Below are 57085 nucleotides of genomic sequence, written 5' to 3'. Positions count from 1 at the left end.
GGCTTTACTGTTGGAATTGTTTCCAGCCTGCGGCTTACCCGCGATTTGAACCTGCGTTTTCTTCCCGGCCTGTCGTTTGGAGAGCGGATTCTCACCTATAACCAATTAGTAGTTGATTATAATACAAGCAGTTTCTCAAATTTATCGTACGATTATTCCATAAAATCCACTTTTCTCGATTTCCCTTTGCTGATAAAATACAAAGCCCGGCGAATTAATAACGACAGGCCTTATGTGATATTTGGCGGGGCATACCGGCAGGATATTTCGCGCACAGGCGGAGATGACCTCGTCAGGTTAACAAGCGGAGGTTTTTATGCCGAAATTGGTGCAGGATGGGATCACTACTTTACATTTTTCCGGTTTTCAGTTGAAGCCAAAGTGAGCTTAGGACTCAATAATCAGTTGGGAGATCCGCCGCAAGGCAATAATCAGAGAAAATATTACACACATGCTTTCCAAAGTTTGCGTTCCAATATTTTCACCCTTTGTTTCCATTTTGAGTAAACTTTCAAAACGTTTTTCGCCTTTTAAATTCTGAACAAATAATGGCTGCTGTTACGCCAACATTCAACGACTCAGGGCCTTTATTTTCATTGTGGAAACGGGGAATACTCAATTTTCGCTCAACTTTTGCTGCCACCTCAGGGCTTATTCCTTTTCCTTCATTTCCTAAAATAACTACTGCTTTTTCGGGGAGTTGTGTGTTGTAAATGTTTTCACCATCCATAAAAGTGCCCATTACCTCAGCTTGCGATTGGGTCGCAATTTCAGCCAGTTGAGCAAAGGGAGTGTAAATGGCATTTACCCTGGCGAAAGATCCCATTGTTGCCTGGATTACTTTGGGATTAAATATGTCGGCAGTGTCGGGTGAACAAAAAATTGTATTTGCCCCAAACCAGTCGCAGGTGCGTATGATTGTACCTAAGTTCCCCGGATCCTGAATGCTGTCTAAATAAAAAGTGAAAGAACCCAATTGGGCAGGAAGGGAATTTTCTTTTGGCAAAGCGCAAAGTGCCAAGCAATCCCGCGGATTTTTTAAAAGGCTTGCTTTTTTTATTTCGTCGGTTGCGGCTTCGGCAACAATATCAGCTTTAGTGATTCGTCCTGAATTATTTTGCAGAAACCGTGCGGTTCCGAAAAGGTGGGTTACCTGAAGCGAAGAATCGAGCACTTCCAGCACATTTTTTTCGCCTTCAACTAAAAACAGCTCGTGCTTTTGCCTGTATTTTTTATGGGCAAGCGATTTTATGAGTTTTATTGTATTTTTGCTAATCATTTTTTAATGGTTATTCCGTGCAAAATAAATGTTTCAAAGTTACTGTTTACATCTAAAACACTTCATTATTTTTGTGAGAAACAGGCATGGTAAAATTAACTCGGTATTTTGAATAAGAGAAATCTGTTAAATAGTACATTTCCGGGAAAAATAATTGCATTTGTACTTGCAATTTTTTTGTTCTCTTGCTCCCCTGTGAAGTTTGTTCCGCAGGATGAATATCTTTTGAATAAAGTAGATATTGAAGTTGAAAAATCAAACATTGATAAAGAAGAAGCCAAGTCGTATATCCGGCAAAAGGAGAATTACAAAATTCTTGGGTTTGCCAAGTTTCACCTGTGGCTCTATAATTTATCTTCAAAGAAAAAAGAGGAAGGTTGGCTGAAACGTATTGGTGAGCCACCCGTTATTTACGACGAGGCGCTGGTACTTGCCTCGCAGGAGCGTTTAAAGCAGTATTTAGGAAACAAGGGGTATTTCAGGGCCAGTGTTGACACCGAAGTTGAGTTTAAAGAAAACAAACAGAAGGCCAATGTAAAATATAAAATTAAAACCGGCGATCAATACAAAATCAGAGCCTTGAATTATCATATTTCCGACTCCGCTTTAGAGGCTCATTTTTATAAAGACTCATCAGAAATATTGATTTCACCGGGAACCCCATTCGATTTTAACAGGCTTGAAGAACAGCGGGAAGACATTGTGGATCTGTACCGGAACAAAGGGTATTTCTATTTTAATAAAGATGATGTGAGTTATATTGCTGACAGCAGCAGGTTTGAAAAAGAAATTGTTCTCGATTTGTTTATAGGCCAGGATTCATTGAAAAGTTATCAACCGCAGTATCTCAATGATTTTACCATTTCAGTATTGCCGGGATCCGGGCCGGTAACTTCCGAAGTGGGGTCGGAAAGTAATTTTACGGATACAACAAGGCTGGGCAAACTCACCTTATACCAAAATTCTGAGCTGTTTTACCGTCCCGCTTTGTTTAAAAATCTTTTGCAAATGGAAAGCGGCTCTTTGTACCGTTTGGATGATGCAAGGAGCACTTTTAATGCCTTTAACCGATTGCGTCGGTTTCGTTTTATTGATGTCCAGTTTAACAAACCAGCTCATTTGCAGGACACCAATTTGTTAAATTGTAACATACGGTTGGCCCCTTTGAGCAAACAGGCAATTTCGTTCGATGTTGAAGGGACAAACACTTCAGGCAACCTGGGAGTGGCCGGAAATATTAATTACCGGCACCGAAACCTGTTCAGGGGTGCCGAACTTTTTCAGCTGAATTTTAAAGGGGCAATCGAACGTCAGCGGCGAGTGGTGGATGAGATGTCTGAATATTTTAACACCCGCGAACTGGGGGTTGAATCGAAGTTGACTTTCCCTAAACTAATCGGGCCGGGACAGGCAATTAATGCGTTTCGTGACGTCTTGCCTCAAACCGTAGTAACACTTGGCTATAATTTTCAACGAAGGCCAGAATACACCCGAACCATTTCGAATGTGAAATTTGGTTACAACTGGAAAACATCGGAATACCTGGAGCATACCTGGAACATTGTTGACTTTAACCTTGTAAATCTTTACCAGTTCGATCCGGGCTTTATCAATTTTATTAAAGACCTTTACATTAAAAGTAGTTTTACCGACCATTTGATTATGGCGATGAACTATTCCCTGGTATATAATACCCAACAACTGGGAACAAAGAAGAGCTACTCTTATTTTCGGTTTAACGTGGAGTCGGCAGGAAATTTACTCGGGCTGTATTCATCGGTAACCAACAGGACTAAAAATCAGGAAATTGACAGTTTGGGAGTAGTTTCATCAAGTTATTACAGGTTGTTGGGCACTCGTTTTGCCCAATATGTAAAATCCGATGTTGAATTCAGGTATGGTTATACATTTGATAAATACAACACATTGGTTGGTCGCGCGTTTTTAGGGGCTGCCCTGCCATACGGTAATTTTGACATTCTGCCTTTCGAAAAGAAATTCTTTACCGGTGGTGCCAATGGTATCAGGGCCTGGCAAGTCCGTTCTTTGGGACCGGGCACTTATAAAGCTCCCGAGGATGCTTACCCTAACCAGTCGGCTGATATTAAGCTGGAAGTGAACCTGGAGTACAGGTATAACCTCATGGGATTTTTGGAAGGGGCACTGTTTTTAGATGCCGGAAATATCTGGGCAATCAATAGCAAGGATAACCGCCCCGGTGCCCTGTTTAAACTGAACAGTTTTTACAGGCAGCTGGCCTTAGGCACCGGCACCGGGTTCCGATTCGATTTTAACTATTTTATTTTCCGTGTCGATGTGGGAATGAAACTTCGCGATCCTTCCCAACCCACAGGCAATGGCTGGATTATTGGACACAGAAGGTACACCAGCGACGATTTTAATTTTGCATTTGCAATAGGTTATCCATTCTGAAAAAAAAGAATTACTTTTTTATTTTCTGCTTTTGCAATGAATTATTTTTTGCATTTTTAGCCCCGCTTTGCTTAATGAATGTAAGTAAACAGAGTAGAAATTATTTAATTCCAGGGTAAAATGGCAGATCTTCCTTCTAATCGTGATTCATTTGGTTCAAAGTTTGGCGTTATTGCAGCCACTGCCGGTTCGGCAATAGGACTGGGAAATATTTGGCGTTTCCCGTATGTGGCAGGTGAGAATGGCGGAGCTGCCTTTATAATTATGTACCTGGGGTTTATTGTGGCCATCGGCATTCCGGTGATGCTTTCTGAGTTTACTATTGGGCGCAGTGCACAGAAAAATGCTTTTGGCTCATTCCGAAAACTGGCTCCCCGTCGGCCGTGGTATCTTATTGGTTTAATGGGAGTGGTTGCTGCGTTTATGATTTTAGCATTCTACACCACCGTTGCGGGTTGGACGCTCGAATATATTTACCAGTCGGTAATTAATGGTTTTGCCAATAAGTCGCCCCAGCAACTCAGCGGAATGTACGATTCATTTATTGGAGGAACATGGCGGCCTTTACTTTGGTTTTTTGTTTTCATGGGATTAACGGCAGCCATAATAATGGCAGGGGTACAAAAAGGGATTGAAAAATATTCCAAAATTTTAATGCCTGTTTTGTTAATACTGTTGTTAGCACTGGTCATTCGTGCTGTGACACTGCCCGGAGCCGAAAAAGGTATTGCCTTTTTATTTCAGCCCGATTTTAGTAAAATAACGCCTTCTACTGTGCTCGAGGCTTTGGGGCAGGCTTTTTTCTCCCTGAGTATCGGGATGGGGACTTTAATAACTTATAGTTCTTATATTCAAAAGAATGATAATTTGGGCTCAACAGCTTTTTCGGTTGCATTTGCCGACACTTTTATTGCAGTAATGGCTGGTCTTGCCATTTTCCCAGCAGTATTTGCATTCAATATCAATCCCAGCGAGGGGACCGGTTTGGTATATATTACACTGCCTAATATTTTTCAACAAATGCCGGGAGGATACTTCTTTTCGCTCATGTTCTTTGTTCTTCTCGGTGTTGCTGCGCTCACTTCAACAATTTCGGTTTTGGAAGTTATTGTTGCTTTTTTTGTTGAAGAACTCAAAATGAAGCGAAAAGCGGCAACATGGCTGGCCACATCATCTGTTTCTGTGCTGGGAATTATGTGTGTACTTTCTTCAGGTTCAATGTCCGATTTTACTATTTTCGGGTTTACCGTTTTCGGGCTGATGGACTTTACTTCGGCAAATATCCTGTTGCCTTTAGGTGGTTTGTTTATAGTTCTGTTTGTAGCCTGGTTCCTGGGACGGGATAAAGTAAAAAACGAATTGTCGAATAACGGATCGTTAAAGGCGGGTTACATTCCACTATACATGTTTATTATTAAATTTATTGCACCGTTGGCCATTGCATTCATCTTTTTGCAGGGTGTTGGGGTAATCAATTTTTAAAGTTTAAATTTATTTTTTTTGAACATATTTTGTATTTCCTTTTTACATTTACGCTATAAAAGTTATAACTTGAGCAGGCTTGTTAATTTTTTCATCCTGTTAATGCAAAAATGGAGAAACCCTTTCGGCAATTGGTTAAAGAATATTTTCGTTTTTCAAAAAAAGACAGAAACGGAATAATAGTTTTAGTAGTTATAATTTTGTTGTTGATCTCCGGAATAATTATAGTCAACAATTTAAACCTGAGAGCAGACTATGATTTTTCCGAGTTTAAAGAAGCCCTTGAAAAATGGGAACGCACGAAAAAACGTGAATTGGAATCGAAAAAACTTTTTACGTTTAACCCCAATACTATAACGAAAGAACAGCTTGACTCACTTTCCATTCCTGAATTTGTGAAAAATAATTTGCTGAGTTACAGGTCGGCCGGAGGAAAATTTGAAGCCCCAACAGATTTGGCCAAAATTTATGGAATGAACGACAGCATTTTCAAACGAATAGAAAAATTTATAGTAATTCCGGGAAGTGTTCCCCGTGTGGAGCAACCTAAACCAGCCGATAGCCGGGAATTGCCAAAGTCTTATACCGGAACATTCGACCCCAATTCAGCCGACTCAATCACTTTGTCCGAATTTGGGTTCAACAGTTTTCAGGCCTCCAACCTGATAAGTTACCGCAAAAGCGGAGGCTTTTTTTCTACGTCTGAAGATGTTTTGAAAATTTATGGAGTTGACACCGCTTTCTACAACATCATTAAAGAAAATATCCGGATTAAAACTGTCCCCAAAAACGATTTTACTAAAAATGAAGAGAACCCAGTTCGCGTTATAAAAGTTGAATTGAATTCTGCCGGGAAAGCTGAATTGATGCAGTTACCCGGAGTGGGGGAAGTGTTTGCCGAACGGATTTTGAAATACCGCGATTTGCTTGGTGGCTTTTACAAAAAAGAACAACTGCTTGAGGTTTATAACTTTCCGGAGGAAACCTACAACAATATTGCTGATAATATTGTGATCGATTCGTCCAGGATCAAAAAAATACGTGTGAACTTTGCAGAATATTCTGATTTATTGCGGCATCCGTATTTTGAGAATGAACATGTTGAAGCATTGCTCGATTATCGTGAAAAAAATGGCCCTTTTAGTTCATTTGACCAACTAATTCAAAGTTTACCAGGTGATTCCGTTGTTTTCGATGCGGTAAAAGTTTACATTAGCTGTCGTTAAAAAAGATTAAATCAATAAACCATTTAGGTTTTATTATTTTTTTCCATTAAATTTGAATTAGTAGGAATAATTTCTAAATTTGCGCCTCAATTTTTAAAAAAAGGAGTAGAAAATGATTGTTATTCCGGTAAAAGAAGGCGAAAACATTGAAAGGGCCTTAAAAAGGTTTAAGCGCAAATTTGAAAAGACGGGAGTCGTAAAAGAACTACGCGACCGTCAGAAGTATACAAAACCTTCGGAAAGAAGAAGGGAAGAGTTAAAGAAAGCTGCTTATATAGAGAATTTGCAACGTCAGGAAGACTAAAGAATTAGTGGTTCCTGATATTAGTGCAGGAGATTAATGAATTATCAGGAATCGTTTACCAACTATTTAAGGTATGAGAAGAGGACATCCCCTCATACCGTAGTGGCTTACAAAAAAGACCTCGATCAATTTGTGTGTTTTATCACCGAAATGATCGGGGAATTTGATGTTAATAGGGTAGATTCAAAACTTGTCCGCACCTGGATAGTGAGCTTGATGGAGAAACAATTATCACCCCGTTCCGTTAACAGGAAAGTTTCCACCGTTAAAGCTTTCTTTCGCTTCCTGATGAAAGAAAAAGTCGTTGAAACCAATCCCGCAGTTAACCTTCCACTACCAAAGGTTAGAAAAAAATTACCCGGTTTTGTTGAAGAAGAAAGCCTGCATCATTTGCTTGACGATGGTTTTTTCCCGGGCAACTTCAGAGGCGTGCGCGATAAACTGATAGTAGCCCTGCTTTATGCAACGGGAATTCGACTGGCAGAATTAATGCAACTCAAAGGTTCCAGCTTTGATACGAAGAATTATCTTGTAAAGGTGCTGGGAAAAAGACAAAAAGAAAGAATAATTCCCTACCCGAGAGAAATGAACAATTTACTGTTCGAATACCTTGAAATAAGAAACAGGGAAATTGGTTACTTTCCGGATATTTTACTGGTTACTGAAAAAGGAAAGCCTGTTTACGAAAAACTAATTTACAGAGTGGTGAAAAAAAGTTTGGAATATGTGACATCATTTGAGCAAAAAAGCCCTCACGTTATACGTCATTCGTATGCAACGCACCTGCTAAACAAAGGTGCCGACCTGAATGCCGTTAAAGAACTTTTGGGACATTCCAGTTTGGCTGCCACCCAGATTTATACGCATACTACATTTGAGAAACTACATGATATTTACAAACAAGCCCATCCAAGGGGCTAAAAAAGTGTTACTATGGAAATAATTATTAATTCAGTACATTTTACAACTGATAAAAAGTTGGATGAGTTCGTTAATAAAAAAGTTGGAAAACTCGACACCTTCTTCGATGGTATTATTAACGCTGAGGTAACATTAAAAGTCCTTAAACCCGAAACTGCCCGGAATAAAATTTCTGAAATAAAGCTCTCAATCCCGGCCAATGGTTACTTATTTGCAAAAAAACAGGCAGATACATTTGAGGAAGCAACCGACCTGGCCGTTGATGCAATTCGGAAACAACTAACTAAATATAAAGAAAAACTTAAAAACCAATAATATTTAATTTTTTGGTTCTCGTTTTTTAGATTTTTAAAATAATATTTTTACATTTGCACACCCATTTTAGGGGCGTTCCAGAAACAGCTGAAATTAAAGTAGTTTGATGGTTTGGGCGATATTTTAGTTTGAAATATTTTGAAAAATCTGAACAAAAATTACATTGATATTCAGTAAGACAAAATTTTGTCATTCTGTTTTGTAAAATTTTGTACTTTTGCACCGCGTTTTTACCGGGATGCAATTTGCGGGAGTAGCTCAGTTGATAGAGCATTAGCCTTCCAAGCTAAGGGTCGCGGGTTTGAATCCCGTCTCCCGCTCAAAAAAAATGAGATTGAAGTTTTAAGCAGGGTACTTTTAACTTCTGTCTCTTTGTGTATTTAAGCCGGAGTAGCTCAGGGGTAGAGCGCATCCTTGGTAAGGATGAGGTCACGAGTTCAATTCTCGTCTTCGGCTCAATTAATTTAGATAATAATTAAAATTTTGGAGTTATGGCTAAAGAAACATTTAAAAGGGACAAAGATCATGTCAATATAGGGACTATAGGTCACGTTGACCATGGTAAAACTACCCTTACTGCTGCTATTACAATGGTATTGGCCAAGAAAGGCCTTTCCGAAATCAAATCATTTGATTCAATTGATAATGCACCCGAAGAAAAAGAAAGGGGTATTACAATCAACACAGCACACGTAGAGTATCAAACTGCAACTCGTCACTATGCACACGTTGACTGCCCTGGTCACGCCGACTATGTGAAAAACATGGTAACTGGTGCTGCCCAGATGGACGGTGCAATTATTGTAGTTGCTGCTACAGACGGTCCTATGCCGCAAACACGTGAGCATATCCTTTTGGCACGTCAGGTAAACGTTCCTAGAGTAGTTGTTTTCATGAACAAAGTGGACATGGTTGACGACGAAGAATTACTGGAACTGGTTGAAATGGAAATTCGCGAATTGCTCGATTTCTATGAATTCGACGGTGAAAACACCCCTGTTATCCGTGGTTCTGCTCTTGGTGCAATGAATGGCGAACCCGAATGGGAAGATAAAATTATGGAACTGATGGATGCCGTTGACACCTGGATTCCACTTCCTGAGCGTGAAGTTGATAAGCCGTTCCTGATGCCTGTTGAAGATGTATTCTCAATCACAGGTCGTGGAACAGTTGCCACAGGTCGTATCGAAACAGGCGTTGTTCACACCGGTGACGAACTTCAGTTGATTGGCCTTGGAGCAGAAGGACGCAAAACAGTATGTACCGGTGTTGAGATGTTCCGTAAAATCCTCGACGAAGGACAAGCCGGAGACAACGTTGGTTTGCTGCTCCGTGGTGTTGACAAAAAAGAAATTAAACGCGGGCAGATTTTGGCAAAACCTGGTTCAATCACTCCTCATACCAAATTTAAAGCAGAGGTGTATGTATTGAAAAAAGAAGAAGGTGGGCGTCATACTCCATTCCATAACAAATACCGCCCACAGTTCTACCTGCGTACACTTGACGTAACCGGGGAAATTCACTTGCCCGAGGGTCGTGAAATGGTTATGCCTGGTGATAACGTTTCAATTGAAGTGGAACTGATTTACCCGGTAGCCCTGAACATTGGTTTGCGTTTTGCAATCCGCGAAGGTGGCCGTACAGTTGGTGCTGGTCAGGTTACCGAAATATTGGAATAATCTGTTACAATCGCAGAAATAAAAAATAATAGTCCCGGGCAGTTATAGCCCGGGATTGTTCACGGAAGAAACTCATTCTGTTGGGAGTGAAAAATGTTGTAAGTTCGAGTCTTACCTTCCGTACAAAAGACGAAGAGTATAATATGAAACTAAAAATATACTTGCAAGAGGCCTATAATGAACTCATTCATAAAGTTACATGGCCTACTTGGAAAGAGCTGCAAAACAGCGCATTGGTTGTAATGGTTGCTTCCTTTATTATATCACTCTTGATATTCGTTATGGATTTGTCATTCAGGAACATAATGGATTTTATTTATGGATTATTTTATTAATAGAAACCTGTAGGTCAAAATGAGCGAGAATACAAAAAAATGGTATGTTCTTCGAGCTATTGGTGGTAAGGAGAAAAAAGTAAAAGAATATATCGATAACGAAATCGCTAATGGAGATCTGAAGGGTTTTGTTGAACAGGTTTTAATACCAACTGAAAAGGTTTATCAAATCCGGAACGGGAAAAAAGTCAGCAAAGAGCGAAACTTTTTCCCGGGATACGTTCTCATTGAAGCTTCGTTAGCGGGTGAAGTTACACACCTGCTTAGAAATATTCCCAATGTAATTGGATTTCTTGGTGACACCAAAGGTGGAGATCCGGTTCCTATGAGGCAAAACGAAGTGAATAGAATTTTAGGTCGAGTTGATGAACTTGCCGAAACTGGTGAGGAACTGAATATTCCTTTTGTTGTTGGAGAAACCGTAAAAGTTATCGACGGACCATTCAGCGGCTTTAACGGAACCATTGAAGAAATCAATGAAGAGAAGAAAAAGCTGCAGGTAATGGTGAAGATTTTTGGACGTAAAACGCCTTTGGAACTTAGCTTTATGCAAGTTGAGAAGGAATAGTAACGCATTATTAATTTTATTATGGCGAAAGAAGTTGCTGGATTAATTAAATTACAGATTAAAGGTGGAGCGGCAAACCCGTCACCACCGGTGGGACCAGCATTAGGTGCCAAGGGAGTTAATATAATGCAGTTTTGTAAACAGTTTAACGGTCGTACACAAGACCAGGCCGGTAAATTACTCCCGGTAATTATTACTGTTTACAGCGATAAATCATTTGATTTCATTATAAAACAACCTCCCGTAGCTGTACAATTGCTCGAATCAGCAAAAATCAAAAAAGGTTCTCCGGAGCCTCAAGTCAACAAAGTAGCTGCCGTAACCTGGGATCAGGTTCGCGATGTAGCCGAAGGAAAAATGGCTGACTTGAATTGTTTTACTGTTGAATCGGCAATGAAAATGGTAGCTGGAACTGCCAGAAGTATGGGAATTACCGTAAAAGGTAAAGCACCATTCAAAAATTAAATTAAATTTTTTTAAGATGGGCAGAATTACGAAGAATAAAAAAGCTTCTCTTGATAAACTCGACAGATCGAAAACTTACGCGATTGACGAAGCCTCAAAACTGGTGAAGGAAATTGCATTTACCAAATTCGATGCTTCAGTTGATTTGGATATTCGGTTGGGAGTTGACCCAAGAAAAGCTAACCAGATGGTTAGAGGCGTAGTTTCGTTACCCCATGGGACTGGAAAAGAGATTAAAGTGCTGGCTTTGGTTACCCCCGATAAAGAGGAGGAAGCCAAACAAGCAGGAGCTGATTATGTTGGTTTAGATGATTATATCGATAAAATCAAAGGAGGCTGGACTGATGTTGACGTGGTAATTACCATGCCCCCGGTTATGGGCAAAGTTGGCCAGCTGGGACGTGTATTAGGCCCACGCGGTTTAATGCCTAACCCCAAAAGTGGTACAGTAACAATGGATATTGGTAAAGCTGTGTCAGAAGTTAAACAGGGGAAAATTGATTTTAAAGTCGATAAATTTGGTATTGTTCACACTACAATTGGTAAAGTTTCCTTTTCTCCGGAAAAGATTAAAGAAAATGCCATTGAGTTTATCAGTACCATTAACAAACTTAAACCAACAGCAGCAAAAGGTACTTATATCAGAAGTATTTTTCTTTCCAGTACTATGAGCCCTGGTATTAAAGTTGAACCCAAGTCAGTTGTGACTATAAAAGCGGAGTAAAAATGAAACGTACAGAAAAAGAAGTAATTATCAATGACCTGCAAGAGCAGATCAACTCGTACAGCCATTTTTACTTAACTGACATTAGTGGCCTGAATGCTGAAGATACCAGTAATTTGAGGAGACTATGTTTTAACCAAGAAGTAAAACTGGTTGTTGCAAAAAATACACTACTTCGTAAAGCACTCGAAAATTCGGAGAAAAATGCAGAAGAGCTTTACGACGCGCTTAGAGGAAACACTACAGTAATGTTCACTGAAACCGGAAATGCTCCTGCAAAACTGATTAAAGATTTCAGGAAAAAGCACGACAAACCACTGCTCAAAGCAGCATTTGTCGAGGAGTCAATTTATCTCGGTGAAAATCAGCTCGACGCACTCGTTTCTGTGAAGTCGAAAGACGAACTTATTGCCGATGTGGTTTCCTTATTACAATCACCAATGAAAACATTGCTTTCGCAATTACAATCAGGTGGTGATACAATACACGGTGTTCTTGAAACACTGAAAGAAAAAGAATAGTTTTTTAGAAATAAATTTTATAAAGTAAATAAAAATGGCAGATTTAAAACAACTTGCAGAAGAGTTAGTAAACTTGACTGTTAAAGAGGTTAACGAATTAGCTGATATCCTTAAAGAGGAGTACGGAATTGAGCCAGCCGCAGCCGCAGTTGCAGTTGCAGGCCCGGCAGCAGGTGGTGGAGAAGGCGAAGCCGCTGAAGAACAAACCGAATTTGATGTTGTATTGAAAGCAGCTGGTCAGTCAAAATTAGCAGTAGTTAAGCTCGTGAAAGAATTAACTGGTCTTGGCCTCAAAGAAGCCAAAGCAGTTGTTGATGAAGCTCCAAAAGCAATTAAAGAAAAAGTTTCCAAAGATGAGGCAGAAGCCCTTAAGAGTCAATTGGAAGAAGCAGGAGCCGAAGTTGAAGTTAAATAATTCGCAATCAGACCTTTTAAAAGAGGTTGTATGGTTTAGAATCTTGCACAGCAGGATTCTAAACCTTTTTGTGTATTTATATTTTATATAATTAACCTGTATAAATACATGTCAGTAAATACAAAAAACGAGAGGATTAATTTTTCCTCAACGCAAACCAGGTTTGATTACCCTGACTTTTTAGAAGTACAAATTAAATCATTTAAGGATTTTTTCCAGTTAAACACCACACCCGAAAAGCGGAAGGAGGAAGGATTGTCACGTGTATTCGAGGAAAACTTCCCGATTAGCGATACACGTAATAATTTTGTACTCGAGTTTCTCGACTATCAGGTCGATCCGCCCCGATACACTATTAGCGAGTGTATTGAACGTGGTTTAACCTTCAGCGTGCCTGTAAAGGCAAAGCTTAAGTTATACTGTACCGACCCGGAACACGAAGATTTCGATACGGTAGTGCAGGATGTTTATCTGGGAACAGTGCCATACATGACCGAAAGAGGTACCTTCATTGTTAATGGTGCCGAAAGGGTTATTGTATCGCAGTTGCACCGCTCACCGGGGGTATTCTTTGGTCAGAGTTTACACGCCAACGGTACAAAACTGTACTCGGCACGTATTATCCCGTTTAAAGGTTCATGGATTGAGTTTGCAACCGACATTAACAGTGTCATGTTTGCATACATCGACCGTAAAAAGAAATTGCCTGTTACTACTCTTTTACGTGCAATCGGCTACGAAAGCGATAAGGATATTCTTGAAATATTCAATCTTGCCGATGAAGTAAAAGTTTCGAAAACCGGATTGAAAAAAGTTATTGGCCGCAAACTTGCTGCCCGCGTACTTAAATCGTGGGTTGAAGACTTTGTGGACGAAGACACCGGCGAGGTAGTTTCAATTGAACGTAACGAGGTAATTATCGACCGGGAAACAATCCTTGAAGAAGATCATATTGAAGATATTCTCGAATCAGGTGTAAAAACCATCTTGCTTCATAAAGATGATCAGAGGCAACAGGATTATGCAATTATTTACAATACATTGCAAAAAGACCCCTGTAACTCTGAAAAAGAAGCGGTGCTTCACATCTACAGGCAACTGCGAAACGCAGAACCACCTGATGAAGCCACTGCCAGGGATGTCATCGATAAACTCTTTTTCTCCGATAAAAGATACGATCTCGGAGAAGTTGGCCGTTACCGGATTAATAAAAAATTAGGCCTCGAAGTTGAGGCTGAAAACCGGGTTTTGACCAAACAGGATATCATTGAAATTATCAGGTATCTGATTCAGTTGGTGAATTCAAAAACCGATGTAGATGACATCGACCACCTGAGTAACCGCCGTGTGCGTACTGTGGGCGAACAAATGTACAACCAGTTTGGCATTGGGTTGGCACGCATGGCACGTACAATTCGTGAGCGAATGAATGTTCGCGACAACGAGGTTTTTACTCCAATTGATTTGATCAATTCAAAAACGCTTTCCTCGGTTATTAATTCATTTTTTGGGACCAACGCACTGTCTCAATTCATGGATCAAACCAACCCGTTGGCAGAGATGACCCACAAGCGCCGTATGTCGGCACTTGGACCAGGCGGTTTGTCGCGCGAAAGGGCAGGTTTCGAGGTTCGCGATGTGCACTATACACACTACGGAAGACTGTGTCCGATTGAAACACCTGAAGGACCAAACATTGGTTTGATCTCTTCATTATGCGTGTTTGCAAAAATTACAGACCTTGGATTTATTTCTACACCCTACCGTAAAGTTGAAAACGGTAAAGTTGACCTTTCGGAAGAAGGAGCTGTTTATTTAACAGCAGAAGAGGAAGAAGGCCAGATAATTGCACAGGCAAATGCGCCTATCGATGCAGATGGCTATTTCCTGAATCAGAAAGTAAAATCCAGGCTCGACGGTGACTATCCATTAATTGACAAGGAAGAAGTTAACCTGATGGATGTTGGACCGAACCAGATTGCTTCGGTTGCAGCTTCGTTAATTACATTCCTGGAACACGATGATGCCAACCGTGCATTAATGGGATCGAACATGATGCGCCAGGCAGTTCCGCTCCTGAGACCTGAATCTCCTATTGTGGGAACAGGTTTGGAAGGAAGGGCTGCATCCGACTCACAGGTACTTATAAAAGCCGAGTTCGACGGGGTGATTGAGTATGTTGATGCCACACAGATTATTGTTCGTTACGATGTAACCGACGATGATCGTTTTGTTAGTTTCGACCCGGAAGTTGTTACTTACGAATTGCAGAAATATGCCAAAACAAACCAGGGAACTACTGTCGATTTAAAACCGATTGTAGAAAAAGGCGAACGGATTACAAAAGGTCAGATTTTATCCGAAGGTTATGCCACAGAAAAAGGCGAACTGGCGCTGGGCCGCAACCTGATGGTTGCATTTATGCCCTGGCAGGGATACAACTTCGAGGATGCGATTGTTATTTCAGAACGCATTGTCCGCGAAGATGTATTTACATCCGTTCATGTTGATGAGTACAGCCTTGAGGTTCGCGATACAAAAAGAGGATTGGAAGAATTTACTTCTGACATTCCGAACGTAAGCGAAGAAGCAACTAAAAACCTCGATGAAAACGGTCTTATTCGCATTGGGGCAAATGTTAAGCCGGGTGATATTCTCATCGGCAAAATTACCCCTAAAGGAGAATCGGATCCTTCACCCGAGGAAAAACTGCTGAGGGCTATTTTTGGCGACAAAGCCGGCGATGTGAAAGATGCATCGCTTAAAGCTTCTCCATCACTTTCAGGTGTTGTTATCGACAAAAAATTGTTCTCGAGAGTTGCAAAAGATAAAAAGGGCAAAACAGCTACCAAGGCACTTCTCGATCAGATTGACGAAAAATTAGACAGCGAAATTGCCGCTTTGCGTGGCCGCCTCGAAGATAAATTATTCACACTCGTAAGCGGGAAAACCTCGCAGGGTGTTAAAGATTATTTCGGTACCGAGATAATTCCCAAAGGGGTTAAGTTTACCCTGAAACAGCTTCAGGAAATTGATTACCTGTCAGTTGACCCATCAAAATGGACAACCGACAAGCAGAAAAACGAATTGATTTTCAGGGTGATCAATAACTACATCATGAAGCACAAGGAAGCAGAAGCAATCGCACGCCGCGAAAGATATAATGTCACAATTGGTGATGAGCTTCCTGCAGGAATCATTCAGCTGGCCAAAATATTTATTGCCAAAAAACGCAAACTTCAAATTGGTGATAAAATGGCCGGACGCCACGGGAACAAAGGTATTGTATCGCGCCTGGTACGCCAGGAAGATATGCCTTTCCTTGCGGATGGTACTCCTGTTGATATTGTACTCAACCCGCTTGGTGTGCCTTCAAGGATGAACCTCGGACAGATTTATGAAACTGTTCTGGGATGGGCCGGAAAAGAATTGGGCGTTAAATTTGCAACCCCGGTTTTCGATGGTGCCACACTGGAAGAAATTACAGAATATACCGATAAAGCCAAAGTTCCACGTTTCGGAAAAACAGTGCTTTATGATGGTGAATCCGGTGAGCCGTTCGACCAGCATGCTACAGTTGGTGTGATTTACATGATGAAACTGGGGCACATGGTTGAAGATAAAATGCATGCCCGTTCTATTGGTCCATACTCACTTATTACCCAGCAACCGTTGGGTGGTAAAGCGCAGTTTGGTGGCCAGCGTTTTGGTGAAATGGAGGTATGGGCACTCGAAGCATTTGGTGCTTCTCATATTCTTCAGGAAATCCTTACCGTTAAGTCGGACGATGTTATGGGAAGGGCAAAAGCTTACGAAACAATTGTTAAAGGAGAACCGATGCCCCAACCTGGAATTCCTGAATCGCTCAACGTACTGTTGCACGAATTGAGAGGCCTGGGCCTCAGTATTAAGATGGAATAAATTTCATCTTCATTTTATTGGTTCTGTTATAATGATTTTTAATTCAAATTATGGCATTCAGAAAAGATAACAAAGCAAAAGGTGGTTTCTCAAAAATTTCGATCAGTCTGGCTTCACCGGAAGAAATTCTGGAACGGTCATTCGGCGAAGTTTTGAAACCCGAAACAATAAACTACAGAACTTACAAACCCGAACGGGACGGCTTGTTTTGCGAGCGTATTTTTGGCCCTGTCAAAGATTACGAATGTCATTGCGGGAAATACAAACGTATCCGGTACAAAGGAATCGTTTGCGACCGCTGTGGTGTTGAAGTTACAGAGAAAAAAGTTCGTCGCGAACGCATGGGGCACATTGCACTGGTTGTGCCGGTGGCTCATATTTGGTACTTCCGTTCGTTGCCGAATAAAATAGGCTATTTACTTGGTCTCCCAACCAAAAAGCTCGATTCAATTATTTATTACGAACGTTACGTTGTAATAAATGCGGGGGTAAAAGCAGAAGACGGGGTAAAACAGCTCGACTTTTTAACAGAAGAAGAGTACCTCGATATTGTGGATACCCTCCCGAAAGATAACCACATGCTCAACGATGAAGACCCGAATAAATTCATCGCTAAAATGGGAGCTGAGGCGCTTTACGAAATTCTGAGCAGAATCGATTTGGATGATTTGTCTTTTACTTTGAGGCACAAAGCCAACACCGAAACTTCTCAGCAACGTAAAAACGAAGCATTGAAACGTCTTCAGGTTGTGGAAGCATTCAGGGCAAGTAAAAACCTCAATCGCCCGGAATGGATGATTGTAAGAGTTGTTCCTGTTATTCCTCCCGATTTGAGGCCACTGGTCCCGCTCGATGGCGGAAGGTTTGCCACATCTGATTTGAATGACCTTTATCGCCGGGTAATTATACGTAACAACCGTTTGAAAAGGTTAATCGAGATTAAAGCGCCCGAGGTAATCCTTAGAAACGAAAAACGAATGCTACAGGAAGCTGTTGATTCGTTATTCGATAACTCAAGAAAATCGAATGCTGTAAAAACGGAAAATAACCGTGCCCTGAAATCACTTTCCGACAGTTTGAAAGGGAAACAAGGCCGCTTCCGCCAAAACCTGCTGGGTAAACGTGTTGACTATTCTGCACGTTCAGTAATTGTGGTGGGGCCAAAATTGAAAGTACACGAATGTGGTTTGCCAAAAGACATGGCCGCTGAGTTGTACAAGCCTTTCATTATCCGGAAATTGATTGAAAGAGGCATTGTAAAAACCGTTAAATCAGCTAAAAAAATAGTTGACCGGAAAGACCCCGTAGTTTGGGAAATTCTGGAAAATGTATTGAAAGGTCATCCGGTAATGCTAAACCGTGCGCCCACATTGCACCGGTTGTCAATTCAGGCATTCCAGCCTGTTTTGATTGAGGGTAAGGCAATTCAGTTGCACCCGCTGGTTTGTACCGGGTTTAATGCCGATTTCGACGGTGACCAAATGGCTGTTCACCTTCCGTTGGGCAATGCTGCCATACTGGAAGCACAACTGCTGATGCTTGCATCGCATAACCTGATGAACCCTGCAAACGGAGCACCTATTCAGGTCCCGTCGCAGGATATGGTTCTTGGTTTGTACTACATGACCAAACCACGTGAAGGTTCGAAAGGGGAAGGAATGACTTTTTATTCGCCCGAAGAGGTGATGATTGCTTATGAAGAAAGAGCTATCGACCTCCATGCTATCATCAAAGTGAAAGTGGAAGACATCGATGAAAACGGTGAGATTTTTAAACACATTATTGAAACTTCGGTAGGACGTGTTATTTTTAATGAATATGTTCCGATCAAAGCAGGATACATTAACCAGCTGCTTACCAAAAAGTCGTTGAGGACTATTATTGCCGATGTTTTCAAGAAATGTGGAAATGCTGAAACCGTAACTTTTCTCGATGCAATCAAGGACCTGGGTTACAACATGGCTTACAGAGGTGGCTTGTCGTTTAACCTCGACGATGTTATTATTCCCGAAGATAAAGAAACAATTGTTGGCAATGGTTATCAGGAAGTTGAAGAAATCATCAACAACTACAACATGGGATTTATTACCAACAACGAGCGCTATAACCAGGTAATTGATATCTGGACACATGCCAACTCGAAACTTACCAACTCGGTAATGAAAACCATTAGTGCTGACAAACAAGGTTTCAACTCTATTTATATGATGCTCGACTCAGGTGCCCGTGGTTCGAAAGAACAGATCAGGCAGCTGTGCGGAATGAGGGGATTGATGGCCAAGCCACAAAAATCCGGCTCAACGGGTTCGCAAATTATTGAAAACCCGATTCTGGCAAACTTTAAAGAAGGGTTGTCGGTACTTGAATATTTTATCTCAACACACGGTGCCCGTAAAGGACTTGCTGATACCGCACTGAAAACAGCTGATGCCGGTTATCTTACCCGTCGTTTGGTTGATGTTTCGCAAGATGTAATTATTTCGGAAGAAGACTGCGGAACACTGCGCGGATTGGTTGCTACTGCAATTAAAAACAACGAAGAAGTTGTTGCCTCGCTCTACGAACGTATTGTTGGAAGGACTTCTGTTCACGATATTTTCCATCCGTTGAATGGCGATTTAATTGTAAAATCGGGCGACACCATTACTGAAGAAGTAGCTGCTGCTATTGATGTATCGCCGATTGAGAGCGTGGAAATTCGTTCAGTACTCACCTGCGAATCAAAAGTAGGGGTTTGCTCGAAATGTTACGGCAGAAACCTGGCTACCGGCAACCTGGTTCAGAAGGGAGAATCTGTTGGTGTAATTGCCGCCCAGTCAATTGGTGAGCCGGGTACACAGCTTACACTCCGTACGTTCCACGTTGGAGGTATTGCAGGGAACATTTCAGCACAATCTACTGTTGAAGCCCGTTACGACGGGTATGCAGAAATTGAAGAGCTGCGGGCAGTAGAAAAGAAATCTGAAGATGGCAACCCTGTTGATATTGTAGTGAGCCGTTTGGCCGAACTCAAAATTATTGACAAGAATACCCGGATTCCGTTGTCAACACATACCATACCGTATGGTTCAAAACTGTATGTGAAAAATGGCGAGGAGATAAGGAAAGGAAAACTTATTTGTGAGTGGGACCCGTTCAATGGTGTAATTATTACCGAGTTTGATGGTAAAATTGAGTTTGAGAACCTGATCGATGGAATTACTTACCGCGAAGAATCGGACGAACAAACCGGTTACAGCGAAAAAGTAATTATCGAAACAAAAGATAAAACAAAGAACCCGACACTGAAAATTATGGACAAAGACGGATCGATGATCCGTTCCTACAACTTACCTGTAGGTGGCCATATTGCTGTGTCGCAGGGGCAAGAGGTGAAAGCTGGTGAAGTTCTCGTGAAAATACCACGAGCTGCCGGAAAAGCAGGCGATATCACTGGTGGTCTGCCACGTGTAACCGAGCTTTTCGAAGCACGTAACCCATCCAACCCCGCCGTGGTTTCCGAAATCGACGGAGAGGTTTCACTGGGTAAAATCAAGCGTGGTAACCGCGAAATTATCATTACCTCGAAAGGTGGTGATGTCAAGAAATACCTCGTTCCGCTTTCAAAACAGATACTGGTACAGGAAAACGACTACATCAGGGCTGGTACTAAGTTATCCGACGGTGCTACCACTCCTTCCGATATTCTGAGTATTAAAGGTCCTACTGCTGTTCAGGAATACATTCTTAATGAAGTTCAGGATGTGTACCGCATGCAGGGGGTAAAAATTAACGATAAGCACTTTGAAGTGATTATCCGCCAGATGATGCGGAAGGTAACTATCGAAGACCCGGGTGATACTCGGTTCCTTGAAAAACAGGTTGTTGACAAAAACGAATTTGTTTCTGAAAACGACTGGATATGGAATAAGAAGGTCATCGTTGAACCCGGTGAAGCTGAAGGATTGAAAGCAGGCCAGATTATTTCGGCCCGCAGGCTCAGAGATGAAAATTCGCAACTCAGGAGAAAAGATAAAAAACTGGTTGAAGCAAGGGATGCCATCCCTGCAACATCAAGTCAGAATCTGCAGGGAATTACCAAAGCAGCGCTGCAAACGCGCAGCTGGTTGTCAGCCGCATCGTTCCAGGAAACCACAAAAGTACTGAACGAAGCAGCGATTAACGGTAAAACCGATTATCTCGACGGGTTGAAAGAAAATGTGATTTGTGGCCACCTCATTCCGGCTGGTACCGGACTGAAAGAATACAAAAACCTGATTGTGGGCTCAAAAGAAGAATACGACAGGTTGGTGGATACAAGAAAAAATGATTAAGTACAATTATTATGGATGAGAAAAAACAAAAACAACAGCAATTGAATATTGAACTGAGTGAAGACGTTGCACAGGGTATTTACTCTAACCTTGCAGTTATAACACACTCCAGTTCAGAATTTGTGGTTGACTTTGTACGGATAATGCCGGGTGTTCCGAAGGCAAATGTAAAATCGAGGGTAATTCTTACCCCGGAACATGCCAAACGGTTGCTGATGGCGCTGCAGGATAACATTAAAAAGTTTGAATCGCTGCACGGGCCAATTAAAAACTTAAAACCCGGATCCGATCCATCCGTGCCGCCAATGAATTTTGGCGGGCCAACAGCTCAGGCATAATTTTTAAAAGAATTATAAAAAGAGGGAGTTCAAAAAATGAACTCCCTCTTTTGGTTAGTACAACCCATCAACCGAGAGGTACCTTTCTCCCAGGTCATAACTGAAAGTGAGTATTCGTGAACCTGCCGGCAATTCCTTAATTTTTTTAGCCACGGCAGCCAATGATGCCCCTGAGGAAATACCTACAAACAGGCCTTCCTCTCTCGCTGCTTTCCTGGCGTATTCAAAAGCTTCTTCCTTTGATATTTCCACCGTGCCATCCAGCAGGTCTTTAATCAGGGTATCAGGTAAAAAACCGGGGCCAATGCCCTGTATCTGGTGCGGTCCGGGCTCTCCTCCTCCAATCACCGGGCTGTCGGAGGGCTCAACAGCCAGCACTTTCAGCTTTGGGAACTCTTTTTTCAGCACTTCGGCCACCCCGCTGATATGGCCTCCTGTTCCTACTCCGGTAATCAAATAATCGATTCCTTCCGGGAAATCATCAATAATTTCTTTGGCTGTTTTTTTACGGTGGGCATCAATGTTTGCCGGATTTGTAAATTGCGAAGGAATCCAGGAATCTTTGATTTCAGCGGCCAGTTCTTCAGCTTTGGCCATAGAGCCTTTCATCCCTTTTTCCTTCGGGGTGAGTTTCAGTTCGGCACCTAGCGCCATCAATACCTGGCGGCGTTCTATTGTCATCGACTCGGGCATGGTAAGGATGAGCCGGTACCCTTTAACTGCCGCAACCAGTGCCAGGCCAATTCCGGTATTGCCCGAGGTGGGCTCAATAATTACAGACCCCGGTTTCAACAATCCCTTCTTTTCAGCATCTTCAATCATCGACAGGGCAATTCTGTCTTTTATGCTCCCGCCGGGATTGAACTTTTCAACTTTTACCCACACTTCATAACCGGAAGGAAAAATACGGTTCATTTTTACATGAGGCGTGTTGCCAATGGTTTCTAAAATGTTGTTTGCCTTCATAATTTTCTTTTTAAACGGTTAAAAAAAAGCCTTCCCATTTTCAGGGAAGGCCTTCGTTCATATAATTAATAATTGAATTTCAATTTATTATACAATCAACACCTTCCCGGTTTTCCGGAAACAGTAACAAGTAATATTACACAAGGTGTTCATCATATTGGCGGCAATATATGTAATTTTTATTACTTCTAAATAAGAAGTGGCAAAAAAGTTAGTTTTTATTCCTTTAGCTCCTCTTCATTTTCCAGTTTTGCGCCGTATTTTTTTACGGCCCATTTTACTGCATAGTAAGAAATTACTATGATAACAGGCCAGCTCAGCATCCATAAAATTGGTGTAGTGTACATATTTTTTCAATTTTCAATATTCAAATAACAAAATTAAATTCCAGTAAACAATTTTCAATCCTCAAACAATCAGCCATTGTAATTTGGATTTTGACATTTGGAATTTCCTTTAATATACATGCGATTCTTCTTTAATTTCCTGTTCTGTAATTTTTTTCCGGTTCATGGCGCGCCAAAAGTAGATAATATACGCCAGCACAAACGGAATCATTAACGAAACGTAGCTCAAGGCAGTTAATGTAAATTTGCTTGACGACGCGTTTTGTATGGTTAACGACGACTGCAAATCGTAAGCCGATGGGTAAAATGCCGTGTTGTTGAATCCGGCCACTATAAACAGGGCAAAAACAGTGAGCACAGTTCCCGAGCCGGCAAACCAAAAACCTTTGGTGCTGTGCTTGAACATGGTGGAGATGATTCCCCAGAGAACACCTGCAATGCCAACGAGTAAAATAACCGCAATTACCGGCATTTGCAGCAGGTTGTGCATGTATTTGTATTTTTCCATGAAAACCTCGCCCGTTTCCGGATTTACGGCAAACCCCTCTTTCAGCAGCAGCCATACCAGGAAGTACAGAAAGAAAATCAGAAATGTGGAGCCAGATAAAAAAAGTTGTTTTTGCGAACGGGCAACAATAAGATCATGGTCAACGGTGAAAATAAAATACAAGAGGCCAAGCACCCGGGCCAGAAAAAAGACCGATAGACCAAGTGCCACATTGTGAAAAGTTAAAACGGCTTCCAAACCACGGAAGGGCGTTTGCCAAATTACCTGGTTCATGTCGTTCAGTGAAAACTGTGCGCCGTTAAAAAAGGTGCCCACTGCTGTTCCTATTAAAATGGTGCCCAGCAAGCCGTTGATAATCAGAAAGATTTCGTAGGTTTTTGCACCCAGGAAGTTGGCCGGTTTTTTCCGGAACTCATAAGCCACTGCCTGTATGATAAAGGCTGCCAGGATGAGCAGCCAAACCCAGTATGCCCCGCCAAAACTGGTGGCATAAAAAAGCGGGAATGAAGCAAAAAGAGCGCCGCCAAACGTAACCAGCGTGGTAAAGGTAAATTCCCATTTCCGGCCCAGGGTGTTGAGCAAAATGGACTTTTCGTTTTCGGTTTTTCCTATCCTGTAAATCAATGTTTGTCCTCCCTGAACAAAAGTGAGGAAAACAAAGAGCGCCCCCAGTACTGAAATGATTACCCACCAGTATTGTTGCAATGCTAAGTATGATAAATTTTCGAACATAATTTGTTTCCTCCTTTTTTAGTGTTTCGGACCAATTTTAATTTGACGGAACATGATTTTCAGCTCGGCAATGAGCAAAACTGTAAAAAGCGCAGCAAAAAGCCAGAAAGTTACCTGCACCGAGCCTGCACTAATCCGGGTAACACCGGCCATTGTAGGCATCAAATCCTGCACTACCCAGGGTTGGCGGCCAACTTCTGCAACAATCCAGCCGGCCTGGCTGGCAAGGTATGCCAGCGGAATGGCAATGACAGCAAGCCGCAAGAACCACCGTTTTTCAGTTAATTGACCTTTTATGAGGTAAAACAGCGACAATGCAAACAGCAGCACAAACATAAATCCAAGGCCAACCATCAGGCGAAAGCTGTAGAAAGTGAGTGGTATATTGGGTATTAAATCGTTCACATCTTCAAAATAGCCGTAGCCGAAATATTTAAAGTAATTTTCCTGAAAGTCGGCACTGGTCAGTTCGGCTTTTAGTGAATTGGCCAGTTCTTCGTTCTTCGCTTTTTTGGCCTCTTTAAAATCTGACAGTTTTCCAATGGCCACTTTCCCGCGTTCAATCTTTTCATTTGCCGACATGTAGCCGTATTTCTCATTGCCGTCGATTAAATCATTAACCCCGGGAACAAATGCGTTCCAGTCGAGAAAAGCCATGTATGAAAGGAAATTCGGAATTTCAATCTTCATGGCAAAGTCTTTCAGGTTTTCATTGTCCGGGTCGGTTTCGGTCGATGAAAATAGTCCGATTGCCACCAGCCCGGCCCCTTCGGAACCATTGTACAATCCCTCTATTGCCGCAAATTTCATGGGTTGGTCGTTGGCAATGGTACGGGTTGAGTTGTCGCCGGTCAGTACCAGGTAAACCGACGAAATGAGGCCGAAAACCGCGGCGATAAGAATACTCTTTTTGGCCAGAATAATTTCGCGCTTTTTAAGGATATACCAGGCCGAAACACCAATAACAAAAATTGAAGCCAGCACAAACCCCGATGAGGTGGCATGCAGCCATTTGTCAACTGCAACCTGCGAGAACAGGATATCCCAGAAACTTTCCATTTCGTTACGGGCAGTTTCGGGGTTGAAAACCATGCCCACGGGGTTTTGCATCCAGCCGTTGGCAACCAGTATCCACAAGGCCGACATGTTGGCCCCGATGGCGGTTAACCAGGAGGCCAGCAGGTGCGTTTTTTTGCTCACTTTGTTCCAGCCAAAAAACATGATGGCGATGAACGTGGATTCCATGAAAAAGGCAAAAATGCCTTCGATAGCCAGCGGCGCACCAAAAATGTCGCCTACAAACCAAGAGTAATTCGACCAGTTGGTGCCAAATTCAAATTCAAGAATAATTCCTGTGGCCACCCCAATGGCAAAGTTAATGCCGAACAGGGTCATCCAGAATTTGGTTATCCGTTTCCACTCCTCGTTGCCCGTTTTTACATACAGCGTTTCCATAAACGCGATTATAAAGGTTATCCCCAGGGTGAGTGGCACAAATAACCAGTGGTACATGGCCGTGAGTGCAAATTGTGCCCTCGACCAGTTTACTAATGATAAATCTGCAATTTCAACCATTTCAATTATTTTGGTTCTGTTAATATTTCAAGTACATAGTCACTTCTTTCCTGGTCTGTTTCAAAATTTGTGTTCAGAAAATCAGGGAAAAAGAAAATTTTCAGAATGGCAAACATGATAAACAGTTTGATAAGTATAATTATCCAAACCTGCCTGCCCCAGTTGCTCATATTTTTAAACCCGCTTAAATAGAATCTCCAGACGCGCAGTAAAATATTCCCTTTTTTATTGTCCATTTGTAATAAATAGCTTTTTGAACTTACATTATCAGCAGTTGATGGTATCGCACTTTTTCAAGGTTTGAAATTAAATAAAAAACTGAAAACTGAAAACAGTGCTTTCAATATTCCATAAATTAGTTGTCAGTGTTCAAACAGAAATATGTTTTACAGCAAAATTGACAATTTCGAGATTCTGTTACCGGATGTAACTTTTTCATAATGCTTCTTTCCCAAATATTAAAAGTTATATTTCCTTTCTCGTCTGGCTTGAAAAATATTTAGCTACAAGTTTCATAATTAATCATTTGTTCGTTAAATTTGTTATTGAAATGAGATTAAGTTTATTTAAATTTTAAAAATAGTTGAAATGAGCAACAAAGAAACACAAACCGATGTTTTGGTTATTGGAAGCAGTGCGGCAGGTTTGGTAGCGGCACTAACCGGAAAAAGAGTTTATCCTGATAAAAAATTTACCGTAACAACCCAAAATTCCAAAACACTCATCCCGTGCGGAATTCCTTATATTTTTGGTTCGGTGGGAAGTTCTGATAATGATATCCTCCCGGCGGATAAAATGTTTGAGTCCAATGGTATAGAGATGGTCGTGGATGAAGCCCTGGAGATTAATTTGAAAGAAAAAAATGTGCGGTTTAAATCGGGAAGCTTGATTGCTTACGATAAACTGGTTATTGGCACAGGCTCTACTCCAATACAGCCCGGCTGGCTGAAAGGAGCCGACATGGAAAATGTTTTCAAAGTTCCCAAAAATAAAACCTACCTCGATGAAATGCACTCGAAACTGAAGGATGCCAAAAATATTGTAACTATTGGGGCCGGATTTATTGGTATCGAAATTTCAGACGAACTCCGAAAAGCCGGCAAAAATATTACAATGGTAGAAAAATTGCCAAACATTTTGGGCATGGCTTTCGATAAAGACATTTCGGAAAGAGCTGAAAGTTTACTCACTGAAAGGGGAGTGAAAATTTTAACCGGAACGCTTGTTTCGGAAATTACCGGGAATGGAAAAGCCGACGGTGTGCTGCTCGATGATGGACAAAAAATTGAAGCTGATGCTGTAATTTTGGCAGTGGGCTACCAGCCCAACTCAAAACTGGCCGGAGAAGCCGGTCTTCCTGTTAGTAAAAGAGGTTTTATAAAAGTTGACGATTACATGCGCACGGAAGATTCCAGCGTTTTTGCCGTGGGCGATTGTGCTGAAAAACGTGACTTTTTTACCCGCAAACCTTCGCCTGTTATGCTGGCATCAACAGCATGTGCCGAGGCTCGTATTGCCGGAATGAACCTGTTTAAACTGTCGGCCATTAAAACATTTATTGGCACCATTTCAATTTTTTCAACTGCAATTGGCGAAACAGGATTTGGCGTTGCAGGCATTACCGAAACCCAGGCAGCAGCCGAGAATTTCGATTTTATAACAGGTACTTTCGAAGGCATCGACCGGCATCCCGGTTCTTTGGAGGGTGCTCATAAACAGTTTGTAAAACTTGTGGTTGGAAAAGAAGCCGGAGTAATTTTGGGCGGCGAAGTGTATGGCGGCCTTTCGGCAGGCGAATTAACCAATACGCTGGGAATTATCGTTCAGAATAAAATGACGCTGAATTCACTGCTAACAGCACAATTTGGTACACATCCGTTGCTTACAGCCTCTCCTGCAGGGTATCCGCTGGTGAAAGCAGCCGAAAATGCCGCATCGAAAATTATGTTTACAGCAAGAAAATAATAAATTTTTCATCTGCCTTAGTATGTTAAAAATGAAACCGGTAATACGCCAAAAAGTTAATATTGTGATAGACATCTTAATGTTTGTGGTGATGGCAGCATTGACTGTTATCGGTTTTCTTTTCTATTTTTCTTAAATCCTCAACAACATTCTATAAAATGGTTTATTGTGAAACACATCTTGTTTGCCTGAACTTTTCATGAATTATTCGGGTTAAAATATTTTAGAGAGAAAGTTTGAATGAGTTTGGTTATTTTTTGAAGGGGGTATGTTTTTTATGAGAGACATTTTGTTTAAGAGGATTAATCGCACAGGCGCACTAATACTATTTTTACCAGCCGTATTCTGTTGTTTATTCTGCTTGCCTATGTGCTGTATCTGATGGTTTCACTCAGCCGCTCAGTTATTTTCAAGGAGAATTTTAAGGTGCTTCAGGCATTTTATCAGCTCAACTTTCTTTACCTTTTTATGATGCTGTTTTTAATTGCAGAAGGTTTGCTGCGCTGAGGGAAAATACACAACAGTAAGTTTTAGTAAAGCTTTGGGGTATTCATAAATTCGTACAACACGCCTTCACGCAGTGCATAATCGGTTTGAATGATTCGCCTGATTCCAATGGCTGAAATAAGTTGCCGGATAAGTATCATGGCCGGAACAATCAAGTCGATTCGCACACTGTCCATTCCCTTCATTTTTAGGCGTTCTTCGCGGGTAGATGGTACTAACCTGTCATAAACCCGGTTGAAATCGGGAAGTGAAATTTCCTGCCGTATCCGCTGTTTTTCGCCCGGGTTTACTTTATCGATGAGGTCGGCAATGGTATCAAAAGCACCGGCACAGCCAATTAACCATTGCACACTCCGTTTTTTGCAGTTTTCAATTGCAGTTGCGTGCCGGGTGGTAAAGTAATTTTCAAGTGTTTTAATTTCTTCTGGTTTTAATGGATTTGAAAGTGAAAACTGGTTGATTACCCGTGCCATGCCGGTTGGTTGGCTTTCTTTCCAGGTTAGCTGGTTTTTTTCGGCCATAATGATTTCGTTGCTGCCGCCCCCGATATCGAGAACAATAGTTGGGGCGTTTATTTTTTCAAATGCCAGCAATACACCTTCAAAAATTAGCTGCGCCTCGTTTTCGCCTGTAACAATTTTGGTAACCCAGCCGGTTTGAGAACTGATATTTTCAAGCAGCTCAATTTTGTTTTTTGCATCGCGGATGCCCGAAGTTGCCACAATTCGTACTTTATCGGCATGTAATTCTGAAATTATTTTTTTGAAAACCCCGAGGCATTCCAGAACCCGTGTGGTTGCTTCACTGCTGATTTCATTTTTTTGAATTTTGCCGTCGCCCAGCTGAACCAGTCGCTTGCTCTGGTGAAGAATGGTGAATGCACGATTTTTTATTTCTGCCACCAGCAGGTTACAAGTGTTGGTTCCTAAATCGATTACAGCAACTCGCATAAAGTAAATTTATGAAATTGGATGCATATTTTAAAATTCCGATTCAATAGAATTCAATTTTTTTCGGACTAAAATGAAATTCGGGAATTTGAAAAATCAGGGCAAATGATGTAGTACTCCAAAATCGAATGGCGACCACACCGATGTTTTGATTTCGGTTTCTTTCAATGCATTATTTGCCCAAACGTTGCAGGTGCGAAAAACAGTAAAATTTCCGTTGGCTTCATAAAAATCATCGTGGCTTGTGTAGCCCGCGAAATCGAGTTTTTTCAATTCGCCGGTTTCGTTTTTTTTAAAGGAAGAATTGATGTAACTGTTTAGCGCGTGGAGTTGCCCTTTGCAGATTTCTACTTCCTTCCAGCCGTTAAATGAGCGGCCAAGTGAGGTAACATGCATGGCCGTTTCCGTTTTCAGGAACAGTGCCCTGAATGCAACCGGAAAAGTCAGGTCCGACCACTCGGGGGTTTTTATATAAAATTCCTTGTCGCCCCAGCCAAACGCAACAAACCGGGTGACGGCAGCTAACTGCAACTGTGAACGCAAATCAGGGGCAATATTTTCAACGGACAGAATAATGTCGAGATGAACGCCATTGGTTGAAACAAAAATTTTGTGTTCGGGGCGGCAGTTTTGTTCAGGCGGGTGGGTGGGCAAAAATGAAAGCAGCAGGGCAGCGGCAAAGTAAAGCACTGGTAACCAAATCAGCACTGTCAATCCATTTTTTAATGGATTGAACCATTTTTTGATATTCCTGCTATTCCACGCCATGTTTTAAAGATAAAAAAATGGAGTAGAACCGTTGATTGTTTATTTCCGTTTTCGTTTCCGTAAATTAATTACCTCTCCGGTTGAAGGCTGGTCGCCAAAATCCATGCGGTTGCGGCGGTAAAGAGGTTTCAGCCTGATGCCATACCTTTGTGAAATAAAGTGCATGGTTTCGCCTGCCGAAACGGTGTGGGTGAGCTGATCTTTTGATGTTCTCCGGTCTTTTCGTTCAATGTAAATAACCTCGCGCGGTTGCGGGCGGTAACCTTCGGCGCAGTCGTTAAATTTGTATAGCTGCCAGGGTTTCATGTCCAGTTCCTGGGCAATAATTTCGTAAGTATCGCCTTTCTGGGCAATTACAGCTTCCAGTCCGTTTATTTCAACTATTTCGTGCGCCTGAAAAGGATTGATGGTAACACCGGAGTTCATCCCCTCGTTGAGTGGCCTGTTTTCGTTGTAGGCCAAAAGCGGGCTGAAACTCTCCTTGTAATCGAGACGGTAAAGCTTATTGTCTTCAATAATTTTAATCAGGCGCTTGTCGTAGTCGCGTGCCGTGGCATAGCCGGCCTGTTTCAATCCTTTGGCCCAGCCCACATAATCGTCGGGTGCCAGTTCAAAAAGGAAAGCATAGCGTGGGTTCGACATCAAAAAATTGGAGTGATCGATGTATGAATCTTCAACCGACTTGTATTTCCGGAAACATTCTCCTCTTGCATCATCGTCGTAGTAAACTTTTCCGCCCTTCCAGTTCCGCTTGCATTTAATGCCAAAATGATTATTCGATTTCCGCGAAAGTTCGCTGTTCCCGTTTTCCGACTCCAAAACAGCCTGCGCCATTTTTATACTTGCCGGAATCCCGCTGCGGCCCATTTCTTCAATGGCAAGCAATTGATATTTACTGATATACTGCTGTCTTGAAAATTGCGGGTAAGCAGTAAGTGCGGCACTAATAATTAATATAAATAGAAGTATATGTCTCATTCTTTGTTGTTTCAGATTTTGCGTTAAAAATAATTTCTTCTGCCATTTTTTTTATGATAATTGAAATTTTTTATGAACAGTTCAACGTGAATTACGCTTATAACTTCATTTCAAAAATTTTGCGTACGTTCATTTTTTTGAAAAATTGTACATTTGAGCAAAATCACTGGTATGGAAACGAAAGAATTACGGATTTTCGTATATGAATATAAATCGGTGGATGAATTGCCTGCCGAAGATCAAAAATTAGTGAAGATTGCCCGCGAAGCTGCCAAAAATGCCTACGCACCCTATTCGAAGTTTCATGTTGGAGCCGCGTTGCTTTTGGAAAACAACGAAATTTTCAGCGGAAACAACCAGGAAAACGCGGCTTATCCTGCAGGGCTTTGTGCCGAGCGGGTGACCCTTTTTTATGCCAATGCCACCTATCCTGATGTTGCCGTGAAAACACTGGCCGTAACCGCCACTAATAATGAAAATGTAGTTGACGGGCCGGTAAAACCCTGCGGCTCTTGTCGTCAGGCTTTGGCAGAAGCCGAGTTCCGTTTTGGTAAACCCATAAGAATCATTCTCGACGGGAAGAAAAAAATCCATGTTTTGGAGGGAGTTAAAGACCTGCTGCCCTTTGCGTTTAAACCGGAATCACTGGACTGAATTTGTTTTCCCTGAATAGTTTTAATAATTCGTTCCATACCGGATCATCCGGTGGGTCGGCAACAATGGTAACCTGCGTTTTTTTTACAGGGTGAATAAATTCAAGTTTGCGGGCATGCAGGTGGATGCCTTTATCTTTATTGGAACGCGGAAATCCGTATTTCAAATCACCTTTAATACGCATATTAAGCGTGCCCAGCTGAACACGGATTTGATGATGTCTCCCCGTCAGTAAATCAATTTCAAGCAAATGATAGCGTTGCAAACTTGCAACATGGCGGTAAGTTAACCTTGCCAGTTTGGCTCCCGGGATTGGTTTGGGGTAAGCAAAACTTTTGTTTTTGGTGGTGTTTTTTTTGAGGTAATGTTCCAGCGTATCGGCAAATTTGGGCGGGCGTTTGTTTACCACCGCCCAGTAGGTTTTTTTAATCTGGCCACGTTCTTTAAACAATTTGTTCAACCGTTCGAGGGCTTTACCGGTTTTGGCCAGTATCATCACTCCGCTGGTAGGACGATCGAGCCGGTGTGGCAACCCCACAAAAACATTCCCGGGCTTGTTGTACTTTTTTTTCAGATATTCCTTCATGTCGTCCACGAGAGTACGCTCATTTGTGATATCCGATTGTACCAACTCACCACAGGCTTTGTTTATAGCAATAATATGATTGTCTTCGTAAAGTACCTCCACTTTAAACTTTAAACTTTAAACCCGGAACTATAAATTTTCTCAATACTGCTCTTTTTCATTGGGAAAATCTTGCGATTTCACATCTTTAATATATGAGCCCACAGCTCCTTTTATTTCAGCTGCAAGGTTATGATAACGGCGTAAAAACCGGGGCGAAAATTGTTGGGTAATGCCAAGCATGTCGTGAATAACAAGTACCTGCCCATCTACCTGGTTACCGGCACCGATCCCAATAACAGGAATTTTCAGTTCTTCGGCCACCTTTCCGCCCAGTTTGGCAGGTATTTTTTCCAGCACTACAGAGAAACAACCCGCTTCTTCCAGCAGCCTGGCATCGCTGAGTAACTTCTCGGCTTCGGCTTCCTCTTTTGCGCGTACCGTGTACGTTCCGAATTTATGGATAGATTGTGGCATCAGTCCCAAGTGTCCCATCACCGGAATTCCAGCCGATATAATCCGGTGTACCGATTCAATAACTTCCGAACCGCCCTCGAGTTTTACAGCGTCGGCAGCCGTTTCTTTCATTATGCGGATGGCCGAAGTTAAAGCTTCGCGTGAGTTACCCTGGTAGGTTCCAAAAGGCAAATCCACAACCACCAGTGCACGCTTAACGGCTCTTACTACCGATGCCCCGTGATAAATCATCTGGTCGAGGGTGATGGGCAGTGTGGTTTCATGGCCTGCCATTACATTGGAAGCCGAATCGCCTACCAGAACCACATCAAGCCCTGCTTCATCAACCAGGCTGGCCATGCTGAAATCGTATGCAGTGAGCATGGCAATTTTTTCACCCCTTAGTTTCATTTCCGATAAACGGTGAGTGGTTACTTTTTTTATTTCGTTGTGTACCGACATTTTTTTGATATTTTATTTTTATACAAAAGTAACCAAAGGTTTTTACCTCCGCAACACTGTTTTTCTCTAATGTCGGTAAATTGACACTGTAATTCTTCGTGTGAAGAAAATGCTCAAACAATTTTAAGAGATATTTTATATATTTTAACTCTGTTGCTAATTATTAGTTTTGCTTAACTTTTATTAACCGCAGGTTTATTTGGGTTTAAAAGAAGTTTCATTACTTTGGCACCTAAAGGAGTGTTCAGAAATATGAAAAAATATACAGGCATAAAAATATTGTTTTTGGTTTTGCTGATTTTTTCAGGATTCTCAGGCTATTCAACTGAGAATTTTGAAAATGACAGCACGATGCTTTTCCCGTTTTTGAAGAAAGAACTGAATACGGGATTTATTTACCATTTGCAGGAAGAAAGGGAGCAGGAATTAACCGATAATTCAAATTATTTTGAGGATCTGACAACAAATTCGCTGCTTTTCAGGTGGTCGGACCAAAACTGGAAATACCTTGTATTCAGGCAGGAAGACTGGAATTATACATTTGAAGCCGGTCCGTTCCTGGGTAGCGGAACTTTGAGGGATAGCACCACAACCGAATTTATCGATGCCAACCAGGATGTCATCGGTATGCGAACCAAGGCAGCAGCAGGTTATGCCAGCCGGTTTTACTACGATTTTAAAAACTACACCATTGTAAAGGTAAATGCCTGGGGGCAATTTGATTTGTATCGCCGTACTACCGAAGGAGTGAGAACAGACTCGAACCAGGTGGTAGCGCCATATTCCGAAGATTCCAGTCAGTCGAAGCTCAGGTATGGATTTGAAGCCGCTGCAGGCTGGGGCCGGGGGCGACTGAATCCGATGAACCATTTTATGGTGGCTGAGTACTTGCTGAACAAAAATTACGCACGCAGAAATTTTTCGGATGAAGAAATTACCCGGCTTGCCGTTGAAATCGGAAGAACCAAACACAGCCGGAATGCCCGTTCGGGGCACGACGCAGAAAAAGAGGCGGAACAGCTGAAATCGTTCATTAACCGGCAAATGCTGCTGGAAGAACCGGAAAGCATTCCTTCTGACTGGGAAATGGGAGAGTTCATGCCACGAATGAACGGGACACGGGTGGAGGTAGGTCCGTTTTTTAATTACTATAACCACGAGCCCGATTTTATTTTTGGGGGTTACCTCAAAATCGAACATGAAAAGTACTGCAACCTGAATTGGAACCGCTTAGTAAGAGCTAACCTGAGCTACAACAGCTACAAAAAGCAGGACTGGATGTTACTGGAAACAGAACTGGGCTGGAGTTTTTATCCTGATTTGAAGACCCGTTATGATTTTGGACTGAAATATATACCGGGCGTAGTTGTGAATGACATTGACGATTTTGGCACTGTGCGCCACAATTTCATTCCTTACGTGAATTACTACTCGCAGCTAAGTTCCAAATACCGGATGGATCTGGCTTTTTCATGGCGAATTACTGAAAACGATACATTTGTGTTGCCTGGGCCGGAAGTGTCGGTTTCGTTCTATCGCTCTAAATATTAAAATCCTTAGTGAATCCTTCGTGTTTTTGTGTCTTACTGGCTATTTCTTATTCACCACAAAATATTAAAGGCTCAAAGAATTCATAAAGATGTATTTTCTGTCATCTTCTCATTATGCCTAATAAAATTAGGTGAACACTCGAAATGACATTTAGAACCTACTTTATTAGAGGATTCAAGTTTCAGCAATCACTGTTTCCGCAAAACTTTTCAAATCATCGAGGTTATTTTCCACGATGTTAACAACAATATCCAGATTAATGGAACCATAATCATGCACAGCAAGATTGCGAAACCCTGCCATTGCCTGCATTTTGCTGCTTAATTCCGGTGTTATTATTTTGTTCTTTTCAAGTTTAATAAATGTATCCCTGTTGCTTTGGGGAAGTCCTAATTTGTTAAGCTTAATTATTCGATTTCCTATGTCAATGGCGGTCTGGCAAGCCCTTTCAATATTTAGAATGACGGAATCCTGCCGGGTAAAATTCTCGCTGAAATCATCCTGGTAATCTTCCCTGATTCTTTTGATGCATCGGTTAATCGTCGTTTGCTTATTTATCAGAATTTCGTCCATATTTTTCTTTAAAGTCATTCAAAATATCTTTTCTTGTTTCGTTCAAATCGGCGTACATCGAGTAAGTTGTCACCTCAAAATTGTCACATTCATACTCATTTCCCGTGTAAATACGCGTTCCGTTTTCTACAACTTCGGCGCGCAACACAACCGATGCATCTTTTAAATCAACCAGGTCGATATCAATATCGAGCAGCGAAGCCAGCTCTTCCTGAATTTTCCACTTTTCCACCGCAGAAAATTTTTCCCATGTCAAAAAAGCAATGTCGATGTCACTTTCCGGAGTCAGCCTGTTGTCGGCAAAACTTCCGAAAGTGTATATCCCCAGCAAATTTGGAATTTTCACTTTCAGAAATTCTGCAATTTTCTTTTCTGTTTGCTTTTTATTCACGCTGTACTGTTTTCAGTAAAAATAGCAAGAAATAGTGGTTTACACCCGCAGGAGTATTTTTTTCTTGTACATGTAATAAAGCACCAGCCAGATAATTAAAAGGCTGCCGGGCAGAATTACAAGATGGCTGTTATCACCCAGCGGTTGAGCCAGCCAACCGAAGAAAAATTCCGAAATTCGTTGTACGTTTATAATCCGGGTAAACAGGTACACAAAAATTGAATTCATCCCGATTACTCGGAAATAGAAAAACACCTTGTGAATTCCCCAGTGGTCAACAACCAGGTAAAACAAGGCCATGAGCAGGAAGCTGATACCGCCTGTCAGCAGGTTGAATGTGGAAGTCCAGCAGCTTTTAATGATGGGGTAGAAAGTAGAAAGTCCCAGCGCCAGAATAATTGAACCTGCTCCCCATACTGCCAGGTAACCGGTTTTTTGCCAGTCTGTTGTGTCTTTTCGGCGCAGAATATTTCCCGCAATGGTTCCCATCAGTGTAATTCCGGTGGCCGAGAGGCTGCATAAAATTCCTTCGGGATCGAAAGTTCCGCCATACATTCTTCCGGGCAGGAGTAAACTGTCAATATATCCGTTGATGCAACCTTCGGGTGTGAGTACGCCAGCTCCAAATCCGGGAACTGGTATTAACAGCTGAATAATTCCGAATCCGGTCAGGATGCTGACGAGCCAGATTATGCGGCTTCGAAACGATTTAAAATAGATGACGATGAGCGCGGCAAAAAAGTAACCAATGCCAATCTGCCCTAGCACACTGGCAATGCGGCCGTCGCTGAAACCGCTGCGGAACGTGCCGTTATATAAAATTCCAAGCAGGATAAGGATAACCAACCTTTTTAAAGCCTTCAAAAAAAGTTTTCGCTTCGGAACATTCTTTTCCAGTTTCGATTTTACCGAGAAGGGGATGGCAACTCCCGCAATAAACATAAACAACGGGAAAATTAAATCTTCGAAGTGAAACCCCGCCCATTTTACATGGTGCATTTGCGTTTCGAGCCACCCGGCACCGGTAAGTTGCGAGATTGCAATGGCAAGCGCTCCGCCGCCGGTAATCCAGAACATATCGAAACCACGAAGTACATCGAGCGAATAAAGGCGTTTTTGGGGTTCGGTCCGCAATGATTTAGTACTCATTTTTGTTGATTTTTATAGGAGTTCGAATTTAACAATCTTTTTTTAAAATGTAAATTTATTATTCATTCTGCCTTTTTGTCACCGGAATTGACAAGCTGAAAACCGATTTCAGGCCATTTTGTGTCAGATTTTCGTTAAAACCACCATCTTTTCAGGTGGCACAATGATTGAATAGTATCCATCGAAATTTTAGAAATGAATCATTAAAAAAATATACTAATGGGAAAAATAATTGGAATAGACTTAGGAACTACCAACTCATGCGTAGCGGTAATGGAAGGTAATGAGCCTGTTGTAATACCCAACAGCGAAGGGAAACGTACCACACCTTCGATTGTTGCATTTGTTGAAAACGGGGAACGTAAAATTGGTGACCCCGCAAAACGTCAGGCTATTACCAATCCCGAGAAGACCGTTTCTTCAATCAAACGCTTCATGGGAGAAACCTACGACAGAGTAGCAAAAGAAGTAAACCGGGTTCCTTACAAAGTAATTAAGGGAGATAATAATACGCCAAGGGTCCAGATTGATGACCGTAACTACTCACCGCAGGAAATTTCGGCAATGGTGCTTCAAAAAATGAAGAAAACTGCCGAAGATTACCTGGGACAGGAAGTGAGTGAAGCCGTAATTACTGTGCCTGCCTATTTTAGCGACTCACAACGTCAGGCAACTAAAGAAGCAGGCGAAATTGCAGGCCTTACAGTTAAACGTATCATCAACGAACCAACTGCCGCATCACTTGCTTACGGTTTGGATAAGCAAGACAAAGACATGAAAATTGCCGTTTTCGACCTTGGGGGAGGTACTTTCGATATTTCCATTCTCGAGTTGGGCGACGGCGTTTTCGAAGTAAAATCGACCGACGGTGACACGCACCTTGGGGGTGACGATTTTGACCAGGTGATTATTGACTGGCTGGCCGAAGAGTTTAAAAAAGACGAAGGTGTTGACCTGAAACGCGACCCGATGGCACTGCAACGCTTGAAAGAAGCTGCCGAAAAAGCTAAAATTGAGCTGTCGAGTTCAACATCTACCGAAATTAACCTGCCATACATTATGCCGGTTGACGGTGTGCCAAAACACCTCGTGAAAACGTTATCACGCTCTAAATTCGAACAACTTTCTGATTCGTTGGTAAACGCAACCATCGAACCATGCCGCAAGGCACTGAAAGGTGCAGGGATTTCTGCCAGCGAAATTGACGAGGTTATCCTGGTAGGCGGTTCAACCCGTATTCCGGCAGTGCAGGAAAAAGTAAAAAATTTCTTCGGTAAAAATCCGTCGAAAGGAGTGAATCCTGACGAAGTGGTTGCCATTGGTGCAGCTATCCAGGGCGGTGTTTTAACCGGTGAAGTAAAAGATGTACTGCTGCTGGATGTTACCCCGCTTTCACTGGGTATTGAAACCATGGGTGGAGTAATGACCAAATTAATTGAGGCCAATACTACCATCCCAACGAAAAAGTCGGAAACATTTACAACTGCCGCTGATAATCAGCCTTCAGTTGAAATTCACGTGTTGCAGGGCGAACGCCCAATGGCATCGGGTAATAAAACAATCGGACGGTTCCACCTCGATGGAATTCCACCCGCCCCGCGCGGAGTACCGCAAATTGAAGTGTCGTTCGATATCGATGCCAACGGTATTTTGCATGTTCACGCTAAAGACAAGGCAACAGGCAAATCGCAATCAATCCGTATCGAAGCATCTTCCGGCTTATCGGAAGACGAAATTAAACGGATGAAAGAAGAAGCTGAAGCCAATGCCGAAGCCGACAAACAGGCCAAAGAAAAAGTGGATAAAATGAACCAGGCCGACAGTTTGATTTTCCAGACTGAAAAACAGCTGAAAGATTACGGCGACAAAATTCCGGCTGATAAGAAAAAACCAATTGAAGATGCACTGGCCAAGCTGAAAGAAGCGCATAAAAACCAAGATATAGCAGCCATCGATTCGTCGATGGAAGAACTGAACAAAGTATTCTCCGCTGCTTCACAGGAGATGTACAATGCACAGCAACAAGCCCAGGGTGGCCAGCAGGCAGGTCCGCAGGGCGGCCAGTCAGGATCACAGGATGGTCAGCAAGGCGGTCAGTCAGGTGGCAACGATAAAGACGACGGAGAAGTTACTGACGTTGACTTTGAGGAAGTCAAATAGGGTACGATTATTAAAGATAATCAATAATTAGCAAAACGCAGTAAGTCAAAAACTTACTGCGTTTTTGTTTGATATGATGTTTTTAATATCTTATTTTTCATTTATTTTTGTCGTAGTATAGTACCAAAACTAAAATATGTTTTAGTCCATAATTTTACTCACAGCTTTTTGAATATTCTGAATAATATCGTTTGATACGCCGTACTCCTTTGCTATTGTTGGCCACTGGTTAATAGCATCCTGAACTTCTTCGATAATAATTCCAGCGTTTTTTAAGCCAAAATGATCGGCCAGTTTCATTAGCTGTTTTCGTCCGGGATCCTGACTTTCCCCGGCTATCATGGTACTGTGAAATCCGTATGCGGAATTTGAAAATGTCAGGTCGTAAGCCGGGGCAAACTGCCATTCCCCTTTTCCGTTCATTAGAAAAGAGAAGTTTTTACTATGGTCGTCGCGGTTATGTGAGTAAACATTGAATGCTGCCAGTCTGAAAATTTTCTCGTAGGCTTTTACATGCCTTTCCAGCCGGAATGCACAATCCATTAAATGTCCGTAATCCATGGTACTCATTCTGAAATTATCATGCATAAGTCCGGAGGCGGTATGCGTGTGCAGACGCTTACTCCCTTCCCGATCAAATCGCTTTGTTCCAAAATATACCTTTCCCGAATTTCCGGTAAATAACCTGCATTCACTCATTTGTATGCCTGCTTGCAATGCCATTTTGTGGTACGCGAATTCGATATTGGCAATTTCCGGATTGTCTGAGGACGATGGAAACTTTATAATCCAGTCATCATATCCTTCAGGGAGGTTTTTCAGGCCACTTATCATATCTCCGGTATTAGGATTATAGCCAACAAAAATCTTAGGGCGGGCACCTCCGGACGATCCTCCAAGAATAAATAATTCTTCAATAATGTCAGAACTTGTTCCCTGAAGTATCTGTTTCACCTCTTTTGCAATTAAATCCAACTCAGGAATTGTACCTGCATCTTTTCTCGGTTCAATCTCAGGCTGGTAAATAAGAGCCCCCATACCTGTTGATCCAACAAAGGCTAATCTGTCTAAAGGTGTAATTCCGGCAATGTCGATTCCTTTTGAAGCTAATGAACGATCCAGCAACAAACGTCCCCATCCATCGGGTAAAGAGTCATTGAATACACCAAATAATCCTTCAAACGGTTCTCTTTCAGTACTCACAATTTCACTGGTAAACGGTAATTTAATAGGGGACAGGCTGAATCCATTTTTCAGGTAGTCCGCATCATATCTAAAATAAATTCTACCATTGGATAGTACCAGCTCGCCTACTTCAAATCTACTTCCTTCAAGCAACAGATATACTGTTATTCTTTTTGTTCCTATCATAGGATTTTAAATTATTTTGTAAAAAGCTCTTCAATATCTTCCCTGTTTTCATCAATGGCAAGAATACTATCGATTTCATTTAATCGTCCAAGAAGGTGCATTAATTTAAGCAGTGATTCCAAAGATATTTTTCCGGTATTTTCGAAACGTTTTAAGCTACCCAGTGAAACACCAGACCTTTCTGCCATCTCTTGCTGTGAGATTTTTGATTTCTTTCGTAGAATTCGAAACCTGTTTGCTAACTTTTTACTTACCTCGTTAGGTGTTGGTTCTAATGAATACATATTTTGGATAAAATGTTTGCTAAAAATACAAAAAATAATCAATATTGTCTAATATATTATCTGAATTTATTCGATAGCTATGGTTTTCACTGGTTTTCTATCCAGTGCCCCGGCCTATTTCCTTAACCGGCTCCAATGCGCTCTGACCCCGTTCGCCTGCTCACGGAGAACAGTCGCTTTTTACTCCGTTACAGAGAACAACGCCTACAGGCACCACACGACAAAAGCTGCCCTTCCAATTCTTTACAGGTCAGCACTTGCCTGTAACCCGCCCTCGAACAAAGCTTTTTTAGATACTTTTTATTGAATTAAACATACATTTGCTACCTTGCAATTACAAGTTCGCAGATATAATAAAAGATGCATTCCAAATATCTTGAATATATAGTTGTTTATTTGTCTGTTCTGGTAGGATGTGTATTGTTAGGTACATTCGCCAGAATATTTGCAATTAATATTGGAGCAGATGAATTCACCGCCGGAATTGTATTCTGGGCAGTTACATTATTGGGTATAATAATTTATGCTGTTCTTGCGCTTTTAATTGATGGCCTTTATTTAGCAACCGTTCGGTGGTTTTTCCCGAAAAAGAAGCAGTCGAAACTGCCTGAGGAGCAATCGAATAACTCAGAAAAACTTGAACAGGTAAGGGGCGAGTGGCAGCAGTTGAGCGGTAAAACAGAGCAGGATAAAAAAGATATCGCCGTTAAATTCACACAAAGGGAATTTGTTCCATAGATTTTCAAATGAATTTTTTATATCCGAATGTTCGTATCCACAATCCAGTCAGTAGGCTGTTTTTTCATCCGCTGCGGAATGTTTTTCAAAACGGTTTTCTGCAGCACTTTTATCCGTCGCTCACTTGCATAATTTTTCAGCGTAACCACACTGATTTCGCGGGTCGGCTGTTCTGAAAACGCTTTGATTAAATCTTCCTGCTCCACCGAAACATTAATGGTAGCCAACTCCGGAATAAAAGTGATACCGCCCTTATTTTCCACAATCCGGCGCAGCGATTCTATCGAGTTGCTGCGGTAAACCAGATTTCGATTGGCCTGCTCCTGGTAGTTGATTTTACAGATGGAGTTCACTTGGTTTTGGAAGCAGTTTCCCTCTTCGAGATACCAGATTTCTTCCTTATCCAAATCGGTTACTTTGAGGTCATTTTTGTTGCAAAGCGGGTGATTGGGTGAAATGTAGGCATAAAACCGTTCGTAAAAAAGCGGTTTGAAATCGATTCCGATAGCACTTAACGGAGTGGAAAGAATGCCACAATCGAGGTTGCCCATTTTTAATTCATGAATAATTTCTTCTGTTTTGACTTCGCTGATTTCAACCTGTAACTGCGGGTAGTTTTTATTCATATCGTTAATGAACATCGGAACAAGATATGGTGCCAAAGTGGGAATAATTCCGATTTTCAGGTTGCCTGAGATTTGTTCCCCCATATCGGCAGTTACTTTGTTCAGCTCCTGAATTTTCAGTAAAATGTCCACCGCTTTCTGGTAAAAAACCTCGCCTTCCGGTGTTAGCTCAAGTGGGCGTTTTCGGCGGTCGAGCAGCCGGAATCCAAGTTCCTTCTCCAGCTTTGCAATTTGCAAACTTAATGCGGGTTGTGTGATTTGTAATTTTTTTGCTGCAATAGAGAAGCTGCCAAATTGAACCAATGATTTTAAATATTCCAGCTGAGTAATATTAAGCATAAGTAAAATTTATAGTTATATAAAGATAGAAAATATAATTAATAGTATCTTTGAAGTATTGAATAACAAAACAAAAAAAATCAAAAATTATGAGTACAAAAAATCAAAAATTAGTTGACGAATTAAACGACCTGCTGGCTGATTACCAAATTTTTTATCAGAATTTAAGAGGATTGCACTGGAATGTTAAAGGGCCTCAGTTCTTTTCCTTGCATGAAAAATACGAAGAATTGTACAACGAAACAGCCGAAGTTGTTGACGAAATTGCAGAACGTATTTTAATGGTTGACGGACAGCCGCTGCATACGTTTGCCGACTATGTGAAAATTTCTGATTTGAAAGAAGCCGGAACTGTTGCCGATGGTAGCGAAGGCGTAAAGATTGTTCTATACAACAGCCAAACATTGCTGAAAAAATTGTACGAAGTACTTGAAACCGCCGACGGCGACGAAGGAACTTCAGCTTTGCTCAGTGATTTAATTGGAGCCACTGAAAAACGCATCTGGATGCTGAAGTCGTGGCTTAGCTAATGGCAAATAAAAAAATCGAAATCAAAGCCTCGCAGTTTGCTGCGGGGCTTTTTTCATTTGAGCTGGTCTCCTACAGGCCTGTTGAGTTAGTCACTCTCGGTCACCTGCTCAATAAAATGGATGTAAAGCAGAACCTATTCACCACCTTTCCCGCCAGCCGGCACACACCAGGCGAACCTGTTGGGAAAAACCTTATTTAACTCTCCACGAACCTTAGTAGCCCAATGGTTTACCCCCTAAACCAACCCTAATCCCCTTATTTTACCAATTGTTTTAAAAGTGAGCCCGTTGCGAAACGTTGAATGCCCGGTAGCTGCCCGGTTTTTTGCCTTGCCAGCTCCTGGAAATTATCATTAAATGGTTGATTCCCAACAATTATTCTTATTTTTAAATGCTGAAACTAAAAACTGAATTTTTGTATATCGTGAATACACATACATGTATTTTCAGAAAAATAAGAGAAGAAGTATGAAGGTGATTGCACTAAAAAATAAGTGCAAAGGAATGCAATTTCCTAATCTACAAACGCTATTCAACCTTTTGAGTTATGAATAAAAGACTCTTTGCAATTGGCGATATTCACGGATGTTTCGATTCTTTAAAGGAATTGGTACAAAACAAAATCCAACTTCAAAAAAATGACAAACTTATCCTGCTCGGTGACTACATTGACAGAGGTGATAAAAGTAAAGAAGTTGTTGATTTTATAATGAAATTACAGGAGAAGGGATTTGACATCATTCCGCTAATTGGTAACCATGAGGCGATGCTGCTTGATGCTTATGAAAATGAAAAGAATATTTCACTATGGATTCAAAACGGCGGAAATGAAACTTTAAAAAGCTTTGAAATTAGTTCTGCAAAAGATATTGAATCGAAATACATTAAATTCTTTAAAAGTTCGAGATTCTATTACGCATTCGAAAATTATCTTTTTGTACATGCCGGATTTAATGATAATGCGCTTAATCCTTTTACTGATAATTATTCAATGCTTTGGAAATGCAAAGAATCTTACACAAATGCGTTATTGTCAGATAGGATTATTGTTCATGGTCATAATCCTGTAAGTGTTGCTAAATGTAAAGAAAGAGTTCTTTCAAAGCATCGTGTAATTAATATTGATACTGGCTGTGTTTATAAAGATAATGAAGGTTTTGGAAGGCTTACTGCTTATGACTTTAATAATCAAAGAATACTTTTTGTTTGAATTGATATTATAGATATATTTGCAATTCGCGAATCGCGAATCAACGATGGTGATTATGAAAAAGCACAATGGAATGCGTCCACAAGATATTGTTGTTCTATTGAAGATTATTTCAATAGGAGATGATGAGTGGCGAAATATTGATATTGCAAATGCTATTGGGATAAGTCCTTCTGAAGTTTCTGAAGCATTGAACAGATGTAAGATTGCAAAGCTCATTGATAGTAAAAAAAGAAAAGTTAATATCAATTCTTTTACTGAGTTCCTTGTTTACGGGTTAAAATATGTTTTTCCAACTGAGCCGGGAGCTATAGTTAAAGGAATTCCTACTGCCCATTCTGCCTCGCCAATAAAAGAACATATTTCATCGGATGCCGACATTTATGTATGGGCTAATGCTAAAGGCACTCACAGAGGTCAAGCCATTGAGCCATTATACAAAACGCTCCCTCCGATAGTTCAGGAGGATAAATTATTCTATGAACTACTAACTATTGTTGACACCATTCGGGTTGGTCGCGTGAGGGAAATACAAATTGCAATCGACGAATTAAACAAACGCCTGAAAAATGCCTGGTGAAAATATTAAAATGCTTCAAACTGTTGCCAATGGTTTGGGGGAGTTAAAAGATGAAATGGTTTTTGTAGGAGGTGCGGTTGCTGAACTTTATGCCGATAATCCGGCGGCTTCGGAAATCAGACCAACTATTGATGTAGATTGTGTAATTGAAATTAGTTCAAGGCTTCAATTAGCACGATTGGAAGAAAATCTAAGAGCCAGAGGCTTTAAAAACGACACGTCAGAAGGAGCGCTAATTTGCAGATGGATTTACAATGACATCAAAGTCGATGTTATGCCAACTGATTCAGATGTTCTTGGTTTTAGTAACCAGTGGTACGAGGAGGGGATTGAAATTAAAATACAAAAAACGCTCCCCGACGGAACTGAAATTTTTGTTTTTCCACCGGAATATTATTTGGCTGCGAAATTTGAGGCACATAAAGGACGTGGTGGTACTGATTTACGACAAAGTCATGATTTTGAGGATATTATTTATATACTGGACAATTGTTCTAAACTACCCGAAAGCATAACCAATGCAAATGAAAGTGTAAAAACATATTTAAAAGAAGAATGTTCCAATCTGTTGAAAAATGATGGATTAACAGAAGGTATAGAAAGTGCTTTGCCTTATGGTTCAGAAGAGGAAGCTACTGAAATTATAATGGAGCTTATCCAAAACATTGCAGGAGAAAAATATCCAGATGAATTCTCTGACTTAACGTTTTGGCATATAAAAAGTAAACAGTTTTATAACGACAGTAAGATGGAGAATAAAGTAAAAAATCTATAATGAATACTCAATGTTATACCTATTTTATGTCATAAGATGATGTCATACAGGGAATACGTATTTTATTGGCGACTCCTTCCAAAAGCCTATATATCTGACTTGTCAAACCATTGTTACCACTTTCTTCGCATCTGACCGTATTTTTTATAAATCCACCCAAAACACGCTTCCCTCAATTGTACAAACAAAGCAGGAGCCCCGTTTCCGGAACTCCCGCCAATTAAAATGAATAATAAAACGCAAACACAAATTAATTATCCACCACCTCGCGGGCAGCTAAGTATCCGTGTTTTGTTTTTGCCCACAAAAACCTGCGCATCCTGCTGTGCCTCCTGCGCCTGTTCAATTTGAACGACTACCACTGAAAATTCGTTTTTAAATTCGCCTGCTTTTGGAATGGAAGACCACTTTTCGGCATTGGCATCGAGAAATGCAATCACCGCGTCATACATCTCCTTGCGGTTAACTTGTTTTTTGTTCATGGTGGTAAATTTTTAAAAGTTTACGTTTTGGAAGCTGAGTCTCCTGGGGTTTTCAGTTTTTAGTTTGTTTTGAAAAATGGTATTATTACACCGGTTCAAAACTTTAAACTATTTTTGTTCCCACACAAAAGAATGATTTATGCGATTGTTATTTTTTAGCCTGGTTATATGTATCCCGTTTTTGAGCTTTTCGCAAATTAACCAAACCGATGCCAACGGTTTGCGCCAGGGCAAATGGCAAAAAAAATACCTCAACGGCAGATTAATGTACGAGGGCGAATTTAAAGACGGTGAACCGGTAGGGAACTGGACACGTTATCACACCGGCGGACAGGTAAAAGCAAAAATCGAGTACGATGAAAAATCCGACTCGGCATTTGTGCAACTGTTCGATAACCGAGGAAAAAAAATAGCTCAGGGGGCTTATATCGATGAAAAGAAGGAAGGCAAATGGACGTTCTTTTCTGAAAATGTGAAATTTTCGGAAGAGCAATATGTCAACGATAAAAAACACGGGATTTCCCGGAAATTTTACCCCACAGGCGAAGTGATGGAAGAGGCCGAATGGGAAAACGGTCGTCAGGAAGGAAAGTACCAGGTCTTTTTTAAAAATGGCAACCCTTACATGCAATGCAATTTCAGCAACGGAAAACGAAATGGCCTTTGCCTTTCCTATTTCAAAAACGGAAGACTGGAAATGAAGGCACATTATAAAAACAATCTGCGGCACGACGACTGGAAATTTTACAATGATTCCGGCGAATTGCTTTATACCTTAAAATATAACGAAGGCGTTTTGCTGAATCCTGAAGTGCGCGACAGTATTGCCAACCAGGAAATAAAAAACCTGGAACAAGGCAGGCAAAACATTCCTGATCCGGAAAAATTCATGCAGGCCCCCTCCGAATACATGAGGCAAATGCAAAAGGGAAGGTAGTTATTTTTCCGAAGAATAGTTATTTTGCTATTCTGTTGGGGACAAAGCTTTTGCACCGGATTACTCAAATTCTCTTGAATCTATAATTAAAAAGTCGCTGGATTTCATTAATTTGTACTACTTAAGTTAAATCAGGCAAGAAAACTGAATCGTTGGCACCGGCATGAAGAAAGTGAGGATTTTTATATTATTGGCAGTATTGATTTTGACCACCGCAACATCATGGGGCCAAATGTATTTTTGGGTTGGTTTTTCTGACAAAATGAACACGCCTTACTCCACTGCTTTCCCCGAAGAATATTTTTCTGAACGAGCCATCGAACGTCGTGAAAAGCAAAATATCCCAATCGACTCGCTCGATTTACCGGTTGATCCCGGATACATTAATCAGGTTTTGCAACTCGGTGCTGTCTTTATTCATTCATCAAAATGGTTGAACGGAATAACTGTCGCTACAGAGTCTGACGATTTTGAAGAAAAAGTACGGGAACTGTCATTTGTAACAGAGGTGCAGCTCACCAAAAAAGTTTCGCAAATTAAAAGTGGAGTAAATAAATTTGCCGAACCGGTTGTGGCTGAAAACCAACTTGACATCGACACCACTTTTTACGGCGGTTCGGTTTACCAGGTCGGGCAGTTGAACGGGCAGTTTCTGCATAACCAGGATTTCAGGGGGCAGAAAATGCAAATTGCCGTGCTCGATGCCGGATTTTATAAAGCCAACCAGTATTCAGCTTTCGACAGTTTGTGGGCCAACAACCAGATTTTGGGAACCCGTGATTTTGTGTCAAGAGACAGTAATTTCAATATTTTCGAAATGCATTATCACGGAATGAGCGTGCTTTCCATAATGGGCGGCAATCAACCCGGAGAACTAATTGGAACTGCACCCAAAGCCTCATACTGGCTTTTTCGTACCGAGGATACCTACTCCGAGAATATTATTGAAGAAGACAACTGGGTGGCCGCTGCTGAGTATGCCGACAGCCTGGGCGCTGATATTATCAATTCGTCGCTGGGGTATTCCCTTTTTAACGATACAACCATGAACCATACCTATGCCGATATGGACGGGAATACCACCCGCGTTACCCGGGGAGCCAATATTGCCGCTTCACGCGGGATGCTTGTGTTTTCCAGCGCCGGGAATGAAGGCAGCGTAAATAATCCGTGGAAATACATTATTGCTCCATCCGATGGCGATAGTGTAATTGGTGTTGGAGCAGCCAACCGCGACGGTGCCCCTGCGCCTTTCACTTCTTATGGCCCTGCATCCGATGGCGATGTAAAACCAAACGTGTCGGCAGTGGGCTGGAATACCACCCTGCAAAAAAGTAACGGAACAATTGGCACCGGCAATGGTACTTCTTATTCTTCGCCGGTTATTGCGGGAGCTGCAGCCTGTTTGTGGCAAGCCAATCCACACGCAACTGCTTTCCAGGTGAAAAGTGCCATTGAGCAGAGTGCCCATCTGTTTCATAATCCCGATTCGTTGCTGGGATTCGGTATCCCGGATATGAAATTGGCTGACCAGATTCTTAAAACTTCTGTTATCGAGCAACTTGAAACTCTTGGCGACTGGCTGGTTTATCCCAACCCGATGACTGATTACCTTGTTTTACAAAAAAAATCGAAAAGTGTTTTTTCCGAACTAAAAATTTCCTTCTATACCACTGACGGCCGCCTGGTTTACAAAGTGGATAAACCGGAAGCGTCCAAAATTATGATGAATGACCTTCATTTTTTGCCCTCAGGTATGTTACTTTTGCAGGTAGTTTCAGAAGAATCTGCTGAAACCGTGAAAATTTATAAAAGTCCGTAACCCGATGGAGCAAAAGTTAACACTTTTCGAGTTAAACAAATGGATTAAGAATGCACTTAGCGAAGCCATTCCCGGTACCGTGTGGGTGGTGGCCGAAATCAGTGAATTGAAGGAAAACCGTAGCGGGCATTGCTACCTCGAGTTGGTTGAAAAAGAGGAGAATGACATTATTGCACGGGCGCGGGCTACTATCTGGTCGTACACCTACCGGATGCTCAAACCTTATTTTGAAACCACTACCGGGCAATTGTTTACGCGCGGGCTGAAAATTTTGGTTCAGGTTTCGGTAGAATATCATCCTGCTTACGGATTGAGCCTGAATGTTAAAGATATTGACCCGGCTTACACCGTGGGCGATTTGGCCCTGCAGCGGAAAGAAATCATGGGACGGTTGCAGCGCGAAGGAGTTTTTGGCATGAACAAAGAGTTGGAGTTGCCTTTGGTTCCGCAAAATATAGCCGTGATTTCTTCCAAAACCGCGGCCGGTTACCAGGATTTTATGAATCAACTGGAAAATAATCCTGCTGGTTTCCGTTTTTATGCGCACATTTTTGAGGCAACAATGCAGGGAACAGGGGCTGTTCCTTCAATTATAAATGCACTGGAACGGATTTTTCAGTACGAAGATTTTTTCGATGCCGTGGCAATTATCAGGGGTGGGGGAGCTTCGGCCGATTTAAGTTGTTTTGATAATTACGAACTGGCTTTTAATGTCACCCAGTTTCCGTTACCTGTTATTACCGGCATTGGGCACGAAAAAGATGATACAATTACTGACATGGTGGCACATACCCGCATGAAAACTCCCACCGCCGTGGCTGAATTTTTTATTACAGGTGTTGAACGTTTTTATGACAGGTTGCTTACAATGGAAGAAGAAGTGGTTGACGCAGCCCGCGAAAATGTGCAGGAGAAACACCATCAGCTGGAAAGTTTTGCAGCTGATTTTCACCAGCTGGTTACGCGGTTTATTAATGAAAAAAAGACTCAGCTCACGGCAAAAGGAAACAAGTTTCAACAGCAGGTTAGCCGGTTTTCATTCAATAAAAAATATGAACTGAATACAATTCAGTACGATTTGCAATCTGCAGTTACGGCCTGGAACAATAGAAAAAAGAATGGCCTTGAACGAAACCGGCAGTTACTAAAAACGCTGGCAGGCGAAGTGTTTTTCAAAGAGCAGACAGAAAACAGCAGATTGGTCGGGCGGTTAAAGTCGGTCACCCGGAACCTGCTTTCGAAGGAATCGGAACGGGTTCATTTGAACGAAAATGCAGTGCGGTTGCTGAATCCTGAAAATGTGTTGAAACGGGGTTTCACGCTAACCATGAAAAATGACCGGGTAGTTAAATCGGTGAAACAACTTGCGGTTGACGATGAAGTGGAAACCCGTTTTGCTGATGGAAAAGTTAAAAGTAAAATCACAAAAAAAGAATAAAATGGCAACGAAAAAAGTATCTTACAACGAGGCAATTCTGGAGATTGAAGATATTCTCGGGAAAATTGAAAATGAAGAGCTGGATGTGGACGAGCTGGCCGAAAAAGTGAAGAGGGTTTCCACACTGCTGAAAATATGTAAAGACAAGTTGCTGAAAACCAACGAACAGGTTGAGCAGATTTTAAAAGAAATGGAAGAATAAATTTTAAGCTATGTACACAAAAGAACAAGTAGCCAAAACAATTGATCATGCGGTATTAAAACCGGAATTTACCGAAGTAGATTTACAAAAACATGCCAGCATGTGCAAAGAGAACGGCGTTTTCAGCATGTGTGTGAAACCCTGCGATATTTCAGCTGCCAAAGAGCTGCTGAAAGATTCAGGAGTGAAAGTGTCGTGCGTGTTGAGTTTTCCGCACGGGGCTGACACCACTCCTGTAAAAGCATTTCAGGCCAAACAGGCCATTGAAGATGGTGTGGATGAAATCGATATGGTGATGAATATCGGGCGTTTCCTGGGCGATGATTATCATTACGTGGTAGAAGATATCAAAGCTGTGGTTGAGGTGGCCCACAAACACGATGTGCCTGTAAAAGTGATTCAGGAAAGCGGATTTCTTTCACCCGAACAAATTGCCAAAGCGTGCGAATTGTCTTTTATGGCAGGTGCCGATTTTGTAAAAACCTCCACCGGGTTTGGTCCCGGGGGCGCAAAGCCGGAGTACATCGATGTGATGGTAAAAACCGTTGGCGATAAAATGAAAATAAAAGCCTCGGGTGGAATTCACACCTGGAGCGAAGCTGTAGCTTTTCTCGAACAGGGTGCCGACAGGCTCGGGATTGGCTCCACCGAAGCCGTTTTGAACGGCGCAAAAGCCACCGGTGATTATTAATTTTTTTTCACAAAAAAAAGGCATATTTGTAGTTCTTGAAGAAAAAAGAACCAGGATGTATTTTCTAAACGGAGACCGAATCTATATAAAACCCGATAATACCACTGAATCGCTGCACAACCAATTATTGAGCTGTGTTGGCCAGTTGAACCAGATTAATTCGGGAAAGAAAGTTTTTAAGGTTAATTTTTTTGCCGATACGTCCAATAACAATTCTTATAGCAATTTGCAGGAGAAAGCGCACGAACTGATTTCCGAACGGTTTACAACGCCCGTGGTAGTAAATATTATTGCCCAGCCGCCATTAACCTGTAAAATTCTGGCCGAGGTTTTTTATTTCGATGCCACACTTTGGAATTCGAAATATATTCAAAAAGGAAATGGAGCTGCCATGCTTTTTGAACGCGAAGGAACCGAAATTTTAATCGGGAATGTGCAGGCCAATAAAAGCAAAAGCTGCCATGAAAATGCAGCCAACACTTTCGAAGGTTTTGGCGGGTTGCTCGGGTATGCCGGTTTTCCGGTAAACTCCATAATTCGCCAGTGGAACTACCTGGAGGATATTTTGGGTTTTGATGACGACAAGCAACGTTACCAGGAGTTTAACAATGTCCGTTCTGATTTTTATGCCCATCATTTTAAAGAAACAGGCTATCCGGCAGCCACCGGAATTGGCATGAACCGGGGCGGCGTGCTGATTGAATTTGTGGCCCTGAAGTCGGAATCTGCACATACGATGCCACTTGACAATCCTGGCCAGGTTGCCGCACATGTTTATAGCGATAAAGTTTTGATTGGGGGAAAGTTTGCCGTTAAAACCACACCCAAATTTGAGCGGGCACGTTATCTCGGGGTTTTTGGGAAGAAAATGATTTTTATTTCCGGAACTGCCTCCATACGCGGGGAAGAAACAATAGGTTTGGGTGATGCGGCGAAACAGGCCGAAGTCACCATAGAAAATATCCGGCGTTTGTATTCTGATGAGGTTTTATCACAAATTCCGGACAACGGAATTCGTCCCCAATACGGTCATACTCGTGTTTATGTAAAACACCGCAAGGATTTTAAATCCATAAAAAATACTGTGGAACGTTACTTTGGAAATTTGTCGGCAGTGTTTATTCTGGCAGATATTTGCCGCGATGATTTGCTGGTGGAGATTGAAGGGAAAGTGGTGCTGGAATAAATAATAAATTCGTGGCACGACTTTGAGTTCGTGCCACGAATACTCGAATACCCCACCATTGATATCGCTCCAGGCGACACCGATGGTGAAGAAGGGTTTTATATTAAAAACTAAAATCCACCCCGACCATGAAGTGCCTGCCGGCCTGCGGGAAATAGCCATCCATTTCATAACGCTCGCCGCCAAAAATGTAGGAATACACCCAGGCATTGCTTTCATACATTTCGTTCAGTAAATTATTCACCATCAGGTGGAGTTTTATTTCATCAAATACGCTTCCGCTGAAAGAATAATCTACTTTAAAATTGTTGACAAAATACGGATCAATGCTGCGTTTGTCGCTCGATGTATTGTCGATGAACTGTTTTCCCACATAAGATGAAATCAGCGACAGCGAAAAGTTGTTGGCCGGTTTGTAGCTCAACCTGCTGTTGGCAACCGTATTTGGCGAAAAAGCAATGTCGGTTGTTCCCAGCTCAAATGCTTCCTGTCCGCCGGTGTCCCAGTTGTCAACATATTCAGTAAAATCTTTTATTTTGCTTTGGCTGAACGTTACATTTCCCTGCCATTCAAAGTTTTTGGTGATAATTATTCCGGCCTGAAGTTCAATCCCGGCACGATAACTTTTATCCACATTTGCCATAATCGGATTTCCCACATCGTTAATTTCTCCGGTGAGCACCAACTGGTTTTTATAATTCATGTAGTAAATATTTACATCGCCCGAGAATACGGTAGAATTATATTTGTAACCCAGTTCCCAGTCGTGGAGCGTTTCATGAACCGGCTGACTGCCTTCCGGATCGGCATCAATATAGGCCGTGCGGTTGGGTTCGCGGTTGGCCGTTGCAAATGAAATATATAAATCGTGGTTTTGGGCAGGTTCATAAAACACCCCCAGCTTAGGATTGAAAAAATTGAACTCATGCACCTGCGAAATATCGCGTAAATCGTCGTCGATTCCATCAATGCTGTAATCGATTCTCCGGTACTGCAAATCGGCAAACAGGTTCAGCCGTTCAGCAACCTGGTAATTGTATTTCCCGAAAATATTGAAATCTTTTTTCAGGCCATTGTTCCGGTACCATTCATGGTTAAACCCGGCTTCACCAACAAACTGTGCCCAGATGACATTCCCGTAATGGTCGCCGTCGTAGGTATTCCAACCTCCGCCCAGTGTAAAATCGCTTCGGGTTTTATTGTAATTCAGCGAAAATGTGAACCCGTAAAAATGATTGTCGAGCCATTTGCGGTTGACCAAATCAGTGGTTTCAATGGTTTCTTCCCCGATGTTTATAACCGGAATCTGGTAATCAACAAGGTCTTCTCCGGGTTTAAAGTTTTCGTAATACCCTTTTCCCCTGATATAAAAACCGGAAGTATTAAGGTTGATTGATGGGCTTATTTTATGCGAAAAATGAAGCTGGTAGTGATCTTGCTGATAACGATCCACTTGGTTTTCAAACGTGTAATAGTTATAGGTTCGACTGTCGGAGTTAATCATTTCCTCCGTTTGCCGGGGTGTGTAGAGCCAGTGTTCTTCGTAGCGCCTCATTCCTTCCACATCGTTATTGAGCCGCACCGATGGAACGCCCCACCACGATTGATAAGTTTCTTCCCATCCCGAAAAAACATTGGCTTTTAAAACCGTTTTTTTAGAATAATATCCACCAGAAACAAAAAATGATTTCAGGTCAGAAGAAGCACGGTCGATAAAGCCGTCGGATGTGACTTTTGACAGGCGGGCATCCAGCGTGAAATGGTCATTTAACAGGCCGGTTCCGGCCGATACCGTGTTTTTGAATGTATTGAACGAACCGGCCGCGGTTTTGTATTCGGCATAAGCATCTTTTTGCAACGTATTGGTCTGCAGGTTGATGGTTGCGCCAAACGCTGCGGCTCCATTGGTGGAAGTGCCCACGCCACGCTGAATTTGCACATTTTCGAGCGAGGAAGCCAGGTCGGGCAAATCCACAAACCAGGTGCCGTGGGATTCAGCATCGTTCAGCGGAATGCCGTTAACCGTTACATTTACACGGTTTAAATCAGAGCCACGAATACGGAAATTGGTGTATCCCACTCCTGCACCGGCATCTGAAGTGGCCACAAACGAAGGTGTTAATTGCAGCAGGTACGGAATGTCCTGCCCCATGTTGCGTGATTCAATTTCATCTTCAGTAATAGTAGTGTAGGCCACCGGGGTTTTGTCTTTGGCGCGTGTGGCAGAAACCAGTACTTCCCCGGTCATTACTGTTTTGGGCCGAAGGTTTATTTCAACCTCTTCATCCATTGGGATTTGCACCGTTACTTCACGCGGTTTGTAGCCAATAAAGGAAGCCCTTAATGTGTACTTGCCTTCTTTTAGGTTTTTAAACTCAAATTGTCCTTCACTCCCGGATGATGTTCCGTAAAAAGAATTAACAATAATGACACTCGCCCCGGATAAAGGTTCTCCGTTTCCGGTTACAACTCCTTTCAGGTTATGTTGCCCCAGTGCGGCAATAACCATCAGCTGCAACAGCAGCCATAAATTAAAACGTCTCATTTTTTTGAAATTTTGGTTAAAAAATCTAACCAATGGAGTGGGCCGGAGCCCTTTTGCCCTCCCTTCGCCGGCATTACCCGGATCAGGTTCAGTGGGTATAATCTCAGCCCTTAATTAAATTAAGGCACCCCCATTGCGTAATATCATTGCAAAGTTAAAAAGGAAATTTGAAAAGGGCAAAGTTGGAGTTAAAAAAGTCATCCAGATACATTTTATATGGTCTGTCTTTCTTTTTCAAGTTACACGTAATCTACTTGTTGTACTGGGGTTAAGTTATTTGTCTAAGAAATTTCGAATTTTACTGGGATTTTGTCGTGTGCCAAATACTGAAATTACTCTAACAATATTATTATCCAATCTGTATATTATTTTATAGTTTTTCTTAACAAGAAATCTATATTCGAATTCATAATCTCCGAGTAGAGGTTCTTTTGGCCCAATTTGAGGATTTGTTTCTAGTTGAATTGTGGTCTGGACTATTGATTTTGTTAGTCTTTGGGCAGTTTCTTCACTTGCCTCATTTTTATAAAAATTGTGAATATTTTTTAATTATCGAAGGGCAAAATCTGACCAAATAATTTTAGCTACCATTTATCAATTTGATTTAATATATCTTTAGCTTCAATTACATTTCCATTATTATGGTCATTTTCTGATTCGTCAATCATTGCATAAAACTCCTCAATTGTCATTGGACTAATTTTATCTAATCTGCTAGTCTCTGTAAATAATAACTTTTCTAATTTGCCAATCGTCTTTTCATCTGACAATCTGAGAAATCTTTGAACAAAGTTTAGTTTTCTTGCAGCTATATCCATCATCAAATTTTTATCAAATATAACGATTTTATCAATCACCCGAATTTTTCGTTGATGAGATTCCCTTGTGCCTAACGGTTCACTTATATGTTGAGCTGTGGTTTGCGTGGCAGTTTCCAGTCCGCATACGTACAAAATTGAAGCGGGCTAAATAGTTGAAATGAAGCACTGAACCCACAGTTAAATATATAAAATGTTATGCGCTTTTATTAACTCATTATCAAGTCTTTCTTTCTTAATCTTAGTTTCGGTTTATTTAATTGATTGATAGTTTGTTTTACTCTCTCTCGTGTTTCGTTTTGCAGGTAAGTAGGAATCAATTTGGCTAAATCAACCCGTAAAACTCTATGGATTATTACTAAATCTTTCATTGAGAATTGAGATACTCCATTAATCAACTCTGACATGTACGATTTTTTATGTCCAAGTAAAACTGCTAAATCAGTTTGATTCATATCATAGCTTTTCAGCTTTTTTCTAATAACCTCTTTTCTTTGTGCTATGAATTTTCGTTCAATTTCAACAAGTTGTTCTGCAGTTTCTGCCTCATCAAATTGCTTGTCAGAAATATTTTCACTATTCGACCAGTTTTTCTCTTCGTAATTCTGAATTAGCTCAAACAATTTATCATGGAGTGGTTTTAAATCAGGGTTTTCTTTAATCATTAACCTTAATTTTCTGTCAAGCAGCAAACCTTTCTGTAAATCATATTCATTATCCAACTGTTGGATATTCTCTATTTCTCTAATGTTAACTAAATCTTTCATATCAAACTGTTTTAAATCCAACCATTATCTTTGAGCCACTTTTTAATCGTTTTTTTGTTGTTTTTAAATGTTTTGTCATAATTCTGATGCGAACTAGTCCAAATAACACGGGCTCTTTTGTTTTCGTCAAATTCTATCAGAATCATTGTACGATGGACATTGAGATTAAAAAAATAGAAACCGTCACTATGAACACAATCAGCATCAGGCCGTGTTTCTTTTAACTCAGTCGGTGAATCCCAAATATTTACTTGAATATCGTCTATTAACTTGTCGATTGCTTTAATCAACTTAGTATTCCCACGGTTTTTCCGCTTTAATCGTTCAAGTAAACTTCTATTAATTAAATTCACATTAAATCATTTTGTACAAAGATACCAAAGTTCCAACTAATCCTGAACTTATTTCGTGAATTATTTCATTTTTACTTTCTATGATACTGCTCTGCCCTAATTGCGCAACCGGGTAGCTTACGCCCCCTAAGAACTGTACGTGCGACTTTCACCGCATACAGCTCAGGCACTTTAAAGGCTGTCCCGGCGAAGGGCAACCCGGCTGTTACTACTATCTTTATTTGAGATAAATGTAGTAATTTGTTTACATTCTTTGGCTAAATCTTCTCTCCTTCTGGTTCTTTGAAAAAAATAATTGTCATATTCTGCAAGAAAAGGGTTGGCCCTGGCTTTCACTTTCACATGATACTGGATAGGAACATACGCGATGCGGTATAAACGATTATGTTCGATACCTTTTAGGTGTAGTTCTCTGGTCGGTAAAATGATTGTCGTGAAAATACCGATGGTATATCCCTGCCTTTGCCGGCAGGCAGGCACCAACGGTTTTTATTCCCGTGCTGGTATTTAGCCCATCGTTTGAGCTGCCAGTAAATGAACGTTCCCAACTTTGCAAATGTGCGTTTTGAGCAAATGCCTTTGTGGTAGTTCGACCAGCCCCTGATGACCGGGTTCAAAATACGGATTAAGGCATGAGCCGGTATGCCACGGTTTTCTCTGAACAGTTTCCTGAGTGAGCTTGTCTTTGAACGATTGAATGGTTTCTTTTGATGGATGTATTAGCAGCTTGCCCTTATATTTTCGGACATTCTGGGACAGGAAGTTGAAACCGTCGTTGATGTGTGAGATTTTGGACTTTCCCGGCGAGAGTTCCAACCCCCGCTCTGCCAAAAAC

57 protein-coding genes, 2 tRNA genes and 1 riboswitch are annotated in these 57085 nt (G+C 41.5%); of the genes, 35 read left to right on the top strand and 24 right to left on the bottom strand.

The features are described 5' to 3' along the window. The coding region (porT, locus tag ACTCNA_RS05315) for a type IX secretion/gliding motility protein PorT/SprT (RefSeq protein WP_462946858.1) at window positions 1-507 on the top strand (507 nt) is incomplete at its 5' end. A 4-nt stretch (window positions 508-511) separates the two neighbouring features. Here porT and ACTCNA_RS05310 read toward each other — a convergent pair. Further along, window positions 512-1279, bottom strand: coding sequence for a TrmH family RNA methyltransferase (locus ACTCNA_RS05310; RefSeq protein WP_462946857.1), 768 nt, complete (start codon window positions 1277-1279; stop codon window positions 512-514). 108 nt (window positions 1280-1387) lie between these two features. Between ACTCNA_RS05310 and tamL the strand changes: the two genes are divergently transcribed. The 18 genes from tamL (at window position 1388) to ACTCNA_RS05220 (ending at window position 21239) form a co-directional block, all read left to right on the top strand. Further along, a complete protein-coding gene (gene tamL, locus ACTCNA_RS05305) occupies window positions 1388-3712 on the top strand; it encodes a translocation and assembly module lipoprotein TamL (protein ID WP_462946856.1) in 2325 nt (774 codons plus the stop codon). Window positions 3713-3832: 120 nt separating this feature from the next. Beyond that, window positions 3833-5194: a sodium-dependent transporter gene (locus tag ACTCNA_RS05300; RefSeq protein ID WP_462946855.1), complete on the top strand. Its 1362-nt coding sequence runs from the start codon at window positions 3833-3835 to the stop codon at window positions 5192-5194. 110 nt (window positions 5195-5304) lie between these two features. Then, entirely contained in the window at window positions 5305-6420 is a 1116-nt protein-coding gene (locus ACTCNA_RS05295) for a helix-hairpin-helix domain-containing protein (protein WP_462946854.1), read from the top strand. 112 nt (window positions 6421-6532) lie between these two features. Next, window positions 6533-6724, top strand: a complete 192-nt coding sequence (gene rpsU / locus ACTCNA_RS05290; protein WP_073166136.1) for a 30S ribosomal protein S21 — start codon at window positions 6533-6535, stop codon at window positions 6722-6724. 36 nt (window positions 6725-6760) lie between these two features. Beyond that, window positions 6761-7645: a tyrosine-type recombinase/integrase gene (locus tag ACTCNA_RS05285; RefSeq protein ID WP_462946853.1), complete on the top strand. Its 885-nt coding sequence runs from the start codon at window positions 6761-6763 to the stop codon at window positions 7643-7645. Between the two features lie 12 nt (window positions 7646-7657). Beyond that, window positions 7658-7960 carry a ribosome hibernation-promoting factor, HPF/YfiA family gene (hpf, locus tag ACTCNA_RS05280; RefSeq protein WP_462946852.1) on the top strand — a complete coding sequence of 101 codons (303 nt, stop codon included), beginning with the start codon at window positions 7658-7660 and terminating at the stop codon, window positions 7958-7960. A 247-nt stretch (window positions 7961-8207) separates the two neighbouring features. Continuing rightward, window positions 8208-8280, top strand: a tRNA-Gly gene (locus tag ACTCNA_RS05275). A 64-nt stretch (window positions 8281-8344) separates the two neighbouring features. Beyond that, window positions 8345-8416 (top strand) — tRNA-Thr (locus ACTCNA_RS05270). Between the two features lie 35 nt (window positions 8417-8451). Then, window positions 8452-9639, top strand: a complete 1188-nt coding sequence (gene tuf, locus ACTCNA_RS05265; protein ID WP_462946851.1) for an elongation factor Tu — start codon at window positions 8452-8454, stop codon at window positions 9637-9639. A gap of 143 nt (window positions 9640-9782) precedes the next feature. Further along, on the top strand, window positions 9783-9974 hold the full coding sequence (gene secE, locus ACTCNA_RS05260) for a preprotein translocase subunit SecE (protein ID WP_073166605.1): 192 nt from the start codon (window positions 9783-9785) through the stop codon (window positions 9972-9974). 19 nt (window positions 9975-9993) lie between these two features. Beyond that, a complete protein-coding gene (nusG, locus tag ACTCNA_RS05255; protein WP_462946850.1) occupies window positions 9994-10542 on the top strand; it encodes a transcription termination/antitermination protein NusG in 549 nt (182 codons plus the stop codon). A 21-nt stretch (window positions 10543-10563) separates the two neighbouring features. After that, on the top strand, window positions 10564-11007 hold the full coding sequence (gene rplK / locus ACTCNA_RS05250; RefSeq protein ID WP_462946849.1) for a 50S ribosomal protein L11: 444 nt from the start codon (window positions 10564-10566) through the stop codon (window positions 11005-11007). Window positions 11008-11023: 16 nt separating this feature from the next. Next, window positions 11024-11731, top strand: a complete 708-nt coding sequence (rplA, locus tag ACTCNA_RS05245) for a 50S ribosomal protein L1 (protein ID WP_462946848.1) — start codon at window positions 11024-11026, stop codon at window positions 11729-11731. A 2-nt stretch (window positions 11732-11733) separates the two neighbouring features. Next, the gene (rplJ, locus tag ACTCNA_RS05240) at window positions 11734-12252 is read left to right on the top strand and encodes a 50S ribosomal protein L10 (RefSeq protein WP_462946847.1); all 519 of its coding nucleotides are present in this window, start codon (window positions 11734-11736) and stop codon (window positions 12250-12252) included. Between the two features lie 34 nt (window positions 12253-12286). After that, window positions 12287-12667, top strand: a complete 381-nt coding sequence (gene rplL, locus ACTCNA_RS05235; protein WP_073166157.1) for a 50S ribosomal protein L7/L12 — start codon at window positions 12287-12289, stop codon at window positions 12665-12667. A 108-nt stretch (window positions 12668-12775) separates the two neighbouring features. Beyond that, a complete protein-coding gene (gene rpoB, locus ACTCNA_RS05230; RefSeq protein WP_462946846.1) occupies window positions 12776-16588 on the top strand; it encodes a DNA-directed RNA polymerase subunit beta in 3813 nt (1270 codons plus the stop codon). Between the two features lie 50 nt (window positions 16589-16638). Next, window positions 16639-20901 carry a DNA-directed RNA polymerase subunit beta' gene (gene rpoC / locus ACTCNA_RS05225; RefSeq protein ID WP_462946845.1) on the top strand — a complete coding sequence of 1421 codons (4263 nt, stop codon included), beginning with the start codon at window positions 16639-16641 and terminating at the stop codon, window positions 20899-20901. An 11-nt stretch (window positions 20902-20912) separates the two neighbouring features. After that, window positions 20913-21239: a DUF3467 domain-containing protein gene (locus ACTCNA_RS05220; RefSeq protein WP_462946844.1), complete on the top strand. Its 327-nt coding sequence runs from the start codon at window positions 20913-20915 to the stop codon at window positions 21237-21239. A gap of 54 nt (window positions 21240-21293) precedes the next feature. On the opposite strand, the gene cysK is transcribed toward ACTCNA_RS05220, so the two are convergent. The 5 genes from cysK to ACTCNA_RS05195 form a co-directional block, all read right to left on the bottom strand. Further along, window positions 21294-22205 carry a cysteine synthase A gene (gene cysK, locus ACTCNA_RS05215; RefSeq protein WP_462946843.1) on the bottom strand — a complete coding sequence of 304 codons (912 nt, stop codon included), beginning with the start codon at window positions 22203-22205 and terminating at the stop codon, window positions 21294-21296. A 218-nt stretch (window positions 22206-22423) separates the two neighbouring features. Next, window positions 22424-22552 (bottom strand): hypothetical protein, encoded by a 129-nt coding sequence (locus ACTCNA_RS05210; RefSeq protein ID WP_462946842.1) that lies wholly within the window; start codon window positions 22550-22552, stop codon window positions 22424-22426. Window positions 22553-22661: 109 nt separating this feature from the next. After that, a complete protein-coding gene (cydB, locus tag ACTCNA_RS05205) occupies window positions 22662-23792 on the bottom strand; it encodes a cytochrome d ubiquinol oxidase subunit II (protein WP_462946841.1) in 1131 nt (376 codons plus the stop codon). An 18-nt stretch (window positions 23793-23810) separates the two neighbouring features. Beyond that, entirely contained in the window at window positions 23811-25367 is a 1557-nt protein-coding gene (locus ACTCNA_RS05200; RefSeq protein ID WP_462946840.1) for a cytochrome ubiquinol oxidase subunit I, read from the bottom strand. Window positions 25368-25372: 5 nt separating this feature from the next. Further along, the gene (locus tag ACTCNA_RS05195) at window positions 25373-25603 is read right to left on the bottom strand and encodes a DUF4492 domain-containing protein (RefSeq protein WP_462946839.1); all 231 of its coding nucleotides are present in this window, start codon (window positions 25601-25603) and stop codon (window positions 25373-25375) included. Between the two features lie 352 nt (window positions 25604-25955). On the opposite strand from ACTCNA_RS05195, the gene ACTCNA_RS05190 reads away from it, so the two are divergent. Beyond that, a complete protein-coding gene (locus ACTCNA_RS05190; RefSeq protein WP_462946838.1) occupies window positions 25956-27332 on the top strand; it encodes an FAD-dependent oxidoreductase in 1377 nt (458 codons plus the stop codon). A 530-nt stretch (window positions 27333-27862) separates the two neighbouring features. On the opposite strand, the gene ACTCNA_RS05185 is transcribed toward ACTCNA_RS05190, so the two are convergent. The 3 genes from ACTCNA_RS05185 to ACTCNA_RS05175 all read right to left on the bottom strand — a co-directional run bounded on the left by ACTCNA_RS05185 (window position 27863) and on the right by ACTCNA_RS05175 (window position 30535). Continuing rightward, window positions 27863-28789: a Ppx/GppA phosphatase family protein gene (locus tag ACTCNA_RS05185; protein WP_462946837.1), complete on the bottom strand. Its 927-nt coding sequence runs from the start codon at window positions 28787-28789 to the stop codon at window positions 27863-27865. Window positions 28790-28885: 96 nt separating this feature from the next. After that, window positions 28886-29557: a DUF2459 domain-containing protein gene (locus ACTCNA_RS05180; protein WP_462946836.1), complete on the bottom strand. Its 672-nt coding sequence runs from the start codon at window positions 29555-29557 to the stop codon at window positions 28886-28888. 39 nt (window positions 29558-29596) lie between these two features. After that, window positions 29597-30535 (bottom strand): glucosaminidase domain-containing protein, encoded by a 939-nt coding sequence (locus ACTCNA_RS05175; RefSeq protein WP_462946835.1) that lies wholly within the window; start codon window positions 30533-30535, stop codon window positions 29597-29599. A gap of 171 nt (window positions 30536-30706) precedes the next feature. On the opposite strand from ACTCNA_RS05175, the gene cdd reads away from it, so the two are divergent. Further along, window positions 30707-31189 (top strand): cytidine deaminase, encoded by a 483-nt coding sequence (cdd, locus tag ACTCNA_RS05170; protein ID WP_462946834.1) that lies wholly within the window; start codon window positions 30707-30709, stop codon window positions 31187-31189. Here cdd and ACTCNA_RS05165 read toward each other — a convergent pair. Next, the gene (locus ACTCNA_RS05165; RefSeq protein ID WP_462946833.1) at window positions 31167-31877 is read right to left on the bottom strand and encodes an RluA family pseudouridine synthase; all 711 of its coding nucleotides are present in this window, start codon (window positions 31875-31877) and stop codon (window positions 31167-31169) included. The genes cdd and ACTCNA_RS05165 overlap by 23 nt on opposite strands. Before the next feature lie 39 nt (window positions 31878-31916). Next, window positions 31917-32732 carry a 3-methyl-2-oxobutanoate hydroxymethyltransferase gene (gene panB / locus ACTCNA_RS05160; protein ID WP_462946832.1) on the bottom strand — a complete coding sequence of 272 codons (816 nt, stop codon included), beginning with the start codon at window positions 32730-32732 and terminating at the stop codon, window positions 31917-31919. Window positions 32733-32984: 252 nt separating this feature from the next. On the opposite strand from panB, the gene ACTCNA_RS05155 reads away from it, so the two are divergent. Next, window positions 32985-34283, top strand: coding sequence for a hypothetical protein (locus ACTCNA_RS05155; protein WP_462946831.1), 1299 nt, complete (start codon window positions 32985-32987; stop codon window positions 34281-34283). 174 nt (window positions 34284-34457) lie between these two features. Here the strand turns inward: ACTCNA_RS05155 and hepT are convergent, their stop codons facing one another. From hepT to ACTCNA_RS05140, 3 genes are read right to left on the bottom strand one after another with little or no spacing between them, the layout of a single operon-like run. Beyond that, entirely contained in the window at window positions 34458-34874 is a 417-nt protein-coding gene (gene hepT, locus ACTCNA_RS05150) for a type VII toxin-antitoxin system HepT family RNase toxin (RefSeq protein ID WP_462946830.1), read from the bottom strand. Then, complete coding sequence (gene mntA, locus ACTCNA_RS05145) at window positions 34834-35247, bottom strand: type VII toxin-antitoxin system MntA family adenylyltransferase antitoxin (RefSeq protein WP_462946829.1); 414 nt, start codon at window positions 35245-35247, stop codon at window positions 34834-34836. The genes hepT and mntA overlap by 41 nt, the downstream gene beginning before the upstream one ends. A 39-nt stretch (window positions 35248-35286) precedes the next feature. Then, window positions 35287-36396, bottom strand: a complete 1110-nt coding sequence (locus ACTCNA_RS05140) for an acyltransferase family protein (protein WP_462946828.1) — start codon at window positions 36394-36396, stop codon at window positions 35287-35289. Between the two features lie 219 nt (window positions 36397-36615). On the opposite strand from ACTCNA_RS05140, the gene dnaK reads away from it, so the two are divergent. Further along, window positions 36616-38556 (top strand): molecular chaperone DnaK, encoded by a 1941-nt coding sequence (gene dnaK / locus ACTCNA_RS05135; RefSeq protein ID WP_462946827.1) that lies wholly within the window; start codon window positions 36616-36618, stop codon window positions 38554-38556. 141 nt (window positions 38557-38697) lie between these two features. Here the strand turns inward: dnaK and ACTCNA_RS05130 are convergent, their stop codons facing one another. Together ACTCNA_RS05130 and ACTCNA_RS05125 are read right to left on the bottom strand one after the other, a co-directional pair. Beyond that, the gene (locus ACTCNA_RS05130; protein WP_462946826.1) at window positions 38698-39927 is read right to left on the bottom strand and encodes a type II toxin-antitoxin system HipA family toxin; all 1230 of its coding nucleotides are present in this window, start codon (window positions 39925-39927) and stop codon (window positions 38698-38700) included. A gap of 11 nt (window positions 39928-39938) precedes the next feature. Further along, window positions 39939-40211, bottom strand: a complete 273-nt coding sequence (locus ACTCNA_RS05125) for a helix-turn-helix domain-containing protein (protein WP_462946825.1) — start codon at window positions 40209-40211, stop codon at window positions 39939-39941. 360 nt (window positions 40212-40571) lie between these two features. Here ACTCNA_RS05125 and ACTCNA_RS05120 point away from each other — a divergent pair, with 360 nt between their 5' ends. After that, the gene (locus ACTCNA_RS05120) at window positions 40572-40949 is read left to right on the top strand and encodes a hypothetical protein (RefSeq protein WP_462946824.1); all 378 of its coding nucleotides are present in this window, start codon (window positions 40572-40574) and stop codon (window positions 40947-40949) included. Window positions 40950-40966: 17 nt separating this feature from the next. On the opposite strand, the gene ACTCNA_RS05115 is transcribed toward ACTCNA_RS05120, so the two are convergent. Next, on the bottom strand, window positions 40967-41914 hold the full coding sequence (locus ACTCNA_RS05115) for a hydrogen peroxide-inducible genes activator (protein ID WP_462946823.1): 948 nt from the start codon (window positions 41912-41914) through the stop codon (window positions 40967-40969). A gap of 89 nt (window positions 41915-42003) precedes the next feature. Here ACTCNA_RS05115 and ACTCNA_RS05110 point away from each other — a divergent pair, with 89 nt between their 5' ends. The 5 genes from ACTCNA_RS05110 (at window position 42004) to ACTCNA_RS05090 (ending at window position 45009) form a co-directional block, all read left to right on the top strand. Beyond that, window positions 42004-42444, top strand: coding sequence for a Dps family protein (locus tag ACTCNA_RS05110; protein WP_462946822.1), 441 nt, complete (start codon window positions 42004-42006; stop codon window positions 42442-42444). Then, on the top strand, window positions 42444-42644 hold the full coding sequence (locus ACTCNA_RS05105; RefSeq protein ID WP_462946821.1) for a hypothetical protein: 201 nt from the start codon (window positions 42444-42446) through the stop codon (window positions 42642-42644). Before ACTCNA_RS05110 ends, ACTCNA_RS05105 begins: the two co-directional genes overlap by 1 nt. A 347-nt stretch (window positions 42645-42991) precedes the next feature. Next, a complete protein-coding gene (locus ACTCNA_RS05100; protein ID WP_462946820.1) occupies window positions 42992-43654 on the top strand; it encodes a metallophosphoesterase family protein in 663 nt (220 codons plus the stop codon). Between the two features lie 55 nt (window positions 43655-43709). After that, the gene (locus tag ACTCNA_RS05095) at window positions 43710-44234 is read left to right on the top strand and encodes a hypothetical protein (protein ID WP_462946819.1); all 525 of its coding nucleotides are present in this window, start codon (window positions 43710-43712) and stop codon (window positions 44232-44234) included. Further along, window positions 44224-45009, top strand: coding sequence for a hypothetical protein (locus tag ACTCNA_RS05090; RefSeq protein ID WP_462946818.1), 786 nt, complete (start codon window positions 44224-44226; stop codon window positions 45007-45009). Before ACTCNA_RS05095 ends, ACTCNA_RS05090 begins: the two co-directional genes overlap by 11 nt. A gap of 254 nt (window positions 45010-45263) precedes the next feature. On the opposite strand, the gene ACTCNA_RS05085 is transcribed toward ACTCNA_RS05090, so the two are convergent. Further along, window positions 45264-45491, bottom strand: a complete 228-nt coding sequence (locus ACTCNA_RS05085) for a hypothetical protein (RefSeq protein ID WP_462946817.1) — start codon at window positions 45489-45491, stop codon at window positions 45264-45266. Between the two features lie 139 nt (window positions 45492-45630). Between ACTCNA_RS05085 and ACTCNA_RS05080 the strand changes: the two genes are divergently transcribed. From ACTCNA_RS05080 to ACTCNA_RS05055, 6 genes are all read left to right on the top strand, one after another. Further along, a complete protein-coding gene (locus ACTCNA_RS05080; RefSeq protein ID WP_462946816.1) occupies window positions 45631-46428 on the top strand; it encodes a toxin-antitoxin system YwqK family antitoxin in 798 nt (265 codons plus the stop codon). A 262-nt stretch (window positions 46429-46690) separates the two neighbouring features. Then, the gene (locus ACTCNA_RS05075) at window positions 46691-48250 is read left to right on the top strand and encodes a S8 family serine peptidase (RefSeq protein ID WP_462946815.1); all 1560 of its coding nucleotides are present in this window, start codon (window positions 46691-46693) and stop codon (window positions 48248-48250) included. Between the two features lie 4 nt (window positions 48251-48254). Next, window positions 48255-49688: an exodeoxyribonuclease VII large subunit gene (xseA, locus tag ACTCNA_RS05070; protein WP_462946814.1), complete on the top strand. Its 1434-nt coding sequence runs from the start codon at window positions 48255-48257 to the stop codon at window positions 49686-49688. Between the two features lies 1 nt (window position 49689). Further along, window positions 49690-49890, top strand: a complete 201-nt coding sequence (gene xseB / locus ACTCNA_RS05065) for an exodeoxyribonuclease VII small subunit (protein WP_462946813.1) — start codon at window positions 49690-49692, stop codon at window positions 49888-49890. A 10-nt stretch (window positions 49891-49900) separates the two neighbouring features. After that, complete coding sequence (deoC, locus tag ACTCNA_RS05060; RefSeq protein WP_462946812.1) at window positions 49901-50581, top strand: deoxyribose-phosphate aldolase; 681 nt, start codon at window positions 49901-49903, stop codon at window positions 50579-50581. Between the two features lie 55 nt (window positions 50582-50636). After that, the gene (locus tag ACTCNA_RS05055; protein WP_462946811.1) at window positions 50637-51767 is read left to right on the top strand and encodes a chorismate transformation FkbO/Hyg5 family protein; all 1131 of its coding nucleotides are present in this window, start codon (window positions 50637-50639) and stop codon (window positions 51765-51767) included. A 103-nt stretch (window positions 51768-51870) separates the two neighbouring features. Here ACTCNA_RS05055 and ACTCNA_RS05050 read toward each other — a convergent pair whose 3' ends face one another. From ACTCNA_RS05050 to ACTCNA_RS05025, 6 genes are all read right to left on the bottom strand, one after another. Further along, a complete protein-coding gene (locus ACTCNA_RS05050; RefSeq protein WP_462946810.1) occupies window positions 51871-54312 on the bottom strand; it encodes a TonB-dependent receptor in 2442 nt (813 codons plus the stop codon). Window positions 54313-54354: 42 nt separating this feature from the next. Continuing rightward, window positions 54355-54455: riboswitch (TPP riboswitch) on the bottom strand. 130 nt (window positions 54456-54585) lie between these two features. Continuing rightward, a complete protein-coding gene (locus ACTCNA_RS05045) occupies window positions 54586-54852 on the bottom strand; it encodes a type II toxin-antitoxin system RelE/ParE family toxin (RefSeq protein WP_462946860.1) in 267 nt (88 codons plus the stop codon). 44 nt (window positions 54853-54896) lie between these two features. Next, window positions 54897-55169, bottom strand: a complete 273-nt coding sequence (locus tag ACTCNA_RS05040) for a hypothetical protein (RefSeq protein ID WP_462946809.1) — start codon at window positions 55167-55169, stop codon at window positions 54897-54899. A gap of 170 nt (window positions 55170-55339) precedes the next feature. Next, a complete protein-coding gene (locus ACTCNA_RS05035; protein ID WP_462946808.1) occupies window positions 55340-55897 on the bottom strand; it encodes a helix-turn-helix domain-containing protein in 558 nt (185 codons plus the stop codon). Window positions 55898-55908: 11 nt separating this feature from the next. Beyond that, window positions 55909-56250, bottom strand: coding sequence for a type II toxin-antitoxin system HigB family toxin (locus tag ACTCNA_RS05030; RefSeq protein WP_462946807.1), 342 nt, complete (start codon window positions 56248-56250; stop codon window positions 55909-55911). Window positions 56251-56648: 398 nt separating this feature from the next. Further along, window positions 56649-56870 carry a group II intron maturase-specific domain-containing protein gene (locus ACTCNA_RS05025; RefSeq protein WP_462946859.1) on the bottom strand — a complete coding sequence of 74 codons (222 nt, stop codon included), beginning with the start codon at window positions 56868-56870 and terminating at the stop codon, window positions 56649-56651. Window positions 56871-57085: the final 215 nt, after the last annotated feature.

Source organism: Tangfeifania sp. (genome assembly GCF_055108615.1).
The sequence above is the reverse complement of the archived record's forward strand: the minus strand, read 5'-3'. Positions and strand labels throughout refer to the sequence as shown.

Excerpts from the sequence above, each read along its gene's own strand:
- ACTCNA_RS05310 (WP_462946857.1), bottom strand. The coding sequence starts at position 1,279 with ATGATTAGCAAAAATACAATAAAACTCATAAAATCGCTTGCCCATAAA.
- ACTCNA_RS05300 (WP_462946855.1), top strand. The coding sequence starts at position 3,833 with ATGGCAGATCTTCCTTCTAATCGTGATTCATTTGGTTCAAAGTTTGGC.
- ACTCNA_RS05295 (WP_462946854.1), top strand. The coding sequence starts at position 5,305 with ATGGAGAAACCCTTTCGGCAATTGGTTAAAGAATATTTTCGTTTTTCA.
- rpsU (WP_073166136.1), top strand. The coding sequence starts at position 6,533 with ATGATTGTTATTCCGGTAAAAGAAGGCGAAAACATTGAAAGGGCCTTA.
- ACTCNA_RS05285 (WP_462946853.1), top strand. The coding sequence starts at position 6,761 with ATGAATTATCAGGAATCGTTTACCAACTATTTAAGGTATGAGAAGAGG.
- hpf (WP_462946852.1), top strand. The coding sequence starts at position 7,658 with ATGGAAATAATTATTAATTCAGTACATTTTACAACTGATAAAAAGTTG.
- tuf (WP_462946851.1), top strand. The coding sequence starts at position 8,452 with ATGGCTAAAGAAACATTTAAAAGGGACAAAGATCATGTCAATATAGGG.
- secE (WP_073166605.1), top strand. The coding sequence starts at position 9,783 with ATGAAACTAAAAATATACTTGCAAGAGGCCTATAATGAACTCATTCAT.
- nusG (WP_462946850.1), top strand. The coding sequence starts at position 9,994 with ATGAGCGAGAATACAAAAAAATGGTATGTTCTTCGAGCTATTGGTGGT.
- rplK (WP_462946849.1), top strand. The coding sequence starts at position 10,564 with ATGGCGAAAGAAGTTGCTGGATTAATTAAATTACAGATTAAAGGTGGA.
- rplA (WP_462946848.1), top strand. The coding sequence starts at position 11,024 with ATGGGCAGAATTACGAAGAATAAAAAAGCTTCTCTTGATAAACTCGAC.
- rplJ (WP_462946847.1), top strand. The coding sequence starts at position 11,734 with ATGAAACGTACAGAAAAAGAAGTAATTATCAATGACCTGCAAGAGCAG.
- rplL (WP_073166157.1), top strand. The coding sequence starts at position 12,287 with ATGGCAGATTTAAAACAACTTGCAGAAGAGTTAGTAAACTTGACTGTT.
- rpoB (WP_462946846.1), top strand. The coding sequence starts at position 12,776 with ATGTCAGTAAATACAAAAAACGAGAGGATTAATTTTTCCTCAACGCAA.
- rpoC (WP_462946845.1), top strand. The coding sequence starts at position 16,639 with ATGGCATTCAGAAAAGATAACAAAGCAAAAGGTGGTTTCTCAAAAATT.
- ACTCNA_RS05220 (WP_462946844.1), top strand. The coding sequence starts at position 20,913 with ATGGATGAGAAAAAACAAAAACAACAGCAATTGAATATTGAACTGAGT.
- cysK (WP_462946843.1), bottom strand. The coding sequence starts at position 22,205 with ATGAAGGCAAACAACATTTTAGAAACCATTGGCAACACGCCTCATGTA.
- ACTCNA_RS05210 (WP_462946842.1), bottom strand. The coding sequence starts at position 22,552 with ATGTACACTACACCAATTTTATGGATGCTGAGCTGGCCTGTTATCATA.
- cydB (WP_462946841.1), bottom strand. The coding sequence starts at position 23,792 with ATGTTCGAAAATTTATCATACTTAGCATTGCAACAATACTGGTGGGTA.
- ACTCNA_RS05200 (WP_462946840.1), bottom strand. The coding sequence starts at position 25,367 with ATGGTTGAAATTGCAGATTTATCATTAGTAAACTGGTCGAGGGCACAA.
- ACTCNA_RS05195 (WP_462946839.1), bottom strand. The coding sequence starts at position 25,603 with ATGGACAATAAAAAAGGGAATATTTTACTGCGCGTCTGGAGATTCTAT.
- ACTCNA_RS05190 (WP_462946838.1), top strand. The coding sequence starts at position 25,956 with ATGAGCAACAAAGAAACACAAACCGATGTTTTGGTTATTGGAAGCAGT.
- ACTCNA_RS05185 (WP_462946837.1), bottom strand. The coding sequence starts at position 28,789 with ATGCGAGTTGCTGTAATCGATTTAGGAACCAACACTTGTAACCTGCTG.
- ACTCNA_RS05180 (WP_462946836.1), bottom strand. The coding sequence starts at position 29,557 with ATGGCGTGGAATAGCAGGAATATCAAAAAATGGTTCAATCCATTAAAA.
- ACTCNA_RS05175 (WP_462946835.1), bottom strand. The coding sequence starts at position 30,535 with ATGAGACATATACTTCTATTTATATTAATTATTAGTGCCGCACTTACT.
- cdd (WP_462946834.1), top strand. The coding sequence starts at position 30,707 with ATGGAAACGAAAGAATTACGGATTTTCGTATATGAATATAAATCGGTG.
- panB (WP_462946832.1), bottom strand. The coding sequence starts at position 32,732 with ATGTCGGTACACAACGAAATAAAAAAAGTAACCACTCACCGTTTATCG.
- ACTCNA_RS05155 (WP_462946831.1), top strand. The coding sequence starts at position 32,985 with ATGAAAAAATATACAGGCATAAAAATATTGTTTTTGGTTTTGCTGATT.
- hepT (WP_462946830.1), bottom strand. The coding sequence starts at position 34,874 with ATGACTTTAAAGAAAAATATGGACGAAATTCTGATAAATAAGCAAACG.
- ACTCNA_RS05140 (WP_462946828.1), bottom strand. The coding sequence starts at position 36,396 with ATGAGTACTAAATCATTGCGGACCGAACCCCAAAAACGCCTTTATTCG.
- dnaK (WP_462946827.1), top strand. The coding sequence starts at position 36,616 with ATGGGAAAAATAATTGGAATAGACTTAGGAACTACCAACTCATGCGTA.
- ACTCNA_RS05130 (WP_462946826.1), bottom strand. The coding sequence starts at position 39,927 with ATGATAGGAACAAAAAGAATAACAGTATATCTGTTGCTTGAAGGAAGT.
- ACTCNA_RS05125 (WP_462946825.1), bottom strand. The coding sequence starts at position 40,211 with ATGTATTCATTAGAACCAACACCTAACGAGGTAAGTAAAAAGTTAGCA.
- ACTCNA_RS05120 (WP_462946824.1), top strand. The coding sequence starts at position 40,572 with ATGCATTCCAAATATCTTGAATATATAGTTGTTTATTTGTCTGTTCTG.
- ACTCNA_RS05115 (WP_462946823.1), bottom strand. The coding sequence starts at position 41,914 with ATGCTTAATATTACTCAGCTGGAATATTTAAAATCATTGGTTCAATTT.
- ACTCNA_RS05110 (WP_462946822.1), top strand. The coding sequence starts at position 42,004 with ATGAGTACAAAAAATCAAAAATTAGTTGACGAATTAAACGACCTGCTG.
- ACTCNA_RS05105 (WP_462946821.1), top strand. The coding sequence starts at position 42,444 with ATGGCAAATAAAAAAATCGAAATCAAAGCCTCGCAGTTTGCTGCGGGG.
- ACTCNA_RS05100 (WP_462946820.1), top strand. The coding sequence starts at position 42,992 with ATGAATAAAAGACTCTTTGCAATTGGCGATATTCACGGATGTTTCGAT.
- ACTCNA_RS05095 (WP_462946819.1), top strand. The coding sequence starts at position 43,710 with ATGAAAAAGCACAATGGAATGCGTCCACAAGATATTGTTGTTCTATTG.
- ACTCNA_RS05090 (WP_462946818.1), top strand. The coding sequence starts at position 44,224 with ATGCCTGGTGAAAATATTAAAATGCTTCAAACTGTTGCCAATGGTTTG.
- ACTCNA_RS05085 (WP_462946817.1), bottom strand. The coding sequence starts at position 45,491 with ATGAACAAAAAACAAGTTAACCGCAAGGAGATGTATGACGCGGTGATT.
- ACTCNA_RS05080 (WP_462946816.1), top strand. The coding sequence starts at position 45,631 with ATGCGATTGTTATTTTTTAGCCTGGTTATATGTATCCCGTTTTTGAGC.
- ACTCNA_RS05075 (WP_462946815.1), top strand. The coding sequence starts at position 46,691 with ATGAACACGCCTTACTCCACTGCTTTCCCCGAAGAATATTTTTCTGAA.
- xseA (WP_462946814.1), top strand. The coding sequence starts at position 48,255 with ATGGAGCAAAAGTTAACACTTTTCGAGTTAAACAAATGGATTAAGAAT.
- xseB (WP_462946813.1), top strand. The coding sequence starts at position 49,690 with ATGGCAACGAAAAAAGTATCTTACAACGAGGCAATTCTGGAGATTGAA.
- deoC (WP_462946812.1), top strand. The coding sequence starts at position 49,901 with ATGTACACAAAAGAACAAGTAGCCAAAACAATTGATCATGCGGTATTA.
- ACTCNA_RS05055 (WP_462946811.1), top strand. The coding sequence starts at position 50,637 with ATGTATTTTCTAAACGGAGACCGAATCTATATAAAACCCGATAATACC.
- ACTCNA_RS05050 (WP_462946810.1), bottom strand. The coding sequence starts at position 54,312 with ATGAGACGTTTTAATTTATGGCTGCTGTTGCAGCTGATGGTTATTGCC.
- ACTCNA_RS05035 (WP_462946808.1), bottom strand. The coding sequence starts at position 55,897 with ATGAAAGATTTAGTTAACATTAGAGAAATAGAGAATATCCAACAGTTG.